52 protein-coding genes, 2 tRNA genes and 1 pseudogene (1 of these 55 only partly in view) are annotated in these 57,671 nt (G+C 31.5%); 5 read left to right on the top strand and 50 right to left on the bottom strand.

Annotated features, from left to right (window positions below; all coding sequences use genetic code 11):
• Positions 1-8 precede the first annotated feature (8 nt).
• On the bottom strand, positions 9-1,292 hold the full coding sequence (locus tag BK011_00540; GenBank protein ID AUD64250.1) for a hypothetical protein: 1,284 nt from the start codon (positions 1,290-1,292) through the stop codon (positions 9-11).
• Positions 1,293-1,543: 251 nt separating this feature from the next.
• On the opposite strand from BK011_00540, the gene BK011_00535 reads away from it, so the two are divergent.
• On the top strand, positions 1,544-2,710 hold the full coding sequence (locus tag BK011_00535) for a hypothetical protein (protein AUD64249.1): 1,167 nt from the start codon (positions 1,544-1,546) through the stop codon (positions 2,708-2,710).
• A gap of 406 nt (positions 2,711-3,116) precedes the next feature.
• On the opposite strand, the gene BK011_00530 is transcribed toward BK011_00535, so the two are convergent.
• From BK011_00530 to BK011_00490, 9 genes and pseudogenes are all read right to left on the bottom strand, one after another.
• Positions 3,117-3,416: a hypothetical protein gene (locus BK011_00530; GenBank protein ID AUD64248.1), complete on the bottom strand. Its 300-nt coding sequence runs from the start codon at positions 3,414-3,416 to the stop codon at positions 3,117-3,119.
• Positions 3,417-3,515: 99 nt separating this feature from the next.
• Positions 3,516-4,457: a hypothetical protein gene (locus BK011_00525; protein AUD64247.1), complete on the bottom strand. Its 942-nt coding sequence runs from the start codon at positions 4,455-4,457 to the stop codon at positions 3,516-3,518.
• A 72-nt stretch (positions 4,458-4,529) separates the two neighbouring features.
• Positions 4,530-5,318, bottom strand: a complete 789-nt coding sequence (locus tag BK011_00520) for a hypothetical protein (protein AUD64246.1) — start codon at positions 5,316-5,318, stop codon at positions 4,530-4,532.
• A 73-nt stretch (positions 5,319-5,391) separates the two neighbouring features.
• The gene (locus BK011_00515; protein AUD64245.1) at positions 5,392-6,192 is read right to left on the bottom strand and encodes a hypothetical protein; all 801 of its coding nucleotides are present in this window, start codon (positions 6,190-6,192) and stop codon (positions 5,392-5,394) included.
• Positions 6,193-6,407: 215 nt separating this feature from the next.
• The gene (locus BK011_00510; protein ID AUD64244.1) at positions 6,408-8,309 is read right to left on the bottom strand and encodes a hypothetical protein; all 1,902 of its coding nucleotides are present in this window, start codon (positions 8,307-8,309) and stop codon (positions 6,408-6,410) included.
• A 110-nt stretch (positions 8,310-8,419) separates the two neighbouring features.
• Positions 8,420-8,941, bottom strand: coding sequence for a hypothetical protein (locus BK011_00505; GenBank protein AUD64243.1), 522 nt, complete (start codon positions 8,939-8,941; stop codon positions 8,420-8,422).
• 1 nt (position 8,942) lies between these two features.
• A pseudogene (locus tag BK011_00500) lies at positions 8,943-10,537 on the bottom strand (hypothetical protein).
• Positions 10,534-11,472, bottom strand: coding sequence for a hypothetical protein (locus BK011_00495; GenBank protein ID AUD64242.1), 939 nt, complete (start codon positions 11,470-11,472; stop codon positions 10,534-10,536). The pseudogene BK011_00500 and the gene BK011_00495 overlap by 4 nt, the downstream one beginning before the upstream one ends.
• A gap of 12 nt (positions 11,473-11,484) precedes the next feature.
• Positions 11,485-11,943, bottom strand: coding sequence for a limonene-1,2-epoxide hydrolase (locus BK011_00490; protein AUD66099.1), 459 nt, complete (start codon positions 11,941-11,943; stop codon positions 11,485-11,487).
• 408 nt (positions 11,944-12,351) lie between these two features.
• Between BK011_00490 and BK011_00485 the strand changes: the two genes are divergently transcribed.
• Together BK011_00485 and BK011_00480 are read left to right on the top strand one after the other, a co-directional pair.
• Complete coding sequence (locus BK011_00485; protein AUD64241.1) at positions 12,352-14,049, top strand: phosphoenolpyruvate--protein phosphotransferase; 1,698 nt, start codon at positions 12,352-12,354, stop codon at positions 14,047-14,049.
• A gap of 129 nt (positions 14,050-14,178) precedes the next feature.
• Positions 14,179-14,445, top strand: coding sequence for a hypothetical protein (locus BK011_00480; GenBank protein ID AUD64240.1), 267 nt, complete (start codon positions 14,179-14,181; stop codon positions 14,443-14,445).
• A 23-nt stretch (positions 14,446-14,468) separates the two neighbouring features.
• Here BK011_00480 and BK011_00475 read toward each other — a convergent pair whose 3' ends face one another.
• From BK011_00475 to BK011_00450, 6 genes are all read right to left on the bottom strand, one after another.
• Positions 14,469-15,440 carry a transketolase gene (locus BK011_00475; protein ID AUD64239.1) on the bottom strand — a complete coding sequence of 324 codons (972 nt, stop codon included), beginning with the start codon at positions 15,438-15,440 and terminating at the stop codon, positions 14,469-14,471.
• A complete protein-coding gene (locus tag BK011_00470) occupies positions 15,433-16,254 on the bottom strand; it encodes a transketolase (GenBank protein AUD64238.1) in 822 nt (273 codons plus the stop codon). Before BK011_00470 ends, BK011_00475 begins: the two co-directional genes overlap by 8 nt.
• A 63-nt stretch (positions 16,255-16,317) precedes the next feature.
• Positions 16,318-17,670 carry a PTS ascorbate transporter subunit IIC gene (locus tag BK011_00465; protein AUD64237.1) on the bottom strand — a complete coding sequence of 451 codons (1,353 nt, stop codon included), beginning with the start codon at positions 17,668-17,670 and terminating at the stop codon, positions 16,318-16,320.
• Positions 17,671-17,698: 28 nt separating this feature from the next.
• Positions 17,699-17,983: a PTS lactose transporter subunit IIB gene (locus BK011_00460; protein AUD64236.1), complete on the bottom strand. Its 285-nt coding sequence runs from the start codon at positions 17,981-17,983 to the stop codon at positions 17,699-17,701.
• A 10-nt stretch (positions 17,984-17,993) separates the two neighbouring features.
• Complete coding sequence (locus BK011_00455) at positions 17,994-20,030, bottom strand: hypothetical protein (GenBank protein AUD64235.1); 2,037 nt, start codon at positions 20,028-20,030, stop codon at positions 17,994-17,996.
• Between the two features lie 93 nt (positions 20,031-20,123).
• Positions 20,124-20,882: a hypothetical protein gene (locus BK011_00450; GenBank protein ID AUD64234.1), complete on the bottom strand. Its 759-nt coding sequence runs from the start codon at positions 20,880-20,882 to the stop codon at positions 20,124-20,126.
• A gap of 315 nt (positions 20,883-21,197) precedes the next feature.
• Between BK011_00450 and BK011_00445 the strand changes: the two genes are divergently transcribed.
• Positions 21,198-22,196 (top strand): L-glyceraldehyde 3-phosphate reductase, encoded by a 999-nt coding sequence (locus BK011_00445; GenBank protein AUD64233.1) that lies wholly within the window; start codon positions 21,198-21,200, stop codon positions 22,194-22,196.
• Between the two features lie 68 nt (positions 22,197-22,264).
• Here BK011_00445 and BK011_00440 read toward each other — a convergent pair whose 3' ends face one another.
• Together BK011_00440 and BK011_00435 are read right to left on the bottom strand one after the other, a co-directional pair.
• Positions 22,265-23,830, bottom strand: a complete 1,566-nt coding sequence (locus tag BK011_00440) for a hypothetical protein (GenBank protein ID AUD64232.1) — start codon at positions 23,828-23,830, stop codon at positions 22,265-22,267.
• The gene (locus BK011_00435) at positions 23,823-26,510 is read right to left on the bottom strand and encodes a hypothetical protein (protein AUD64231.1); all 2,688 of its coding nucleotides are present in this window, start codon (positions 26,508-26,510) and stop codon (positions 23,823-23,825) included. The genes BK011_00440 and BK011_00435 overlap by 8 nt, the downstream gene beginning before the upstream one ends.
• Before the next feature lie 151 nt (positions 26,511-26,661).
• Between BK011_00435 and BK011_00430 the strand changes: the two genes are divergently transcribed.
• Positions 26,662-27,804 carry a hypothetical protein gene (locus tag BK011_00430; GenBank protein ID AUD64230.1) on the top strand — a complete coding sequence of 381 codons (1,143 nt, stop codon included), beginning with the start codon at positions 26,662-26,664 and terminating at the stop codon, positions 27,802-27,804.
• On the opposite strand, the gene BK011_00425 is transcribed toward BK011_00430, so the two are convergent.
• The 32 genes from BK011_00425 to BK011_00270 form a co-directional block, all read right to left on the bottom strand.
• Positions 27,801-28,199 (bottom strand): hypothetical protein, encoded by a 399-nt coding sequence (locus tag BK011_00425; GenBank protein AUD64229.1) that lies wholly within the window; start codon positions 28,197-28,199, stop codon positions 27,801-27,803. The genes BK011_00430 and BK011_00425 overlap by 4 nt on opposite strands.
• Positions 28,200-28,356: 157 nt before the next feature.
• The gene (locus BK011_00420; GenBank protein AUD64228.1) at positions 28,357-29,166 is read right to left on the bottom strand and encodes an aldo/keto reductase; all 810 of its coding nucleotides are present in this window, start codon (positions 29,164-29,166) and stop codon (positions 28,357-28,359) included.
• A 134-nt stretch (positions 29,167-29,300) separates the two neighbouring features.
• The gene (locus tag BK011_00415) at positions 29,301-30,137 is read right to left on the bottom strand and encodes a hypothetical protein (protein AUD64227.1); all 837 of its coding nucleotides are present in this window, start codon (positions 30,135-30,137) and stop codon (positions 29,301-29,303) included.
• Between the two features lie 122 nt (positions 30,138-30,259).
• Positions 30,260-30,553 carry a hypothetical protein gene (locus tag BK011_00410; GenBank protein AUD64226.1) on the bottom strand — a complete coding sequence of 98 codons (294 nt, stop codon included), beginning with the start codon at positions 30,551-30,553 and terminating at the stop codon, positions 30,260-30,262.
• Positions 30,550-30,765: a hypothetical protein gene (locus tag BK011_00405; protein AUD64225.1), complete on the bottom strand. Its 216-nt coding sequence runs from the start codon at positions 30,763-30,765 to the stop codon at positions 30,550-30,552. The genes BK011_00410 and BK011_00405 overlap by 4 nt, the downstream gene beginning before the upstream one ends.
• Positions 30,766-30,940: 175 nt before the next feature.
• On the bottom strand, positions 30,941-31,453 hold the full coding sequence (locus BK011_00400; protein AUD64224.1) for a hypothetical protein: 513 nt from the start codon (positions 31,451-31,453) through the stop codon (positions 30,941-30,943).
• 339 nt (positions 31,454-31,792) lie between these two features.
• On the bottom strand, positions 31,793-32,635 hold the full coding sequence (locus tag BK011_00395; protein ID AUD64223.1) for a hypothetical protein: 843 nt from the start codon (positions 32,633-32,635) through the stop codon (positions 31,793-31,795).
• A gap of 509 nt (positions 32,636-33,144) precedes the next feature.
• Positions 33,145-34,077 (bottom strand): hypothetical protein, encoded by a 933-nt coding sequence (locus BK011_00390; GenBank protein ID AUD64222.1) that lies wholly within the window; start codon positions 34,075-34,077, stop codon positions 33,145-33,147.
• A 527-nt stretch (positions 34,078-34,604) separates the two neighbouring features.
• Entirely contained in the window at positions 34,605-35,438 is an 834-nt protein-coding gene (locus BK011_00385; protein ID AUD64221.1) for a prenyltransferase, read from the bottom strand.
• A 467-nt stretch (positions 35,439-35,905) separates the two neighbouring features.
• Positions 35,906-36,253, bottom strand: coding sequence for a hypothetical protein (locus tag BK011_00380; protein ID AUD64220.1), 348 nt, complete (start codon positions 36,251-36,253; stop codon positions 35,906-35,908).
• Positions 36,243-36,530, bottom strand: a complete 288-nt coding sequence (locus BK011_00375; GenBank protein ID AUD66098.1) for a hypothetical protein — start codon at positions 36,528-36,530, stop codon at positions 36,243-36,245. The genes BK011_00380 and BK011_00375 overlap by 11 nt, the downstream gene beginning before the upstream one ends.
• Before the next feature lie 260 nt (positions 36,531-36,790).
• Entirely contained in the window at positions 36,791-37,168 is a 378-nt protein-coding gene (locus BK011_00370) for a hypothetical protein (protein ID AUD64219.1), read from the bottom strand.
• 429 nt (positions 37,169-37,597) lie between these two features.
• Positions 37,598-37,801, bottom strand: coding sequence for a hypothetical protein (locus tag BK011_00365; GenBank protein AUD64218.1), 204 nt, complete (start codon positions 37,799-37,801; stop codon positions 37,598-37,600).
• A gap of 20 nt (positions 37,802-37,821) precedes the next feature.
• Entirely contained in the window at positions 37,822-38,766 is a 945-nt protein-coding gene (locus BK011_00360; GenBank protein AUD64217.1) for a hypothetical protein, read from the bottom strand.
• A 14-nt stretch (positions 38,767-38,780) separates the two neighbouring features.
• Positions 38,781-39,122, bottom strand: coding sequence for a hypothetical protein (locus BK011_00355; protein AUD64216.1), 342 nt, complete (start codon positions 39,120-39,122; stop codon positions 38,781-38,783).
• 172 nt (positions 39,123-39,294) lie between these two features.
• Entirely contained in the window at positions 39,295-39,753 is a 459-nt protein-coding gene (locus tag BK011_00350) for a hypothetical protein (GenBank protein ID AUD64215.1), read from the bottom strand.
• Between the two features lie 463 nt (positions 39,754-40,216).
• Positions 40,217-40,292: transfer RNA gene (locus BK011_00345), tRNA-Glu, on the bottom strand.
• A 9-nt stretch (positions 40,293-40,301) separates the two neighbouring features.
• Positions 40,302-40,392: transfer RNA gene (locus BK011_00340), tRNA-Ser, on the bottom strand.
• Between the two features lie 143 nt (positions 40,393-40,535).
• Complete coding sequence (locus BK011_00335) at positions 40,536-42,152, bottom strand: ABC transporter ATP-binding protein (protein AUD64214.1); 1,617 nt, start codon at positions 42,150-42,152, stop codon at positions 40,536-40,538.
• A 169-nt stretch (positions 42,153-42,321) separates the two neighbouring features.
• Positions 42,322-44,505, bottom strand: a complete 2,184-nt coding sequence (locus BK011_00330; GenBank protein ID AUD64213.1) for an RNA-binding transcriptional accessory protein — start codon at positions 44,503-44,505, stop codon at positions 42,322-42,324.
• Positions 44,506-44,548: 43 nt separating this feature from the next.
• Complete coding sequence (locus BK011_00325) at positions 44,549-45,220, bottom strand: hypothetical protein (GenBank protein AUD64212.1); 672 nt, start codon at positions 45,218-45,220, stop codon at positions 44,549-44,551.
• Positions 45,221-45,319: 99 nt separating this feature from the next.
• Positions 45,320-45,682 carry a holo-[acyl-carrier-protein] synthase gene (locus BK011_00320; GenBank protein AUD64211.1) on the bottom strand — a complete coding sequence of 121 codons (363 nt, stop codon included), beginning with the start codon at positions 45,680-45,682 and terminating at the stop codon, positions 45,320-45,322.
• Positions 45,679-46,620 (bottom strand): DNA-binding protein WhiA, encoded by a 942-nt coding sequence (locus BK011_00315; protein ID AUD64210.1) that lies wholly within the window; start codon positions 46,618-46,620, stop codon positions 45,679-45,681. Before BK011_00315 ends, BK011_00320 begins: the two co-directional genes overlap by 4 nt.
• A gap of 1 nt (position 46,621) precedes the next feature.
• Complete coding sequence (locus BK011_00310; GenBank protein ID AUD64209.1) at positions 46,622-47,536, bottom strand: hypothetical protein; 915 nt, start codon at positions 47,534-47,536, stop codon at positions 46,622-46,624.
• A gap of 27 nt (positions 47,537-47,563) precedes the next feature.
• Positions 47,564-48,196, bottom strand: coding sequence for a hypothetical protein (locus BK011_00305; protein AUD64208.1), 633 nt, complete (start codon positions 48,194-48,196; stop codon positions 47,564-47,566).
• Positions 48,177-49,028, bottom strand: coding sequence for a prolipoprotein diacylglyceryl transferase (locus tag BK011_00300; protein AUD66097.1), 852 nt, complete (start codon positions 49,026-49,028; stop codon positions 48,177-48,179). Before BK011_00300 ends, BK011_00305 begins: the two co-directional genes overlap by 20 nt.
• Positions 49,029-49,131: 103 nt before the next feature.
• A complete protein-coding gene (locus BK011_00295; GenBank protein ID AUD64207.1) occupies positions 49,132-50,070 on the bottom strand; it encodes an HPr kinase/phosphorylase in 939 nt (312 codons plus the stop codon).
• A gap of 3 nt (positions 50,071-50,073) precedes the next feature.
• Positions 50,074-50,595: a hypothetical protein gene (locus tag BK011_00290; GenBank protein ID AUD64206.1), complete on the bottom strand. Its 522-nt coding sequence runs from the start codon at positions 50,593-50,595 to the stop codon at positions 50,074-50,076.
• 48 nt (positions 50,596-50,643) lie between these two features.
• The gene (locus BK011_00285) at positions 50,644-53,457 is read right to left on the bottom strand and encodes an excinuclease ABC subunit A (protein ID AUD64205.1); all 2,814 of its coding nucleotides are present in this window, start codon (positions 53,455-53,457) and stop codon (positions 50,644-50,646) included.
• Entirely contained in the window at positions 53,450-55,429 is a 1,980-nt protein-coding gene (gene ligA / locus BK011_00280; protein ID AUD64204.1) for a DNA ligase (NAD(+)) LigA, read from the bottom strand. The genes BK011_00285 and ligA overlap by 8 nt, the downstream gene beginning before the upstream one ends.
• A 99-nt stretch (positions 55,430-55,528) precedes the next feature.
• Positions 55,529-56,803: a hypothetical protein gene (locus tag BK011_00275; GenBank protein AUD64203.1), complete on the bottom strand. Its 1,275-nt coding sequence runs from the start codon at positions 56,801-56,803 to the stop codon at positions 55,529-55,531.
• A 40-nt stretch (positions 56,804-56,843) separates the two neighbouring features.
• Positions 56,844-57,671 carry the 3' end of a hypothetical protein gene (locus BK011_00270; GenBank protein ID AUD64202.1) on the bottom strand. The gene runs 1,251 nt beyond the window's last position, so only the last 828 of its 2,079 coding nucleotides appear in the window; the start codon falls outside the window, past its right edge; its stop codon occupies positions 56,844-56,846.

Below are 57,671 nucleotides of genomic sequence, written 5' to 3'. Positions count from 1 at the left end.
TTATAATTCTACTCTAAACTTGAAATCCATTCTCCAACTGTAAATGCTGTAGATGAAGCATAAATTGGATCTTCAATAATTAATTTACCAGTGCCTACCCACCAGTCATAACCTAAGTCGTTTTTAACTGGGAATGTGTTAACACCGTCAACATAACCATCTTGTGAATGGTCTAATCTAATTGTTGGATTAGCACTATAACCACCCATATCTTTACCCCAAGGATGGAATCCTTCTTCAGTTGTAACCATGTATGCTATAAACGCAGCTGCGGTCCAAGGAAGTGGGCTTGTATCAGGGATTTGTAAGAAGTGTTTGTAACCAAATCCACCAAAACCTTCAAATGCATCTTGATAAGCTGCAACTGTTACGTTGTTTTTAGATGAAGTTTCAGTTTCTTCGATTGAACGAAGTTTTGAATAAACTAATAAACCTGTTTCATCAACAGCTGATGTTTTAACTAATTCTGACATGATTGGGCCATCATCAGTCATGACATTGATTTGTTCAGTCCATAATTTAATCCATGCTAACGCGTATTTACCGTTTGCATCTAAGTTAAGATCAGTAGCTTTAGCAGCTAAACCATCAACTATAGGTTGGAAATATGCTTTTTCAGTAGCGTCTAATGCATCAAATGCATCTTTAACAACTTTAGCATATTCAGGTTTTGTTAACATCAGTAAGAAGTTAAATCCTACTGGTTCAGAGTCAAGACCCATAAACATAGGTGCTTCACCTTCTTTAACAAAATCCCAAACATTATCATAAACGTTAGTTCCTAAATTGTTAAACATGAAAACTTTATTTAATGTTTGAAGTGTTAATGGTTGACCATCATTATCAACATCAACACCATTTGCTTCACGCCAATCTTTAGGAATAAAATTTCTTAATATTCCAGTATCAATCATTTTGCTTTGAACTTGGCTACCATCTTGAATCAATGTCATTGAGAAAATAGGGTTTGGACTATTATAGTCGCTTTCTAACATTGTGAAAATTGAATTTTCTTTTGGTTGTTGCCAACTAATGCTTCCTGTGTAATCAGGATGTCTTTCCTTCATCGCAAGTACGAATGCTTCACCAGCTGTAGCTCCACGACTTGAATTACCAATACCTTCAAGTGTTGCACTACTTGACTCTTCATATGCTTTGTCAAACAATTCTTCCAAAGTCATATTTTCTGCTTCTGCAATAATTTTTTCAACTTCACTTAGTTCTTCTTTACCACAAGCTACTAATGAAAATGTTAAAAGAACTGCAAAAAATAAAACAACTAACTTTTTCATATTTCTCTTGTATACTCAAAACTGTAATAATAGTTAGAGTATAACTTCCTTTCTTTCTATTGTTATAATTAAATTAAGCACTGTGGATTTGTGTCATTTATATATAGCTTTGACTATTGGAGGAGACTCTTACCACAGTTCTTATTTTTAATGTCAATCAGTAAGTTAGCGCTTGACGCTTCATCACAAGACTACATAAATAAGAAATCTGTGACTTACCCAGTGCTAAAACTTATATTGGAGGTGTTTTTATGTACTTAATCGGAATTGATATCTCTAAGTACAAACACGACTGCTTCATAGCTACTGAAGCAGGTATTCAAATCAAAGCATTCAGCTTTGATAACAATCGTTTAGGTTTCGATTTATTTCTTGAGGTCTTAAAATCTTTAGATCAGTCAAAAGAAATAAGAATAGGTCTTGAGTCAACAGGACACTATGGATCAAACCTTAAACAGTTTATCACGGCATCTGGTTATACTTATCTGGAATTTAACCCTTACTTAACGCACATGTTTTCCAAGGCATTATCGTTACGTAAGACAAAGACAGATAAAGTTGACGCCAAAACGATTTCAAGTATGCTAGGTTCTGTTGACTACAAGACCTTACATACTAAATTTTACCACATCAACGAATTAAAACAACTGGTAAGGTATCGTCATGTTCAAATGGTCAATCGTTCTAAAACACTCATTGAACTGACAAACATCCTTGATCGTATCTTTCCTGAGTTTAAACCTTTTTTTAACGAAAGACTCTCTAGTAGTGCGATGTTCATCCTTAAAAAGTTCAAATCCAGAGCAAGAATTTCGAAACTTTCTAACAATGACTATGAATCCATTAGAAGTCACTCTAAAGGCAGATTATCTTATGTTAGAGTTCAAAAACTTAAATCTTTAGCTAAATCATCAGTTGGATATGAAACTCAGTCTGATCTGTTACTTCTTAAACACTCCATAAAACACTATGAGACGTTAACTGAAATCATTGAATCTGTTGAACATGAAATCATCCATCTCATGGAAAATATCAATCAAACACTGACAACCATTCCAGGTCTCAACATCATCTCTGCAGCAATTATCATCGCCGAACTTGGTGATTTTAAAAACTTTACAAATCCAGCTCAAATTGTTTCATTTGCTGGACTGGATACATCTGTCAATCAATCAGGAACAATAGAAACCAGAGGACATATCGTCAAACGTGGATCCGGATTACTTAGAATGACTTTTTGGCAAATCACTTTTGCGGGCTTAAGATTGAATCCTAAACTCTATGATTATTACCTTAAGAAACGTGCTGAAGGTAAACATCATAAAGTCGCCATGGTTCACTCTGTTAGAAAACTAATACGCACGATATACTATTTAGGTGTCAACCAACTGACATTTGATCATTCACATTTCAAATAATCAAATGAGGGTGTAGCTACCTCTTATTTGTTCATAAAACTTATATAGGCTTCCATGTGAGGTCTTTTACTATTTTTTATCATTTATTGCTTGACTTATTATAGTAAGTCTCCTCTATATTGTTTTTATATGCTTCTATTGAACGATAGAAACACATGTACAATTACAGTGTAGCAAACACTTTCGCAAGATGGAAGCGTATTCATTTGCACACTTTATTTTGGAAAACTTATAAAATAATCGAAAATCAGTTAAAAAACTTATGAAAGCTATATATTTGGGGTGTATATTGTTGCAAAAATGAAGTAATTTGCTTATTTTTTTTGCCAAAAAAAATGTTTTATTTCTTCTTAGCTCATATGAATATCAAAAACCCAGTTAACATTGTTCATTAACTGGGTTTCATTTATTTATTAAATTTGATGACGCACAGATCATCTGTTAATGACTTGAAATACAAGTTTTTATCGTTTTCTAGTTGTTCATAAACTTGTTTAACGATATCCATATCCTCAACAACTGTGGCATGAACTTCTTCATAGTTTGGATGCTTTATGTCAAATGATATCAACAACTTTCCTTCTGTTTTGGCAGTTTTAACTTTTGGTGTTGTTTTTTCTACAAGAGTAAAGTATATATCATCTTTAACGACGACACTTAAAAAACCTTCTTTTTCTTCATGTTTAAACTTAACAATATTTTTCATAAGATTCCCCTTTGTTTGTTCTTTGTAATAATTATAGCATATACTTATATATATTCATAAGAAGACTATATATACATGATGCCTTTATATATGGGTGTATCACAATATATCGGTTATTCTTCTTTCTACTTCTTCAGGTGTCAATTGATACTTTTCAACATATCGATTACGAGGATGTTTACTACATAGAAGTGTACATCCGCCCAAGTGTTTGTGTTCGTTTTCTTCTGATGTTAAGATTTGCTTATTGCACTCTGGATTCGCACAATTAATCTGTCTTTCACACGGTGTTCCATCAAAATGATCTCTACCCACAACAACATGTTCAACTCTGTTAATTGGCACCTTTAAGCGTTTATCAAAAACATAGCATTGTCCATCCCATAACTGACCTTGTGCTACTTCATCTTTCCCATAGGTAACAATACCACCTTTTAATTGTCCGACATTCTCATGTCCTTCTGCTTTTAAAAACCCAGAAAGTTTTTCACATCTTATACCGCCTGTACAGTAGGTTAATATGTTTTTCCCTCTTAAAATCTCTTCATTTTCTTTAATCCATTTGGGTAGTTCTCTAAAATTTCTTATGTTTGGTTTAATTGCATTTCTAAAGTGTCCGACCATATGTTCATAATCATTTCTCGCATCGATAACAATGGTATTTTCATCTTGCATCCGTCTAAAAAAATCTTTTGGTTCAACATATTCTCCTGTTAACTTTTTAGGATTAATATCTTCCTCTAAACTTAAGTTGACCAGTTCTTTTTTTATTCTTACATGCATTTTGTTGAATGCATGTTCATCAGCTTCATCTATCTTAAAAACAATGTCCTTAAACCTTGGATCATTTCTTAAATATTCCATATATATTTCAACATTCTTTTTTAAGCCTGATAAAGTTCCGTTAATCCCTTCTTTTGCTATATATATACGACCAAGTAGTTGGTTGTCATTACAAAAGTTTTGATGCTCTTCTCTAAATGTTTCTAAATCATCTATTTTTGCATAATGATAATATAAGATGACATAATATGCTTGCATAATAAAACTCCTTTTTCTTTCTAATACCATCATATAAGAAAAAGGAGTATCAATCAAAATTTTTGCTTTTAATTAGCTATTAAAATTCAGTAAATCTTCGTGCAGAATCTTTTTGTATATCCAATAAGCATACACTGCTACTAGAACTGATAAACCAACGGTTATACCGATTGTATATGAATCATATCTATGATCAACATCACCCAATCTAAACATCACTTGTCCAAAGAAATTAAAGGATGCATGTAAAAGCATAGTTAACCATATATTTTTAGTCTTCAAGAACATCACTGCCCATAGCATACCAACTAAAAAGGAATATCCTATTTGCAAAAAGGTATCTCCATATGATGCACCCTCAAGTAAGTTAAATAAGTGACTTAATGCGAAAATCACTGATGATATAACAATCGAATATAAAAGTTTCATTTCATGATTAGCAAAAGATTTTAATAAAAACGTTAAAATAACGCCACGAAAAATAATTTCTTCAAAAAAACCGACACTCAAACATACTAACATAAACAAAATAACTCTATACGTCGGTTCAGTTAGAACTGCTCTATCATCAAGATATGCGATGATTGGAAAGTTGTTAAATGAAATGATTAAAGCAGGTATCATGATGATTATAGACTTCTTGAATTGTTTGAACCTAAATAAAGATTTATATCCAAAAATAATCATCCAATATAAAGCGATTACTCCTCCAATAAATCTGACCAAGATGTCTCTAATTATTCCTTGATCATCTTCGTTTGAAACAAATGGGATATCAACAAATGTCAAAAGAATCATCAAAGCTAGAAGGCATAAAGTGATTATTTTTTGATAGAGATGTTGTTTGTCTTTATGGCTCATAAACATACACTTCCTCTATAAAAAACCGACATTTATAGAAATGCCCATTTTTCATCTATCTATATTGATCGTCTTAACTTAAATGATTTTGCTTATTTTTCATATGTACATGTTTATAAATTAAATAAGCTCCAAGAATAATCATTAATAAACTCATGAATTGTGATGGTGTTGGAAATATATTATATTCTGTAACAAATAATGGGAATAAAACGCCTCTTTCATCACCACGAATGAACTCTATTAATATTCTCCATATACCATAACCAATAAGGTATGCTTCTACTTCTTTATGTTTAAAATATCTAACTTTATTCAATAAGATAAAGGAAATAAATAAAAATGCTGCTTCGAATAACTGTGTTGGATAAACTGCTTCTCCAGGATATAAATCATGTGCATGACCATATGGGAAAAGAACACCTAACATCGATTCTGTTGGAATACCAAAACAACAACCTGCACAAAAACATCCTATACGACCAAACGCATGAGCTAAAACAACGCCTGTCACAACTGTATTTGCTATTTTTTTCATATCCGGCTTAGAAGGTTTATAGAAAATTTTCATTAATACAAAAAACGAAGCAAATCCACCAATCAATGCAGTTAAAAAGCTAATAGATCCAAAATCTGCCTCTCCTTCTTGAATTGTATGAAATATACCATCAAAAGTAAATGAGAATATTAATGCAAACACTAAACTTGCGGCAATTAATATGAGAATCTTATTTGTTTGTCCTTTAGTAAAACCATCTTCTTTATCAAAACGATTGCTTATATATAAAAACATCAAAAAGATGCCAATGACAATGAGTAGATCATACATGGCAATGGTATAACCAAAAATTTCTGGCAATAGATATGGATACATTAAATCATCTCCTTTGATATTATTTTAACATAACATACTTGTAATTTTTTTACAAAGAACGGACATTTGTACTTGCTTTATATTAGTTCTAAAATAGATACCTATTTTCATTAATATCTGTTAAAAATTCTATCTTATGATGAGTAAAATACAAAAAATGATGACTCGATTGAGTCATCATTCTTGTTATGAGTCTCTAATTGTTTAGTGAAGATCTACCAAATACTTACCATTTTATCTTTAGGTAAATACATTTGATCATTTTCTTCTATTTGATAGAAATCCTGGAACTCAGGTAAATTACTTAACTGCATATTCGCTCTTAAAATAGATGGACCATGTACATCTACTCTTAGTAATAACTGACTATATTCAACAGAAGATTTATTTCTCCAAACGCTTGCCCAATTTTTAAAGAACTCCTCAAAATTATGATCTTCGCGTTTTCTACTTGCTTCAAGCGCACATCTTAATCCACCGCTATCAGCAATATTTTCAGAAACAGTTAGTTCACCATTACATGGGCCAAATCCTGTTTCAACACCATCAAATAGTTTAATCATGTCTTTTGCTTTTTGATCAAATGCTTTTAAGTCTTCTTCAGTCCACCAATTGTTAAGTGATCCTGTTTCATCAAACTTAGCTCCATTATTATCAAAAGCATGAGAGATTTCATGTGCCATAACTGCACCGATACCGCCATAATTTTCAGAAGGTGTTTGTTCTAAACTGTAATATGGTTTTTGAAGGATTGCAGCAGGGAACACAATTTGATTGTTCGTTGGACTATAATAAGCATTTACCATACTTGCTGGCATTCCCCAAATATTTCGATTTGGTTCTTTGTTATATTTTGCAAAATCATATGCTGTTAGAATTCTACTGACTGCGAGTCTTTCTTGTATTAAATCTGAACCTTGTTCATATCCTTTAATTTCAAACCAGTCATAATATGGTGGAAGTTCATCAGGGTATCCCACATGAACATTTAATGTTGAAAGTTTTTTAATCGCTTTCTCTTTTGTTTTTTCATTTAACCAATCATTATTTGCAATTCGCTCTTTATATACTTCTATCATTTCATAAACCATAGTTTTAACATCATTTTTAGCTACTGGTCCAAAATAGTTTTCACCGTAATATAAACCTACAACTTGGCTAAATCTATTATATGCTTGATAAAAAGCAAACTTTTCTTTACTTTGAGCTTCTTTAGTCCCTGATAATGCCCGTCCAAATGCTCCAGCAGCAATTCTTAATTCATCCGTCAAATCTGATGCAAATCTCATTGCATTATTTACTATCATCCATGATTTAATCAAATGGAAGTTTTCTTCATTAATAATGCTGTCAAAAGCTTTGATGAAATCCGGATTTAATACAATAAGTTCATCAACTGATTGCTTAACTAAAGCTTCTCCGTTTGCCATAACATTGAAGTTTTGTGTAAGTTTTTGAACATCTTTTTTGCTCATTGGATTGTACATCTTAACATAATCAGCTTTTTCTACGCTTGATTTAGTAACTGGAACCAATAACTCATCAAATGCTAAAGACTCTTTTATTAATTTTTCAATTTCTTCACTAGAAAAACCATACAACGTTAACAGCTGAGTTGTAGTTTGTGTAAATAGACCAATTAATTGTGCCTTTGTCTTTTCATCTTTATAATAACTTGTATCAGGTAAGAAAAGACTTGAAGCTCCAAAATACAAAACTTGATTATTACTGTTCATGAAATCTTGCATGACTGCAAATCCAAAAGGTGTTTCAATAGACTCTAATGTCAAATCTACAAATGCTTGCTCCAAATCTTTTAACGAATTTAAATGATTAACTTTATTTAGAATCACCTCGAATGGTTTTGTTCCAAGTTCTTTTCTTTTATCAAAATCTTTAGTCATTTGATAAAGTTTGATAAACTTCTTTAAATTATCATTTAATCCCGATTGATCTTTTTCCCACTGAGCAGTCAGTTCTAATAGCGTTTTTTCGATATCTAAATGTAATTCTAAAAAAGCTGACATCGAAGGCTTGTCACTTGGTATAACGGCTTTTTCTAACCACTTTCCATTTACTGCTTCATAAAAATTATTTTTTATTTGTTCTTTATTCATACAATCACCTCTTTTTACTATTGTAACATTTTTTACCAAACTATTGGTTTCTTTTATCTAAAAAACACTGTTTAATAAACAAAAACTCTTCCTAAAATAGGATAGAGTTATTATTTATTACATGTTTTTACATATTCGACAATTGATTTTATATGCTTCTTATCGACATAATAAGTAGGTTCATTATATCCTTTTAATATTTGCTTTTCATCGTTTGTAAGATTTTTTTTGTGCTTTAGTATGAAGTGAAACATACCCACAATAAGTTTCATTAAACCTTTTACTTTAGTGAAATCTACACCTCCGGGTAAATAAAAGAATTTGTGAAAGCTTAATTCTTCAGAGGTGAAGTTTGTTTGCTTGATGTCATTGATTTCTTTTTCTAATCCTGGGTTTCCTGCACATGCGAAAATGACAATAGGTTTGTTCCTAAAGAGTTTTAATACTGGTTTGATATCATTCATCTTTCCCATATAGACTCCTGATCCAAAAATGATTATCTCATATCCATGAATATCCTTTTTAGAGAACTTAGAGAAATCTTTTGATTCAAAATTGAGCTCATCAGCAATCCACTGTGCATATTGTTTTGTATGTCCGTACTTGCTTTTGTATAGAACAATGCCTTTCATACTAACCCTTCTTTTTTAATTTTTTCTCGATTCTATTAACAGCTAACTTCCCTGTCATGATGCTTATTGGTAATCCTGCAGGACTATAAGACCATTGACCTGCTTGATATATATCAGGCATTGGTGTTAGTACAGATTTTGCAACAGCTGTCATACTGTTACGATTGGCATATGACTATTGGTAAATGCCCATCCTGTAATTGCACCATCTTTATTGGAAGTTCTTTTTTCAATGGTTAATGGTGTTGAACTAAAGACATCTATTTTATGCGCATCAATACCTTTAAAAATCGATTGATCCAATGCTTCAATGACAAATCGTTCACATATCTCTTTATACTCATTATACCACCCCATCGTCTCAACCTGTTTAACTAAATCATAATCCATTAAAACAGAAATGATGAGGCCCGTTTTGCCTTTAGGAGCTAGTTTCTCATTTCTGAGCACAGGGATAGATATTTCATATGTATTATATTTAAAATAATCTTTTAACCAAGAGATTATTTGATCTTTATCTTTAGATGCAATCACATCTTTTAGTTTTTCTTCGACTTCACTTAAACCTTTTGTTTCAGGCGTATAGAAAAAATGTCCCGTACAAATCTCTTTAAAATATGATGGATCCATATCAACTGTCATATAAACTGTTTGGATTGAATCTCCACCGCGAAGCTTTTCTATATCTTTTTGATATGTACTCACTTTTTCTTTAAGTTTTAAATCTGATATTGGGTTTTGGTTTGCAAACTTATATAGTAGATTTAAATCAGCAGCCCATAAAAGTTCTTTATACGCATAAGTGTTACCTTCATGATCTTTAACAAGATGTTTATCAACATCAACACTTGTGATTTCAGTTTCGGTTTTAATGTGACCACCTTGTTCTAATATGAATGCTTCTATTTTATCAATGAGCATTCCTGTACCTTCAAGTGGATATTGATAATCTAAATACAAACTAAAATAACTTAATGCAAAAAATGTAGGTGTGTTTTTGAAAAAGTGTTGGCTAATCATACTATTTAATGATTTGCTATCTGTTAGCTTATCAAGATACTCCACAACTGGGATATCTAATTTGTTTACTTTTCCAACAGTAAACATAAACTTAAACATCCATGGAAAAATTGTTTTAAACAAATAGTTTTTATCTTTAAAAATATCCATGAACAATGGATTATCTATGCCATATAAAATATCCATATACTTCATGATTTTTTTAATTTCTTCAATAATTTTATCGATGTCTTCTGATTGTTTTGGATAATGTTTTTTTAACATGTCGCTATATCGGTCAACACTCGCTTTTGTATCAACCTTGATGACATCTTGATCAATCCCTAATGAAACAATGCTTCTTGTAAACGGAACGTCTATACCAAGTTGTTTTAACATAGGCATAACAATACCAGAATTTTCAATGGATCTAATTCCACCATCAAGTTTAAATCCTTTATAATCAAATGAGCTGACTAATCCACCAACTTTTTCTTCTTTTTCGATTAAAAGAACTTTGTGTTTTGACTTACTTAGATATGCTGCGGCAGTTAGACCCGCGATACCGCCACCAACAATAATCGCATCATAACTCATTTTATCACCCCAATCATTTGATCATTTATATCACACATGTTTTTAGATAACTCCCATATAGGAGTTTGTAGATGTGTTTTTCTTGCGTGTTTTGCAGGCAGTTCTTCAATCGTTAAATTGAAGAATTTACCGGATATTCCATCAAGTTCTTTTGATGTTGCTAAATAGTGAACTGCACTTGCAGAGATTTCTGGGTCTTTTAGGAAATGTGATGTAAAATGTTTAAAGAAAAACCGATACAACCATCCATTATTTTGTCCAATATTTGTTTTTACTGCCCCCGGATGCATTGCATTGATGGTAACTCCTGAGTCTTGTAATCGTTTTGCGAATTCATAAATTGTGTAGAGTTGAGCGGTTTTTGAAGCACCATAACTGCGCAAGCCTGTATAAATGTGTCTTTTGAAATTAACATCGTTAATTTTAACAGTTCCAAATCGATGGCCTTCAGAGTTTATTTGAATGATTCTTGCTTTGGGATTTTCTTTTATTCTATCAATTAATAAATAGGTGAATAAGAAAGTGGCTAAATGATTCACACAAAAAACCATTTCGATACCGTCTTTATTATATGTTTTCTTAGTTGAGTGAATACCCACACTATTAACTAACACATCGCTTTTAGGATATTTTTGTAGAATGACATTAGCTGCTTTTCTTACACTTTCTAGATCACTGAAGTCAGCGATGACAATATCTATGTTTATATCATATACTTTTTTAATATCAATTTTAATTTTTTCTGCTTTTTCTTGATTTCTTACAACCATAACAAGATCTGCACCAGCCTGTGCAAATCTTCTTAATGTTACTTCACCAACACCCGATGAAGATCCTGAAATGATACAAGTCATTCCATTCATTTTTGCATTGCTTTGATGTTGCTGTGCTCTACCATTTTTTATAAACATGAGTTGTTCAGGCCATTTAAACATAACTTTCTTCTCCTATCCAAAAAAAGTACGCATAAACCATCGATATATACGTCTCCATACTGGAACTCCATCATAGATGTCTCCCCATAAATCATAGTAATCCCTTTGCTCTATGATTTTTCCATTTTCATTAAGTGTCAATCTTGAAGATCCATAAATTGGTTTTTTAGGAAAGAACCGAAACGACATCGTCATTTTCCATTCCATAAAAATGATTTCCTCGTGTTTAACAACATGTTTAAGTTGCATATCCAAACTTTTACATCTTTTTGTTAGGCGATTACACATAGCTTCAAACTTTTCGAAACCTTCTATCCTTTGAATCGAGTCATGAAAAATAATTTCCTTATCGTAGTAAGGAAAGATATGAGACCAGTCTGGCTTTCCATCTGGATTATAGGTTTTTGACCACTGCGTCAATATGGTATCAACAGATGTAATACTTTTAGTTTCTAATGTTGTTTCTTGCATCATACTATATCACCTCAAAAGCAACATGTTTTTTCACATTATATCATAATTTATATGTGTGTTGTATGCATAAAGCAATCAATAAATCGCGAATCCCATAATTGGTTAAAATCATTTGTATCACAAAAATTACCTAAAATTGCATTTCTTTAGTTAACTTTGATCATATTTAGATATATTGAAAACCATATGAGAATTTACGTAACACTTTCATCACTATCAATATATCTGCTTTTCTAATAATATATAAGATTTTTTAGATAATAACCCAAATTCTTTCATAAAATCTTTGAGATAATATGTGTTTAAAAATATGAGCTAAACTCATTATTAGGCTATTTTATATGTTATAATTGAAGCATAAAACATCTCTTGATTTAACTAAAAATATGAACTGGAGGTCATCATATGTCAAAAGGTATGATTGCTTGTAAAGGTATTGCTATTGGTAAAGTGTACATATTTAAAAAAGAGAAAATTACGATTTCAGAAAAAACATCTTCCTCTGTTGATGAAAGTCTAAAAAAACTATCTGCTGCTATTAAAAAAAGTGAAGATGAACTAAAACATTTAATAAAAACATCTGCTCATGGTGACATTTTTGATGCTCATCTTTCGATTTTGCAAGACATAGAACTTATTGAACTATCACAAAAACTAATTAAGGAAGACAAAATGACTGCTGCTTACGCGTATCAAGAAGCAACAAATCATTATATTCAAATGTTTGAAGCTATAGAAGATGAATATTTTAAGGAACGTGCACTCGATATTAAGGATATACAACATCGTGTATTATGCCACATATTAAACATCGAAGTAAAAGATCTATCCTCGATTGAAGAACCTTCAATTATTGTTGCAAATGATTTAACACCTAGTGATACATCTAATTTAGACTTAAACTATATTCAGGGTATTATAACAGAGACAGGCGGACTCACTAGTCACACTGCAATTATTGCAAGATCTTTAGACATTCCTACAATTGTTGGTATCAAAGGTATCACTGACCAATTAAAAGAAGATGATATGTTGATATTAGATGCTATTGATCATAACTTACACATCAATCCAGATAAAAAAATAACTAACACTTATCTTAAAAAATTAGAAGATTTTATAACCTATAAAAAGAAGTTGGCAGGATTAAAAGATGTTCCAGCTGAAACAACTGATGGCGTAAAGGTCAAACTATTTGCTAATATAGGTAGTCCTAAAGATATCGAAACTTTAGATCATTATGGTGCTCAGGGTGTCGGTCTATTTAGAACTGAATTTCTTTTTATGGATTCTACAACTACACCAAGCATTGAAAAACAGAAACAAGCTTACAAAGAAATATTTGATCACATCGATCCAGTCATTATTAGAACACTAGATATTGGCGGAGATAAAAACTTACCTTATCTAAAATTTGACCATGAGGAAAACCCATTTTTAGGTCATAGAGCAATTCGCTTATGCTTATCTGAAATAGAGTTATTTAAGACTCAGTTAAAAGCCATTTTAATCGCTTCAAAAAAACAAAAACACTTATATTTAATGATTCCTATGATCGCAAAAGTCGATGAAATTGTTCAAACAAAGAAAGTCATTGAGGAAGTCAAAAAAGAGCTTCAAAAAGAGGATGTTGCTTATCAAGAAAATATAAAATTAGGTATCATGATTGAAATCCCAAGTGCAGCTTTAAATATTAAAAGATTAGCAAAACATATTGATTTTATATCAATAGGAAGTAATGATCTCATCCAATACTTATACGCTGCCGATCGTATGAATGAAAAAGTTAGCTATTTATATGAGCCTTTTGATCCTACATTGCTAGAACTCATAAACAAAGTTATAAAGGACTCAAAAGATGCTGGGTTAGAAACTGGGCTATGTGGAGAAATCGGAAGTATTCCTGAGATTGCTTTATTGCTCATGGCTATGGGTATTGATGAAATCAGTCTAACTGCAGCTATGATTCCAGAACTCAAACAAGTCGTTAGGGCTTCATCATTCAAAGAAATGACTAAGTTATTAGAAAAAGCATTACAATTAGATGATGCAAAAGCTGTTAAATCACTTATGAGTGATTATCTAAAAACATTGAATCTATAGACAATATCAATTTTTATTTCACTTTCTATGTGCAACTTTTTGTGAGTCATCTATACTTGATTTCATGTTAAAATATACATATGTTAATCATCTTTTTTTAATTAATACTTGAAACGACTAGGAGGGAATATGAAGGAAATCACATTAACCATTACAGATAAAGATGGTCTTCATGCAAGACCTGCATCTGACTTATGCAAAGAAGTTTCTAAACTTGACGAAAAAATTGAATTGTTATATAAAAATAGAACTGTGAATATGAAAAGTACGTTAGCAATTATGAGTTTAGCAATTCCTAAAAACAGTGAGATCACTATCAAAGTAACTGGAGACAACGAAGATACCGTTGCCGATAACATCGTATCTTTATTCAAAAATTTAAAATTAACTGATTAAAAAAAGATTGGTGCGATATCGCATCAATCTTTTTTATTACTTACTTTTAAATGTTTTAGAACCACATCTACAATATGTTCTGCAGTTAATCCATAATACTCTTTTAAGTAAGGTATAAGTCCAACTTGTCCAAATTGTTCTTTAACACCAACAGGTAAAATCTTAACAGGCTCTATTTGTGACAAGCATTCGCTTACAGCACTATATAATCCTCCGACAATATTGTGATTTTCAGCAGTTATAATTAATGAAGTTTTTTTTGCATATTTAATCAATAATTGTTCATCAATGGGTTTAATAGTGAATAAATCTAAAACTGCTGCATGAATACCTTTTTCCTTTAGTATTTCATGTGCTTTTAAAGCTTCTTCTAATAGAAGACCGGTTGCAACAATGGTAACGTCTGATCCATCTTTTAAAATAACACCTTTACCAATTTTAAATGTTGAATCTTTTTCATAGATGGCTTGCATTGATTTTCTTGTGATTCTTATATAATGAAGACCTTTTCTATCGTTTACTTGTCTTAAAATATCTTCAAACATAACAGCATCACTCATCTCCATGACTGTTGCATGAGGTATAGCTCTATATAACGCTAGATCTTCAAAAGGCATATGGGTACCTCCATTATGCTCAGCTGCAACACCACCATCTGAGCCAATAATGGTTGCTGATAATTGGGCATATCCTAAAGATAGAAAGACTTGATCAAAGGGTCTTCTTGAAACAAATGGTGCAAAGCTATGAACAAAAGGTTTCATCCCGATTAAACTTAAACCAGCAGCTACACCTATCATATTGGCTTCTTGTATACCACAATTAATGACTCTATCAGGGTGTTTTTCTAAAACCTTAATCGTGGTGGATGCACTAGATAAATCTGCTTCTAGTGCTACTACTTGATTATCTTGATCCATTAATTCTGAGATAGTTTGAGCGTAAACAGATCTAAGTTCAACTGTTTTTTCAAGTTTGTCTTTAAGTTTAATCATTGATATCTGCCTCCAGTTCTGCTATGACTCTGTCTAAGATTTGATGTTCTTTTTCTGAAAAGCGCATGTGATGGTTTTTTGCTATATTCTCAAATTCTTTTACACCTTTACCTTTGATTGTGTCTAATACAATAACACTTGGTTTACCTTCTTGTTTCATAGCGTCTTCAATTGCTTTTTTAATCTTTTCTTCAGAGTGCCCATCAATTTTTGATGCATAAAAATTAAAAGATTCTAATCTTTTTACAAAATCACCTTGATCAGATATATCTTTTCTAAAACCATCAAGTTGCAACTTATTATCGTCTATAAAAACAATTAAGTTATCTAGTTTTTTCTGTCCAGCAAATATAAAAGCCTCATAACATTGTCCTTCATTAAGTTCTCCGTCACCTACAACTGTATATACTCGATTTTTTTTGTTTTGGAGTTTGAATCCTAAGGCAACACCTACAGCTACACTCAGTCCTTGACCTAACGATCCTGTAGTCATATCGACACCTGTTGTTAGATTTTTATCAGTATGAGATGGCAAGGTAGTGCCATTTTCATTTAGTGTTTTTAAAAGATTTTTATCAAAGTATCCTTTGAGTGCAAGCGTTGCATATAATGCTGGACCTGCATGTCCTTTAGAAAGAATAAAGTAATCTCTATTTGGGTCTTGCGGATCTTTAGGATTTATGTTCATCATACCACCATAAAGAACTGATAAAGTCTCTACAATTGATAAGCTTCCACCTAAATGACCAAAATTTCGATGTTTAAGCATTTTAAGTATTTCTAGTCTAATCTGATTTGAAAATTTTGTTGTCATATGTGACTTCCTTCCTAAAAGAAAAAGGAATTATTTCAATTCCTTTTTTTTATATAGTTTTTTTTACGCTTCTTTTTTCTTTTTTGCTAAGAATCCATGAACAAATGGAATTGTAAATAGAACAATGATTGCTGCAGCAGCAACATTTGCATTAAAGCCAGCTAGTAATCCAATAGGAACACCAACAGCAACAAAGTCTGCATCACCAAATGTTGTATTAGCGAAACCTAAGTCACCTAACACAGGCATTAATAATAATGGTAAGAATGTTAATAATAAGCCATTAACAAATGATCCGATCACAGCACCACGACGTCCACCAGTAGCATTAGCGAATACACCTGCAGTTGCTCCAACGAAGAAATGAGGAACGACACCCGGTAAAATAACGTTGTCTGCGTTCATAGCAATAAGAACAACCATACCAACGATACCACCTATAAATGATACCAAGAATCCGATCAACACTGCGTTTGGTGCAAACGGGAATACAACTGGACAGTCAAGAGCTGGTTTAGCATCTGGAACGATTTTTTCTGAGAATCCTTTAAATGCTGGAACGATTTCAGCAATAACCATACGTACACCTTGTAATACAATATAAACACCAGCAGCAAATGTGATTGACTGAATGATTGAGAATATAATAAAGTTTTGTGTGACACCTAATCCAGTTTCTACAAAAGCAGGACCAGCAACAAGTGTTACGACTAAATACATAATCAACATTGTTAATGCAATAGCAATTGATGAATCTCTAAGGAATGATAATCCTTTAGGGAACTTAGCTTCTTCAGTAGATTTTGAACCTTTACCTACTAATTGACCAATCTTAGCACTTACAAGATAAGTAACTGTACTAAAATGACCTAAAGCGATGTCATCGTTACCAGTAATTTTTCTCATTGTAGGTTGAGCGAGTGCTGGGAATAATGCCATAACAAGTCCTAAACCTAAACCACCAGCGATGTATACTAATACTTCGTTTAAACCTGCAACTCTTAATACAACCGCTATTAAAGCTGCCATAAATAACGTATGATGTCCTGTTAAGAAGATGTATTTAAGTCTAGAAAAACGTGCAATTAAAATATTTGCAGCCATACCAATAACCATGATACCTGCAGTCACTGTTGCATAATCGTTTAATGCAAGTGCTGTAATTGCTTCGTTATTAGGTACAACACCTGTTAACCCAAATGCTTCTTGAAATAAAGCTCCAAAGAAATCTAGTGAGCCAACAAGAACGCCAGCACCAGCACCTAAAATAACAAATCCTAAAATTCCTTTTAGAGTACCGCGAATGACTTCATCAGCTGTTTTTCTTTGTGCAAGTAAACCAACTAAGATGATGACACCAATTAATATTGCTGGGGTACCTAATAGGTCAGTAATAAATTGAATAATTCCTTCCATGTTTTTTTCTCCTTTTTATATTTTTTCGTTAAATAACTTTTTTTGCAGTTAGAACTTCTGTTAACTTAGTCTTAAGTTCATTCTTATCAAATAAGCTATTTAACGGCATAACCTCTCCAAAACGCTTGCAGTTTTCCTCTAAATCAGTACCGCAAATAATTAAATCTGCAACACCTGGATACGCGCTTCCTAAATCCATATGGTCGACTTCAATATCTTTAACTCCCAATTCTTTTAGTGCATTCTTGATATTAATTTCAACGATAAAGCTACTTCCAAATCCCATGCCACATATTGCAACAATTTTTCTCATAAATATCCTCCTATGATTTATTTGAATATTGATCAACTAAAGCTAGTACTTCTTCTTTTGAATCCATTTCAAGAAGTTTATCTGCTTCTTCCATGAGAAGTTCTGATAGTTGCCCGAGTGCAACAAGATGCGAATCAGGATCCGGAGCAGATAATGTTACTATAATTCTTGCATTTCTATCTTTTTCATCTGAAAAACTTACTGATTCCTTTAAAATCAACATCGACATGCCTAATTTAAGAGCTCCGTCAACTGGTCTAGCATGAGATATTGCAACATTAGGTGCAACCACAATGTAAGGACCTAATTTATCAACATTTTCAATGACTTTTTCGACATATTGTTCAGTAATATAGTTTTCATCAATTAAGACCTTAGCTCCTTTTCTTAATGCTTCTTGATAAGAGCTTGCTTTATCAGCAAATATAATGTGATCTTTTGTGATTAATTCATTTAACATACGTCCATCTTCCTTCTCTTTTATTATTCCCTTCGTGAAATATTGAGTACTTAAACTCTCTATTAGTTCAGATGCTTTTTCAAATACATCTGTGGTTAATAATGGTTTTAATTCATTAAGTAATGTTGTTTTAAACTTTTCATAACTTCCTTGTATTGAAGTACCTCCAAAAAGTTTTGATAGCAACAATCGATCATTATCTGTTAAAACAGGGTTTACAAATATTGTCTTATTCTTGTATTTTTTATTATCTAAAGGGATTGTTGTGATGATATAATCAACTTCATCAGCATATACCTTTATTTCATCTAAACTGACAGCATCAATAATTTCAATGTTTTCAGTAAGTGATTCCAGTTCAGAACTTAGCATCTTACTTGTAGCTACACCGTTTAGACATACAAGTAATAGTTTATAGGTCTTTAATGTCTGTTTTTCTCTTCTTATGTGTGCTCCAAAGTGCATTGCAATGTATGCAACATCATCATCTGATATTGGGGCTGATATCAATTGTTCAACTCTATTACAAGCAAATTTAGCAATTCGATATAACCCTTGATACTGTTCTTTGATATCTTCTTTCATATGGTTATCGTATAAAATACCATATTTATATCTAACGATACCGCTTTTAAAGTGATTATATAACCCTTCATAAAGTTGCTCTTCATCATCAAAATGAATAAACACATTTGCTCTAAATGTTTCAATTATAATTTGAGTCATTTGATGAATAAGTGTATCATCTTGTGAATCAAAATCATTATGTGCATGAACTCTAAGCCCCATGAGTTGTAAAGTAATATAATAGACCTCATCAATACTTACACTATTTTTAAAATGTTTTAATACAACGGGATACTCTGGACCACTCATAATGGTTTTTAAATCTTGATCAAGGAATGGTATCTTTTCTAAATCATTTTTAACAATGACAGAAACCACTTTCGCCAAAATATCTTTCGTTTCATCAACGTATGTAACACCTAAATCTTTTTCTACACGTTTGAGTAAATCTAAACATGTGCTAAAGAATTCAAGATCATATATACCTAAACTATTAATCTTTATTAAATAGTTATAACTAGAAATGATATATAGTACAACACTCCTAATCTTTAGCGGTTCTCCGTTGATGACGTATCCTTGATTTTGATCATATATAAGTTCTAGATTGAAACTGCTTAACTCATTTCTTAATTCTCTAATATCATTAATCACTGTATTTCTACTTACATTAAAGAGTTCTTCGAAATCAGTAATACCAATAGGACCCTTATTTGTTAAAATAAATAATATCTGATAAGCAATTCTTTCTTTTTGATTGTACACATACTTATTTGATAGTTCTTGGTGAAGCTCTTTTTTTAAAAACTGTCTTGCTGATTCTGACATTTTAACACCAACGTTGCGTTGGTTATTAAGAGGATCAATATTCAGTTTTTCAAAATGATAGTTGATCTTGTTGATTGAATAGTAAATACTACGTCTTGAAACACCGATGAGTTTAGCTAAATCCTCAACAGATAACGTTTGGTAAGATCTTGATATTAAGTTCAAGAGGTAATAATCTTTATAATCTAACATAGTAACACCTCTATATTACAAAGTATAATACATAATTTCGAAAAAATTAAGCCCAAATATTTGCACAAACTTTGAACATCTTACTATAATGCTTTAAAAAGGTGACTCATAACTTAGTAAATCAAACTCGTCTTCATTCTTAAGTTTGACACTCATGGATTTGATTTCTTTTTGGTCATCTTTTTTATATCGATTGTCTTTAATATCTAGAAAAAATCTTGTCGTTTGTTTGATATGTTGTTTTCTTTTGATAAGAATATCTTGTGTTTTAAATGTGTAATTTGGTTGATCCATTTTTTGATCGTAAATCATTGATCCGTAAAAATCATCATTAATATATCTCGTATGAATCGGTATTTTTACTAAAGTCCATAATTCGTTTTCTTCTTTTAGCACATAACTCCCCGGAGATAAAGCGTTACTTTTTGTCTGTGTTATATCAACAAGCATGTGACCTTGTTTGATATCGTCTAGAAGATCAGATATTGTTTTTTGAGTAGCTTTATCGATATGCTTATATATTTTCTTCCATGTCTTATAAATTCTATAATCGTCATTTTCTTTAAAAATCCAAGAAAAAAACAAGAATTTTAGTTTTGCACCATGAAAAGAAGTTTGATTATTTAATATGGGTTCAGCGTTTCTTATATTTCTAGTGTTAATGAGTTCTATAACCTTTTTAAGTACTTTATTATGTTTAAGTATTTCATATGCAGGATATTCTGGGATGTCACCTGCTAATAGTGCATTGTCTGTTGTTTTTAAGTAGTCGCTTAATAATTTTTTTTCTTTTTGGTACTTGATAAAATCTACATAGAAGATGCGGCTTCCAAACCCTATGAGCAACAGCATCACAACTATAGTGGCCACCGAACTAAAAGAGCTCAAAGAAAATGGCCATAATATAATGAGTAAAAACATTCCGAGTATTATAGAAATTAGTCCTAGGATCATTTGGCTACCTCCGCTTTATTATAACTTTAGCATAAACTGTGATAAATGTCTTAAGTTTTAGCTAACAAAGAGTTTCATCAATGACATGCAAGAAAATAGATTTGTCACCATTCATGTGCTAAGAGTTGTGGATATATTTGTGATGCCCCATATATACATATAAATTATTTCGTCTATGTTAAAATAGACTTGTATAAACCATAGGAGGTAGTTATTATGTATGAAGCAGCAAAAGACAGATATGAAAAAATGAGTTATCGTCGAGTTGGTGAAAGTGGTTTAAAATTGCCATTATTGTCACTAGGATTTTGGTTGAATTTCGGTCATGAAAAACCTTTTGAAGAGGTTAAAAAAATTGTTTTAACTGCATTTAATCACGGTATAACACATTTTGATTTAGCAAATAATTACGGAAGACCTGGTGGTAGTGCTGAAAGCAATCTAGGTAAGATCTTAAAAGATGAGCTAAAAGCTTATAGGGATCAGCTCATTATTTCGACTAAAGCAGGTTATGGTATGTGGGAAGGCCCTTATGGAGATTTTGGTTCCCGTAAATATTTAATGGCATCTATTGATCAGTCATTAGAAAGACTTGGTCTTGATTATGTGGATATCTTCTATCATCATCGTCCAGATTATGATACACCTTTAGAAGAAACGATGAAAGCATTAGCTGATATTGTGATGATGGGTAAAGCGTTATATGTTGGTATCTCTAGTTATCCTGCAGATCGTGCAAAAGAAGCAAAAAAGATTTTAGCATCTTATGGTGTGAGACTACTCATTCATCAACCAAGTTTTAGTATGTTGAATCGTTGGATTCAAACGGATGGTTTAGCGGATGCTATGGTTGAAGAAGGTGTTGGCATCATCCCCTTTAGCATCCTTCAACAGGGATTACTAACTGAAAAATATTTAAAAGAAATCCCAAAAGATTCACGTATGGGTAGTGAAGCAACCTGGTGGTTTAAACCTTCTGAGTTAACTGATGAAGTTAAAGCTAAACTTCTTCAATTAAAGGCAATTGCTGAAAAAAGAGATCAAACGCTGGCACAAATGGCAATCGCTTGGACTTTAGCTCAAAAAGGTATTTCGTCTGTTTTAATTGGAGTATCTAGACTTAGTCAGCTTGAATCTAATTTAAAAACACTTGAAAATTTAGAGTTCACAGATGCTGAACTATCTCAAATAGAAGAAATTTTAAATAACTAAAACTATTTCAGTAACAAGAAAAAAAGAAGCTTAGTAGAATAAACTTACTAAACTTCTTTTATTTTCATTTAACTCTCATGCACCTTGTGGCAATGTGGACAAATAATGTCGCCTTGCTCATTAATTCTAGTGATATTTCTATAATACATTAGGGACTCTACTTGTTTTTCATAATACCAAGTATCACCGTGTTCAAAATCCGATTTCTTAATCACATGTTTTTTTAAATGTGCAATATCTGTATAGAAAAATGGTTTCTTTGTCTCTTCACAAAGAGCTTTTTTAATTTGTGTCATACAACTATCGCATTGATACAAGTTCTGATGTGGTTCTTTTCGAAGTTTTCCTCCACAAAATGGACAAACGTCTCTTTTGGTATCTGCATAAATCATACCCTTAAGAATAATTTGTTGAATCCTTCTAAAAGAGTCTATATCTTCAATACTAATAAGGACATCTTTTCTTTGTAAGTAGTCCTCCTCAAATTGATTGACTGCTATGACTTCATCGACTCCGTAGTCTTTTTTATAGCTATGAATCTTTTTATGATCATAATCGTTTCCAACTAAGATGATTTTATATACTTTTTCTTTAGTGAAATGCAGGATTGTTTCTTTTTTGTTGTTGCTAAAAATATCTAGTTTCCACCCTTTATAAGTAAATGTAACATCTAACGAACTTAGATTGATCTTGAAATTGGGATCAATTTCGAAATTGAAATGTCCTGCTGAAAAAATAGTCAGTATTTGAACATACGATAAAAAATGATGTCTCATATTTTCAAAATCAAGGGTTATATCCTTTTCTTTGATTTGGACTTGATTGCCTAGTAAATATTTATAAGTTTTATAGACTCTTTGATAATCTTTCTGCATGAGAAAAATATTCGTCTTTTTAAGTGGTAAGTGTCGATTTCTTCTTAGGTTCTTCTTATAGACGGGTTTATATAATCTTGGATTTATCGTTTGACTGATATGCGCTAATTCTTTAAGTAACTCTTTTGATAAATTGAAATAACGACTGAAATCTCTAATATAACCTGTATGTAGTTTACCTAAAGCAAGAAAGTAATTAACATGGTTTACTTTTTCTAGTAAATTAAACTTCATGATATTACTTGCATATAATAAACTATTTAAGGTTCTTCTATTCTTTTTAATCAGTGCTAAAACATCATCAATATAATTACAAAAGACAATATTCTCATAAATACTATAATCATCTTCATAGATTCTTGTCAGTAATTTTCTTGGTTTTACACCTCTTTTGGAGATGTTTTCCACATATTGACTATGATTTGCTAAATGAAGCAAAGTATTTTGATTGATGATGCGCGTATTTTCAACAGGAAGAACATCATCTGTATCTTTTAAGACAATAATCGGTTTATTAAAAATTCTTTTAATCGCTGATAATGATTTTCTGATATACTCAATCATTTCACTTAGTTTTTCAAAATCAAAATCTGGTTCAATGGAAAACAATGTCATATCGTGTACGACATAATAGTCAAACTCTATATAAGAAACAACTTGGTGTTTTTTTATAAATCTGTCAATGCCTTCTAATAAAGACGCAAATCTTTGATACTCCTCGATTTTAATTTGAGGAAAATGTTTTTCTGCTTTATTCATTGTCAAGACGTCTAATAAACTCACTGCATAAGTTTAAGTTCAATTTATCGAATGCCATCTCAAGTTGTTCTTTATCATCGATAGTTTTAACTTCTAACTTAGCTACAACCTTACTTAATAAGATCTTTTCGATGGCTTCGTTTTCGACATCTTCATTAGGGAAACATGCTTTATAAATGTTAACGAAATCTTCTATTTGTTTTAAGATGCGATTCCCAAATGAAATATTATAAGGCGCTAACAAAACTTCAACTTGTTTAATGATTTCATTGTTTTCTGCATCAAAGTCTCCTGAATCTTTCGCCTTTAAAAAGAGGTCATTCATGGTTTTATAATCAAAAAATCTTCTAGAAATTGGATTTGCATAATTACGCACTTTAGGTGCACGTTTCGTGAAATTCATTGTATGCGCACGGTCATATACTTTATCTGATATAACAAATGTAGATTCATCGCGGTTTGCTGTACCAATAAACCATATGTTTGGTGGTACTTTGAGTGTATTTCCATGATCTAGTGCTCTATACTCAATCTCCTCGTCATCTTCTTTTCTATTTAGTCTGATGTTGATGAGCTTAAGTTCTCTTTGATCTTCTTCGTTCTCCATAAGTGAAAGAAAATCTGAGAAATAATACTCTATTCTTGATAAGTTCATTTCATCAAGAAGTATAATTGTAAAAATATCTTGATTAAGTGCTGCTTTATATAAAGCCAAAGTGAATTTTTTCGGTGTGTATTTCATCGAAAACTCATTATAATACCCTAAAAGTTCATTTTTGTCTTTCCATGAAGATTCAACTTCGATAATATCGATATTTCCATAAATAGCTTCTGAAAATATTTTAGGTAAACTTGTTTTACCTGTACCAGACATACCTTGTAAAATGGAAAGTTTGCTTGCGCCCATACCAGCAACAAATGTCGCAATATCCTCTGGTGTATACGAAAGATGTAATCTTGAATTTCTGGCGTATTCAACAACAAAATTAATTAGATCATTTAATGATGGTTCTTTTGTTTTATATCCTAAACGTTTGTCTAAATCTTCTTTAAATACTGCTTTTCTTGAATCTAGATCTGTGAATGCTGGACATGGATCAAAATTTTTTAATTGCTCATCATCATAAGCATCTGCAGGTACTGATTCGCTGCTTATCTCGTTTGCATCATTTGAAGGCGCGAGTGTAGCTTCTAATGTATTAAGCTCTTCATAATCAAATACTTTTCTCATAAACATGATGATTAATACGATGACAGATCCAATTAAGGCATAAATTGCATCTGTACTAATCTGATATTCGTAGACAAGAGCTTCTTGTAGATTGATTCCATATATAGAGAATATTTCAATTAAAATACTTTGATTGATCTCTTTAGCGATTTGGAAATAAAAACCTGATACAGCAATAATAAATACAAAGAAAACATTAAGCACTGTTGCTAGGATAACTATCTTACTAAACTGTTTATGCTTTGAAAGGTAACTTGATATGCTTACTACAAATGTAATGCCAACCGTCATTAGCATAGCAACCAATAAGAAAGCTACTATTCGATAACCAGGGTCTAAAACTGCATAATCTCTAAGAATATCTAAACCAGATAGTCGAACTGAGTTTGTATAAGTTCCATAAGTTATTTCAATTTTTATGATATATAAAAACAACATTGCAGTAGAAATAAGTGTTAATAAAATCACATAGGCTAGCGGTTCAATTCTTGGATATTTGCTGTTTTTTTCCTCAGTTTTAAGTTCCGAAAATGCATTATATTTTCCTCTAAAGATTGCATAAGCAAATATAACAACACTCATTAAAATCATCGGAATAAACGCTGGTGTGCTAGCCACTTCATTATTTAGCGTGTAGTATGTGCTCATCGATAATCCTGTAATGAAAAATATAATTGTTGTGATAAAAATAAAATTTATAAATGATTTTGATTCAGTTATAAACTTTGATTTATCAAAAAAGTAATAGGTTAAACATCTAGATAAATATAAAAAGATACTTAAAAAGACGACAAAGTTATAAAAGAAAAAGATGATGACATCAAGACTTAAATCGCTTGTAAATAAAACAGAAGCTAAAATTGCACGATATGGATTTACTGCGCCCAATGTATAAAGCGGAATGAAAAATGTTGATAATGCAACGGCTATTGCAACAAAGTCAACAATCAAAACAGCGAGCGGTATTTTTGTTTGATTTAATAAAATCTCTTTTTCGGTTTTTTCACTCACTTGGTTTTCTAGAAGTATCTTTTTCCTAAAAATCAGAAGAACAAATATACCCGCCATAATGATTAAATTAAATATGATTAATATGATTGCGAAGATCGGTAAAACATTATAGCTTGATTGATAAACAATAAGTCCTAAATTATATCCAAGAAAATATAAAACCCCTGAAACAAATCCCCAATTGGTTTTTTTTAAAAAACTGAAACCTGATAAAAGTAATGGAATGAATGAAATATAAAATACAAGCATAAAAACAAAAGAAAAGATGTTAACGTAGCGACCTGTTGATAGATTGTTTGCTAAAGACATCACTGTTTCATCTTCATAAGGTGACTTTAGTTTTAAGTTCATTACCGAAAGATTTATAAAAAACACTAAGAGTAACAGACCTATTGCTACAGCGCCTGTGAACCATGATTTTTTTAATAAGGATTTCATATTACTTTTCTCCATTTCTATTTAATGATTGTTATTACAATTATATCACGACTTTACAGTATGGTGATGTTATATCCTATAGTCTTTGTTTTACTTGATTATAATCATATTTCAAACATTTTTTGATAAAATGAGGTAGAGGTGATTTACATTGAAAGAATTTATAAAAAACTTATGTACAAGATATGATTTGCATGATATAGATTTGTTAGTCATTAAAAATAATCAGGTCATCGTTGAAATGCTTTACTCAAATCCAAATATAGCTATAAACCCTTTAAAAAGAGATGATTTATATAGGATTGCATCGATTTCTAAGATATTTGTAGGGATAGCAATCATGCAGTTAAAAGAACAAAATAAGCTTTCCTTAGATGATAATATTGAAAAATACATTGAGTTTAGTCTTAGAAATCCAAACTTTCCTAACGATATCATCACAATCAAGCATTTATTAACACATACTTCAAGTTTATTAGATACTGAAACTAATTTTGTTCCATACCCACAACATTCTAAAGAACTATTTAAAGCTGAGGGTAAGTATTATAATGAAAAAATGTTCTCCAAATTTAAACCTGGAGAAACATTTATCTATTACAATACCGGATTTCATTTACTTGCGATGATCATTGAAGTTGTGAGTCAAATGCGTTTCGATAGATACATGAAGACTTATATATTAGGACCCTTATCTATGGATGGTTCTTTCAATGCAACTGATGAAGATACAATTAGTCATATTAGACCTTTATTTCGCAAGATAAATGGTGTTTGGGTACCACAATGTGATCAAGATATTAAAATTCATAACTACGATCTATATGAACTTGGAAGCAACGGCAGTTTATTCAGTCCTCAAGGCGGTTTGAGATCTAATGCTAAAGAACTAAGTAAGCTTATGCTCGATCTTTTGAGTTCAAATTCTGTTTTATTGACAAATAAAAGCTTAAACGAAATGTATCAAACACATTATTTAGATCAACATAGAATGCTGTTAGATAAAAACGGGTTTTATCGTCATAGTGGCCTAGTATTTAATATCATCAATAACCAATGCGTGAATAAACCACTGAAAAAGATGAACTATACTTTAGTTGGTCACTGTGGACTGGCATATGGGTTTCATGGCATGTTTTTCTTTGATAAAGAAAACCAAAACGGATTCATTTTTAATATCACTGGGGAAGGAAAACAAATGTCATCATATAAAGGGCATTACTCTCAATATTTCTCTTTTCAAGAGGAGTTGTTAACTTATATTGATGAACATATATTTTCTCATCAGTCTTAATCAGTCTCTACAGGATATCCAGCTTCTACCCACGCCGAATAGTTACCTTCTAATCGATAGACATTTTCAAATCCCGCTTCAATAAGCTTGTTCGCACCCGCTATTGATACACTATCAACATGACAATACACTAAATATATCAAATCTTTATCTAGATTTAAAATTGCATCATCAAGAGACCCGTCACCTAGATAATAATTGATTGCACCTGGAATATGTCCTTGACTATAATATGGTGATACATCGATGATTATTAGATTAGGTGTGCTATCTATAAGTTCTTTTGCTTCTGCAGGTGATAGATCTATATAAGTTGTTTGCTGATCTCTATCACATGCAAATAAAAAAACCGATAATGAAATTATAAATACTAGTGTGCTTAGTATTTTTTTCATAAGTTTTCTCCTTTTTTTTAATATTACTTCATAAAGTGCTCCCAATCAAACTAAATGCACGCATCGGCTTATATTTTCAAGGATAAAACTATGATTCACTATAGATAAACTGTATACAATAATGAAAAAAACTCCTGAATTCTCAGGAATTTTTTTACTATAGTTTCTTAATTTTCTCTACATCTTGTTTTGATAAATTGAAATCAAAAATATCAATATTCTCAAGTTGATGCATTTGACTATGTGATTTTGGGATGACCACTAATCCTTCATGCACTTGATAATTTAGAACAATTTGACTCCAAGTTTTTTGGTACGATTTAGCTATTTCTTTTAAGACATCCTTGGTCTGATCATCCAACTTCGCAAATGATTGATATGCCTCTGGAATAATATCGTTTGCTTTACAAAAATCGATTAATTCCTGTTGGTGTTTTCCTGGATAGGATTGAAACTGATTAAGTACTGGCTTTATGTTTGCATGTTTTATTAAATATGATAATTGATTTTCATTAAAATTTGAGACGCCGATTGATTTGATAAACCCTTGATCAACATATGTTTCTAATACTTTCCACACACTTAAGTTATCTTCATTTTTTTCAAGCGGAAAGTGTATGAGATATAGATCAATATATTCTAAATCTAAAGCTTTAAGTGATTGATCGACGTGATGTCTTATTTTATCCTCAGTTTCAACATATTCTTTGTCTGTTGGAATTTTTGATGTGATAAAAAAATCACTTCTATCGATATTAGATTCTTTAACAGCTTTACCGATAACTGCTTCATTACGATAATAAATAGCTGTGTCTATTAATCGATAACCAAGTTCGATCGCTGATCGTAACTCTTTTGTATCATAAGTGATTTTCCCATGAAAACTGTTGTTTTCTTTTCCAAACGTATTTGTCCCAGTACCTAACGCAGGTATACTTAGTCCATTATTCATTGTGAAGTATTTCATATAAACACATCCTTTTCTTAAATTCATTATAACAGTTATACTTTTCATTTCATAGGTTTATACATGGATAGATATCAAGAAAAAACCTTCTTATCTGAAAGAAGGGATCTTTAAACTTATTGACATATATATAATTACATCAGTGTTTTTAACATTGTGTGATTTTTAAATCCTTTAGGAAAATCATCAACTGTCATAACAATCTTATATCCTAACTTATGATAGAAATCAGGAGCTTGAAAAGACCCAGTTCCTAAATAGGCTATTTTTGCATGATGCTTAACTGCTTCTTTTTCTATCATATCCATTAATCTAGAGGCTATTTGCTTATATCTATGTGCTTTATCCACATATAATGCGTCAATACTAAGCGTATGATTTTGAATGGACCCTAGGACACCACCAACACATACATCGTTATCCAGACATACAAAAGAAAGGTCTTTTGATTGCCCCATATATTCATATAATTTAGTATCAAACTCTTTTCCTTGTTCAATGAGTTGCTTGTGATACGGATTTACCTCTTTAGTAGATACGATGGTGAGATGATCTTGTTTTATTGATAATTGCTTCTTATGTTTGTTAATGAGTGTTATTCTTTTCTTCTCATAAGGAATATGTTCTATTGTTTCATGGATTTCATATCCTGCACTTAAAAAATCCTCTATTAAAAATGGCGTAGATGATGAAATCATCGACCCAATGGCTTGATGACCAAACTCTTTATGTGCTTCGTTTAAAAGTGTATATAGTTGATCTCTTGTTTGATAAAAAAACGTATTAAAATGAATCCAATCCCATCCAATATTTGCATGAAGTCCTGCAACCATCTTTTCAAAATCAAATAAATAGATGTAAACATGGCTTCTTTCTTCATTTTTCGTTCGTTCTAAATTATACTTGGCCAACTCTTGATCAATAGTTTCTTGATAGGTTCGAAGTTGATCTTCTTTAAATATATACGACATTTACTCTTACTCCTAACGCACGACATTACATATCCAAAATCAACAAACTATTCTTGATTGGAGATAACTATATTATTTTCACTTAACAACTGTCTGATCTTAAAAAAATATGATCAGATCAATTATCCTTTTACATATACTGTCTTCTTTAACGCTATAACAATTTCTTCTTCTCCATAAACACCTAAAATTTCACGAAATCCCACTTTTGTCCAAAACTTGAGCCCTAGAGTATTTTTAGTTTTGACGCCTAGAGCAAGTGTAGGGTATGATTCACTCAAGAACATAGATTCAATCATCTTAACTACTTCTGATCCATGACCATAACCGGATAATGTTTGATCAATCACAAAAATGCTAATCCAGAGATAGTCTTTTCTAGGATATCCGTGATAGCAATCAAAATAACCAATCAATTGATCCTGAAAAAAATGGAATACAGTTGATAATTATCTTTACTTGCGCCTTCTAATGGAGGCAAATCCCCTTTATTGATACACATGGAAAAATAGTCGCTTGGTTCTTGCTCGATGTTGATAAATGGATTATTTTCCCATGAGTGATAAATGTCAACTAATCTAGGAATATCTGCTGTTTTTGTTGGTCGAATTTGATAATCATCTTTCATATTTAATCTCTTTCTTAAAACGAACAATGTATTTAACCTTATCATGAGTAAGCATTATGTGCTCGTTTGCAATCGTTATAATCATTTTATCATCTATTTACTGAAATTCTAATCTATTTATGCATTTTTTATGGGGTGATTCTTTTCTTTGAGTTTGCAGTGTCTGATGTTTAATTTAAGTAACCGTGAAGTGATAACTATAACTCTTTTCATAGTCCGTACAATCATCGAGATCAAAGCCACATTTTTCTAGTACTTTTTGTGAACCTATGTTCGTTGATAATACGCGAGTTGCAGTGATTCGATCAACCTGATTGGTCTTTTCAGTCCACTCAATCATCGACATAAGAGCTTGATAACTGTAATTTTGTCTTCTATAATAGGGTGCAATATAGTATCCTACTTCAACTGATCTATTTTTTAAACCTTTATAGCCTATAAGACCCACTGCTTCATCATTCTGATTGATAACGAGATGATAGGTATACCACTTGACATCCAGGTGATTGAAATCTGTCATTTTTTGGATTTTTTTATATATGGCTTGCATAGTAACATCATCTAAAACAAAGCGATTAAATGATATATTGGGCAGCAATAGTGATTTTGAGATGAGTGAAACTAACTCATCTTTTGATAAAACGTATAAACTGATTGGATACATATGTGATTTAATTTTTTTGTTCATATTGAGTCCACACTTTTCTCATTTTTTTTGTTTTGAGTAACTATATCGCTTCTATATTACATTCTACTCTATTGATCTTTACAAAACAATATGGTAAAAAATGCTAAGGAAATTCATTGATCAGGATATGTACTTATCTTATCTTCGGTAACCATAAGTTATATTTGATTAAGCGGATCTCTTTGGATTTCATTTGAACCTACATAAGTTTCGTAAACCTAAAAAACCTTCTCAATTTTGAGAAAAGCGTTTCATGGCATTACTCGTGATCTATGAACATTTCATTAGCTATAGTAATTCTTTTATTCAAGCTTACGTTAAAATGTCGTTTTTTTAAGCTTATTTTCTCGCATTTATTATTTTATCTTTAAATATTTTATGTGCTACTAATAATAAATCGATTAGAGTTATATACCCTATTGCATACAATAAAAAATTGTCGTTTTTCTCAATTCTATACCACCACTCTGAACTAAATGATGAATACCCTCTAATAAAATCATAAGAACTTTGATATAACCATATAATGACAATCCAAATAAAACACGATGCTACTGTGAAGATATGATAAAATCGATGTTTGCTTTTTATAATGAAAAGGTAGATACCGAACAAAATAACAAGAAAAAGAGAGCCGAGTAATGACCAAGAAAAAAGTGGATACAGAAAATCTAAATTTCCAAGCGCATCTTCTAAAACATATGCCTCTACATCAATAATCATGTACATTCTCCATATGAGATCATAAAATATAAATATCAGGATTCCTATATATGCTTTTGAAAATTTTACAATCATTATAGTAATTGCAGAAAATACTATCAAATTAGTAACTATCCAAAAAGGTAATGGTGGCGTTATTCCAAGCAAGATAGATGATATCAAAGTTACCCCAATTATGATACTAAAATATAGGTTGTTTTTAACTAGGGTTATTACTTTTCTCCATATTTGTCTTACTTTATATTTAAGTATTGAAAACTTACTAATATTCCCAGCCATTAAATCATTCATTTGAATGTGATAGATATCAGATAGTTTCTCAAGAACATAAATATCCGGATTTGTTCGGTTATTTTCCCAAGAACTAATCGTTTTAGACGATACAAATAGTTGATTGGCTAAATCTTGTTGTGTTAATTTATGTTCTGCTCTAATTCTTTTTATGACTTCACTAATCATTCATTTTCCCCTTATCGCTAATAAATTAATTCTATTATATCAAATCTGACTGTATATGCTTTACTTTTTTATATCTACATTATGTAGACTACGCTTTTATAAAGTGATTTAATAAACTTATATATGTTTATACCAATCTCTACAAATCATGTATGCGACATAAAATACTCATATTAATAAAAATCCATTCTAATCCTAATGAATAACTATTGAAAACACTTATGTACAAATAAATTTAAACTTTCTTTTAGAACAATCTGCATTTTTGATATTATTTAAGAAATAGGCTCATTCATATAGAATAAGCCTTAACTATCAATTTTGGTGACAATATGGTGTTCATGCAATATCAATGCATACATAGACAAAAAATTGTGAAACATGATTAATACCGTACTCTTTTTTTTCTCTTATAAGTATAAGTTTAGGCATTTATATCGTCTCTTTTTTACTATAATAACATCTCATTTTCGAAGCAAATTATATTTTTGTTCTTCGCCTTTTATCAATCATGTGTTGTCAACTGATCTTCTATTTTTAATTCCCTTATAAGTTATATATAAAACCGGTATGGCATAGATACTCAATATCCAGTAAAGTTTAGAAATTAAGTTTAAAACATGTGTAAATGCAACCGGTATAGTGCCTCCCATAGCAAGTACAGCTATAGAAAATATAACTATATATATCATAAATTTTGTCATAGCTACTAACGATTTAAATAAAGATTTGGTATAACTAAATTTGCTTTTCTCAAACTGCTTTTCTTTCTCACTCTCTTTAAAGTTCAATCGCACTACAATATTTAATATCGCAATTATAAGAAAAAATATACTTATAATCAATTGTGACTTAGCAATCAATGCATGTTGATTTATTCTTGTTTCTGTTAACCTTACTAAATCAATACCTCCTCGTTCATACAATTTCATTTGTAAATTGTTATCTTTAAAAAATATAAAATCATCAAATGTCCAGTCTTGGTTTAAAATCCTATTAATATTATTACTAGAAGTGTAAATATATACCATTTTTTCGTTTTGTTCATCTACGATTCCTGAAACCAGATACTCAATACCATTTATTTCAACTGACTCTCCTACACTATCGATTTGATCAAATAAAGCAAGAGAAATTGATTCCGACAATACAACTTCATTGTCGTTCAAGAAAGGATTTCCATATAAAAAATCGAAATCATAAAAATCAAATATAGACATATAGTAGTCCTGAGCAGACATACCTAGATCAAAAATATCACGATCACTAAATACAATAGCGTATCTGAGGTCGTTAATTGATACCGAATCCCTCTGTACTTTGATTTCATACTCAAAAATGATGTTTTGATTATGTGTTGCAACACTATTATCATAAGAATATTGAGTTATGTGCCCTACATTTTCACTGAATGTATAGCCATTGGATTCATAATAAGACAAGATTAACTTAGGAACTACTAGGTAAGTAGCAGCAAAAATAATTAAAAGTACAAAACTTTTAACTATATTAATTACTTTTTTTTAGTTTGTTGTTTTTTATGTTGTACGTCGCTCATATTTCCCCCTTAAATATGCACTGCTTATTTAAATACATTGTAGCATAAAATATAATGATATTAATTTCGTTTTTTCAAGTTTTTCTTGTTTTTGAAAATTACATAAAACTTATGTTAAGATAAATAGGATATTTTGATAGAAATTAAAAAATTACCATAGACCTCGTTTATGTAGAAAGAATTTTACTTATGCTGACATAAGTTTTGTATATATCTTCAAGTTTAATCAAACCTCTCTTATTAACAATCCTTAAACTAATTAAAATGTTATATAATTCTCGAAACACTTATGAACATCAATAAAAAAAACCTTCTCACTGGTGAGAAGGGCATATCATAATGAGATTGGTGACCCGTACAGGGTTCATTTTTTTTAAACAGTCTTCGGTGGAGTGACCATACATTTTAATACTATTTTCCGAGATTTACTAATATCTCATGAAATCTATTTGTTGCCAATATACTTGGTTCACCTTTTTTGCAAAAAGATAATTTGGAAAGTTTTGAGACATTACGTTCAACAATAATCTGTCCATCAACCATTTTTGATTCAAGTGCTTTTAAGGCCTCAAGAAAACGATAATCTTTTTTTGCCTTATTATAAAACGATAGAACATAGACATACATAAAGATATTGTAATTACTAAAAGGATATTCTATCTGCATAAATAGTGTACCTATACCGTAGTGACATGGGCCAATTGGTCTTCTTATTGTCCAATGTTCAAGTAGAAACTCTACTGCCTTATCTAGTGCCGGTTCATTGTTTAAATAATCACTAAATCGAAAGGCATCAAGAACGGTAAGTGTCGGAAAAGGGTTAGAGTATTCTGTTTCTGGTCCTCTACCATAACTAAACTTATTACATCTCCATCCTCCATCTGGATGCTGGATATCAAGTAAATGCTGAAAAGTTTTTTGGATCCTTTGATCAAAAGCATAACCTAAATGACAAAGTGTCCTAGCTACATGAGCAGTTTGACATGGATAAACGGTTCCTGTGGGATATACCTTAAACTGGCCACTTTTTTGCCAAGTCTTAAAAATTAAATTGGCTGTTTCAATTAACAAATCTCCTTTAGGATCAACGCCTAATTCAAGCAATAGATGAGCGCTTCCAATTGTAGAATATGGCGATCCTTTGAGTATACGTTGGTCTGGAGTGGTCCATAAATCTCCACCATGATCATATCTGTGAGATATAATCTCTTTTATATCCGATAAGTATCGATTTTCGGTTTCCATATAATATCACCTCGTTTTGCTAACACAATATTCAATCTTGCATTCTTCGTGAATATTTTATCACATTTGATTCGTTGGAGATTTTTACAAAAGAATGAATACCACGTCTATAGAACCAAAAAACAAGCATTGCTATAACTCATATCAACATAAGTTGGATTTTTCAACATATTTTTGAGACTTAATATTATCTTCCTTTTTCAGGTTCCAAATTTGCTTATGTTGTCATAAGTTTTGCAAAAACAGGAGTTGTCTCTCAAAATTTCCGATAGATGGTAATAATTGACTATTTGATGAACTGTGAAAACTGCTTCAGGTGCCGAAAGCGTCATTAGAGTTTCAATCTATAACTCTTTATAAAAACAAAAAAAGTCCCCATTTTGCTATGAAATGAAGACACTGAAAGCGATGGTGACTCGTAGTGGTTCACGATTTTTCCCGAGAAAATTTTTTCACCTTATTATTGACTACTTATTCAAACTAATCAGCTTTCTTAATTGCTCCAACAAGGGAGGTAGATCTTCTTTAATAGTATCATAAACAATATTCATGTTGATTTGATCATAATCATGTACTATACGATTTCTAAATCCATACATCTCATGCCAAGGAACATCAACTTGAGTGTCTTTTAAAATTAATGAGATTCTATGCTTAGATATCTCACCTATTTGAGCTAAGTTGAATACGACTGCATCAACAACTAGTTGGTTATGTGTGAAGTCATCTAGTGATTCAATTGATTTTACATAATCAAGTATATTTTCAATATGTGCGACGATTCTCTTAAGTGCCTTAGTATCTCTATCGTTCATAAAGTGTGATACCCTTCATAACATTTTTATAAATTTCAGAGTTATGAACAATTTGAGATAAATGGATGAGATCTACTGATTTAACGAGTGCATTATTCGCGTCCTCAAGCAAGCCAAAGAATTTTATACCTTTTATGTTTCCATCGACTACTAAATCAATATCACTTAGTGGCTCTTGTTTACCTTTAGCATATGATCCATATAAAATAATCTTGCTTATATCATATTTAATTGTTAACGGTAATAAGGCATCTTTGATTTGATTGACTTCATAAATGCCTTTTGTCTCGGTAATAATACCATATTGATTTTTGGGATATTGTTTTAAATAACTATATACCATTTTTTCAACCCATGGACTGGGTGTGCGTTTACCACTTTCCCAATTTTCTATCGTTCTTAGTGGTATATCAGTGATTTCACTCAAATCTTTTTGAGTTAACCCATATTCTGCTCTAGCTTCTTTAATCATTAAATCCATACTTATTCACCTCAACCAAATTATACCACTCATTGGGTGGTTTGTAAAGATTAAGGTTAGAGAAAATCTGTTAGTTCTCCACCAGGTAGACATATGAGTTCTTGATTAAGTACCCAATTTTCAAATCGCATTGAGTCAGCAATGATTTGGAGAATCATATGGTTTTCGAATACGATTTTTAAATCATTAAACTCACTAATTTTAATGTATTTAATGACTGCTCCAACAAGATAATCTTTTATATCTTCAGTTTTTTTAAACTCTGACTTTGTCATAACCATTTTATGATGCTCAAATATACGCCATCCTCCTTCTAAAAGCATATATTTTATATCTTTGTCTTTTAGTAAGAATGTAATGTTTTGAAACTCATTTATTTCTGTAATTTTTGCGCCTTTAAATCGATTCAAGTATTTCTTTATATGACTATCCATTTTATCCCCTCTAACTTTTGTCACTATTTTATTATTAATTATATCACGACTCATGCATCTATTAAAAATAGTAAATTTTTAGTTCTTCATTTCTATATTTGAAATCTTTATTTCAAGTGTATATTTACAATTACACATAATTGTAATGTCTTGTAATGGTTATAATAAAACCAATAAAAAAAGCCCTTCTCACGGGTGAGAAGAGCATTTCATAACATTATTGGTGACCCGTAGGGGTTCACGTTTTTTTCAGTGACTAACAGAAAGTAAAGATTTGAATATCTTTATTTCATGTATAGTTTTGGTAACCGAATACATTTTTGGATCCTTTGATAATCCATAAATTTACTTCTAGACCATTTAAAAGAATGACGCAATTACTAGAATAAGCACAACAGAAAACAGTAGTTTACTTTTAGCAGATCCCAATCAAATACCAGTACTAGACAACAAAGCAAGTATTCCTTTTACTACAAACCATGCTATGTGTTTAGCAAAAAGTACTTCAAATAAATCAATCCCAGAAGTCTTTAAGGAGGTTAATGTTGTATTTAAAGCCGCAGAACCAAACATAAATAGAACTACAACTATGAATAATCCAGCTAAAACTTCATTTTTACTTATATACTTCATACATTCACCTCCTAACTTTACTAAACTGTGATTTTTAAATCCTTTGCATGTTCATAAGAAATTTCTTCAAATAGAACTGCATTAGTCCATGCACTTTCTTGGTGAGATATATCAGTTATCTTTTTAGCGTTTGTATCTTTAAAGTACGAATAGATTGCCTCAATTATTTTTTTCTCGAAATCATTTAAGTGCCATTTAGCAGGTTTTTTAACTATTTCTATTTGTGTTCGATCATCATCAGTTTTATAAAAACTAATGTAAGGATTTTTACTATATTTCAATAACGAGTGGTTGGGAACAGGACCAAAATGAAGTTTTAAATACTTAGAGCCGGTTATGCCTTTTCCAAACTTAAGATAATGATTGAAATCAGCATAAAAAAGCAATTTATTTAACTTTGTTTCAGTCATCTTCTCGTTGTTTTTTTCCGCTTCTTCAATAACTAGATAGGTCAGCTCAAAAAACTTATCTTGACTGTACTTTACTTTACCAGTTGTGTTGCCTTTTAGTTTTAAGTAGTCTTCAATGATCTTTTTTCCATCTTCACTTATTAGTAACTTATTTTGTTCGTATTTCTCTTCAAGAAACTTCTTATTAGATATTTTACTAATTGCTTGTGCGTTATTTTTACTTGGTAATGATCCTAATTCATATCTAGAGATGGTTATTTCACCAAAACCTAACAGTCTTGAGAAGTCTCTTTGATTCAAACCAATAGTTTTTCTTATGCTAATCATTTCATCAACAGTAAGCAATTGATGATCTAGTCGATATGCGTTAAAAAAAGCTTGTTGTGTTTGATCACTAATCTCAGGAATATAGACCTCCTCATCGCAAACAGCACAATGTGCAACCTTAGCATTTAATGTATATGTGTTTTCCTTAACTTTTCTAGTCAAATCCTCTTGTTTAATAAAATAGTGTTGCTTTTGCTCACATTTTGAACAATATGCTTTCTTATCCATTTGATTTTTTCCTCCTATTTTTTTAGTGGATATTCCATTTTATATTTTGCTCTGTGAAAACTCATGATAAACAAATCATCTCGCTTTCTAAAAGTCAGTTTAATATAAAGTTCTATCTCCTCATACAATCCTCCAAATACAAATATATCTTGTTCTTCATATAAATGATCTGGTTCTGGTCCTGATACATAGCACTCATATGTTAAGTTCTTAATGATATCCAGTGCTGTTTTGTAAGAAATACCTAGATATGTCAGGTTCTCCATATCCCGTCTTTCAAATGTATACTCATCTTTTTCTATATATAATCTTACTTTTTCTAGATACGCTTCAATCAAAACGATGATGTTGGTCATGAAATCCCCCCTCATATATTATATTATATCATTCATTGATAACTTATGTCAAATTTATTATCTTTTGATAATTTTTAGTAGATTAATTTATACAAAAAAATACCTAAATAATTAGGTGTTCTTATATTATTATTTATAACTATGATACAAATATTTTATTGTTTTACTTGATCTATGCGGAAACTATTTTTCCTTTATACTGTTTGAGTATCTTATTTAAGTCCTTTACTCTCATACCTGCAAAAGTGAATGTGTTTGTTATACCAATATCTTTACATTTTTTTATATATATAAGTGATGAATTACAGCTGTAGTCTATTGCACTTTCTAAATTGAAGACAACTTCACAACCCTTAACCCTATCGTTTATGTAGTAAATTTCTTTTATATCAGAGTATCTAATTGTTTTTTTCTTCGTGATAAATTTGATTTGAATCATTTGATCATCATATTGAACTCTATTAATTAGCAACAATAAGGATACACTTGTAAAGAACAATGACACGAATAATAGTTTCCAAACTTCAGGATCTTTGAAGGCAATACCAAGTACTATAGCAAAAGTTGTTACAATGATTGAAAGAATATTCATAAATCTAAATAATGCACTGTGTGCATATATTGTTCTCATAATTCTCCTTATATTATCTATCCTATTTTTATTATATTATAACATGTAATCTGTTTATATTTAATACTTAGAATTTCATTTCACTGGAATTTCTTGTTTACTATCAAGAACTCCATGAAGCTCCAGAGTTATGTAATTTATTTATACTTTTTACTATTTTAGTTGTTATTACAAATGAGTTAAAACCACATAAAATACACACGTTATAGAAATCAGTTAAAACTTATATCAATATAAGTTGGTTTTCTTGATGTGTTTTTTAAATCATTACAGGACTTCTTTCTTGTGGATTAAAAACCGCTTATGTCATTACAAATTATGGGGATTGTTAAACCTTTGATAAAATCTGATCAAAAAATGAAAACCTCTACAAAAATTACTGCTTAATAAATTAAAATTCACCTAATAATGTCTATAAAAAAAAGCCCTTCTCACGGGTGAGAAGAGCATTTCATAACATTATTGGTGACCCGTACGGGATTCGAACCCGTGAGTGCATGCGTGAAAGGCATGTGAGTTAACCGTTTCTCCAACGGGCCAAATAACGATGGCGGAGCAGGAGGGATTTGAACCCTCGCACCAGTCTCCTGGTCTACACCCTTAGCAGGGGCGCCTCTTCAGCCACTTGAGTACTACTCCAACCGTTATGTTTACGCGTTTTCGCGCTTATATAGAATAACGTATTTTTGTCATTTTGTCAACCATTTTTGATGAAAGTTTATGATAAATACTTCATTTAACAATCTCATTTCTAATAATCGTTTTCTAAGATTAGATGATTATTATATATATAATGCTTTTCTTCTTTGCTTAATATCTTGATTTGCTAAATAATCATCCAATTGACCTTCATAACTATATGATCCATTATTTCCAATTTCTACTATTTTATTACAAACCGTTTGTAATAAAACATGATCGTGAGATGCGACCATCAAAGATCCTTTAAAATCTTCTAATCCCTTATTAACAGATTGAATTGCTTCTAAATCAAGATGGATTGTTGGTGAATCTATAAGAAGTGTATTCGCCCCAGATAACATGAGTTTTGAATACATACATCTCATTTTCTCTCCACCTGATAAGAATTTCACTTCTTTTAAAGGTTGATCACCACTAAATAACATTCTTCCAAGAAATCCTCTAATATATGATTCTGCAGGTTCTTTTGAATACTGTCTTAACCATTCAATCAAATTTTGGTTTTTACCATTAAAATATGATTCATTGTCACTTGGTAAATATGATGTTGTTACTGTTTGTCCCCATTTGATAGTTCCACTATCAGCTTTTATCTCACCAGCAAGTATTTTTAGTAAAGCAGTTTTTGCTAAATCATTATCCCCAAATAACGCGACTTTATCATCACGATTGATCACAAATGACACATTGTCAAATAGCTTAGTTCCATCTAAAGAGTAACTTAAATTATTAACCTCTAAAACATCTTTACCTAATTGTTTTTCTATATCGAAACCAATAAAAGGATATTTTCTAGTTGAAGGGATGATTTGATCTAATTCTATTTTTTCTAATGCTTTTTTTCTAGATGTTGCTTGTGATGATTTAGATAAATTTGCGCTAAATCTTGCAATAAACGTTTTCAACTCTTGAATGCGTTCTTCTTTTTTCTTATTCTTATCAGCCATAAGTTTTTGAACAAGTTGTGATGACTCCATCCAAAAATCATAATTACCCACATAAAGTTTAGCTTGAAAATAATCAATATCAATAATATGTGTACATACATTATTTAAAAAATGACGATCATGAGATACAGTGATGACTGTATGCTCATAATTGATTAAGAAATTTTCTAACCAATCAATCGCTTCAAAATCAAGATTATTGGTAGGCTCATCTAATAATAAAATATCTGGGTTACCAAATAAAGCTTGTGCAAGTAATACTTTAACCTTATTTTTGGGTAGTATATCGCTCATCTTTTTATAGAAATCACTTTCTGGAACATTTAGTCCATTTAATAATTTCTCAGCGTCAGGTTCAGCATTCCATCCATCTAGCTCAGCAAAATCTGCTTCCAAATGGGATAAGTGAAAACCTTCTTCATCAGTAATCGTTTCTTTTTGATACAAAACTTCTTTAGCTTGCATAATTTCAAACAGTTTCTTATGTCCCATAAACACTGTTTCAATCACTGTATATTCATCAAAAGCATTTTGGTTTTGATTTAAAAACGCTAAGCGCTTATTTTTATCAATAATGATACTTCCAGAAGTTGCTTCTTTTTCTCCTGATAGTAATTTTAAAAATGTAGATTTTCCAGCGCCATTTGCGCCTATAACTCCATAACAATTTCCCGGTAAGAATTTTAAATTGACATCCTCAAAAATCTTTTTATCCGGAAATATTAAATTAACATTTGATACTGTAATCATTGAACTTCTCCTTCGCAAATAAAAATGGCCTATATGATAATACTCTGTGGCCATATAACCTCCTTACTTTAACTTAAATAAGTATTTTTGTCAATGATATTATGCTTAAAATCAAAAAGAAAATGCTTACTCTTATATGAGAAGCATTTTACTTATATTTAGATAGTATTTATTTCGATGATTGGAGTGTATCTTGTAACATTGTCAAACCAACTTTGCCTCTGTTTTTATCGATGTTTAATACATATACTTTTACGATATCTCCAACGTTTAATACATCTTTTGGATGTTTGATATAGCTCTTTGATATTTTTGAAATATGAAGGAGTCCATCTTCTTTTAATCCAATGTCAATAAATGCTCCAAAGTCAACAACATTTCTAACTGTACCTTCAAGTTCCATCCCAATAGATAAATCTTCAAGTTTTAAAATATCACTTTTTAATATTGGTGTTTGGAACTGATCTCTAGGGTCTCTAATCGGTGCGATAAATGCATCTAATATATCATCAAGTGTATATTTGTCTACACTTAATTCTTGTTGCAGTTTAGGACGATCCATATGTTCAACGATTAATTTCACTTCATCTTTACCAAACATATCTCCAGTAATATTAAATCTTTTCATGATTTCTTTTGCTACTGGATAACTTTCCGGGTGAACTGAAGTCACATCAAGCGCTTCATCACTTTCAGGAATTCTTAAGAACCCAATCGCTTGTTCGTATGTCTTATCACCTAGTCTTGGAACTTTAATAATATCTTCTCTATTATTAAACTTACCAACTTTATCTCTAAATTTAACAATGTTTTCTGCACTTGTTTTATTTAGGCCTGATACATACATTAATAGAGCTTTACTTGCTGTATTAACATTCACACCAACACTATTAACAGCTTGAGTAACTACGAAGTTTAAGCTATCATTTAACTTTTTAGGTGTCACATCATGTTGATATTGACCAACACCAATGCTCTTAGGATCGATTTTAACAAGTTCTGAAAGTGGATCTTGCAATCTTCTAGCGATGGATGCTGCTGAGCGTTCTTCGACGCTAAAATCAGGGAATTCTTCTCGAGCAAGATCACTTGCTGAATACACTGAAGCACCAGCTTCATTTACAATCACATATTGAACTTTCATTTGGAACTCTTTAATCAAATCAGCAATAAAACTTTCAGTTTCTCTACTTGCTGTTCCATTACCAATTGCGATAATTTGGATTTTATATTTATGAATGAGTCTAATGATCTCACGTTTAGAGTCATTGACTTGTTTATCAGTAACCGTACCACCCTTTGTTTTCTCATGAGGGTAGATTACCCCTTTATCTAAAACAGTACCTTGTTCATTACACACCGTAAGTTTACATCCCGTTCTAAATGCAGGGTCAACACCTAAAACAACTTTACCTTTAAGTGGTGGTTGCAAGAGTAGTTTTTGAAGATTATCAGCAAACACTTCAATCGCTTGTTCTTCAGCTTTTTCAGTTAATTCACTTCTAACTTCTCTTTCTAAAGATGGATATATAAGTCTCTTTAATGCATCTTCAATAGCATCTTTAATGAAAGGTGCTGCAGTTGAATTCTCATTTCTAATGATCTTTTTCTCTAAATAAGAGGTCATTCTTTCTTTATCTAAATCAATTTTCACTGAAATAACTTTTTCTTTTTCTGCGCGATTAATTGCTAAAACTCTATGTGGTTTCATTTGTCTTACAGGTTCACTGTAATCATAATACATCTCATAGACTTTACGTTCATCTTCTGCATTCTTTTTAAGAGATGTTTGTACGACTCCAGCCTTAACCATTTCTGCACGCAGTGCTTTTCGATAATTCGCATCATCAGAAATCATTTCTGCGATGATATATTTAGCGCCTTCAATGGCTTCTTCAACAGTTTCTACTTTATCGTTTAGAAACTCTTGAGCTTTATCTTCAATAGAGTCATTTGGAAACATCATCATAAATGTCGCAAGCGGCTCCAAACCTTTTGCAACAGCTTCAGTCGCTTTTGTCTTTTTCTTTTCTTTAAATGGACGATACAAGTCTTCAACTTCAACAAGTTTATCAGCTTTTAAGATTTCAGCTTTTAATTCATCTGTAAGCATACCTTTTTCATCAATGAGTCTAATCACTTGTTCTTTTCGATCAAGAAGATTGTTTTGATACTCCCAAGTCTTATGAATCTCATTGATTTGCTCTTCATCAAGACCACCAGTAGCTTCTTTACGATATCTAGCGATAAACGGAATCGTATTACCTTCATTAAGCAAATCAAGAACACTTCTTACCTGTTTATCCGCAATACCTAACTGCTTTTTGATTTCACTAATAATTTGTTCATTCATGTTTTTTTTACTCCTTTATATAGCACAAAAGGGCAATGCCCTTTTAAATGTTTTGTAATGCTAAAATAATATCATCAACATCTGTTTCTAACTCAAAGAAACCATCTACAGATTCTGGTTGCATATCATAGATTAGCAACATATCATCAGCTTCAGCATCTAAATTTAAATGAGAAAGGCTTGCATTTGTAAGCAATTCTGCATTCAGAACATCTGATAAATCCACAAATATTAATGGTAAATCACTGATATTTTCTAAACTCTCAATTTCAGCTTGAATTTCTTCATTGATGTTATTGCCATCATAGAAATAGAAATAGAATACATCATTATCATTTAGAACGACTCTAAACTCATCATATTTTGATTTGCCAACAAAATAATCTAAATCACCATAAGTGGTATCATTGATCTTTTGAGTCATCGCAACTAACTCTTCAGTAGCAAAATGTTGATAATCATCATATGGACCAACTTCTTCTCGTCCCATATAATAATTTACAATCATAACAATTGCTGCTACGACTAAACCAATTGCAACAACAGTGACTCCGACTCTGAAGAACAGTACCTCATTTTTAGTTAATGTTCTCTTATCTTTTAACTTAGTTTCAGGAATACTTTGCTTTGGTGCAATTTTTTGATTCTTATTTTGTGTAGATTTTGCTTTATTTTTTGCTTTGTTTTTTGCGTTTTTGTTTTGTTTTTTCGCCATGTCTGTTCACATCCTATCATAGAAGATTATACCTAAAAAACCTTTAAAATACAACTAATTGCCGAAATATGTAAATCTATCGAAAATAATCAGTTTTTCTCAATAAGAAGCCTTTTCAATCACGCAATAACTTAAAGCATAATGTGCTGTATGTGTTATTGTGATATGAATCATTTCATGATCTGTAAAATAATCAGTTTCGACATATGGTTTTCCGTTTTCATCTTTTAAAATCGAAAAATCTTTATAATTTGTTTTGCCTTTACCTTTTGATATTGCTTTGAAGATAGCTTCTTTTCCTGCAAATCTTCCACCAATAAAAGCTAACTTTGTGTTTTCGTCAGCAATATTATCATATAGCTTTCTTTCATCAGCACTTAAAATTCGATCAATAAACCGATCATCTAATAATTCTTTGATACGATCAAGTTCTACTAAATCAATGCCCATACCTAAAATCATGATAGACCCCTACTTTCTCTTATTTGCTCTGCAAGCTGCTTGATTTTTGTAAGTCTATGGTTTAACCCTGATTTACTCAATGGTTCTTTATATGTTTGCTCATACAAATCACTCAGTTCTCTAAGTGATACATCTGGATGACTTTTTCTTAAATTCATAATATTTATGAGTCTTTCATCAAGATCTTTTTTTTGCATATATTTTTCAATCAATTTGATATCTTTGATTTGTTGGTTTGAGGCAACAATCGTTTTCTTCTCATTTGCAATCTCACAATTCATTATACGATTAATTGAATTATTAAAATCTCTTTTGATTCTAATATCTTCAAATTTAAATACACTGTTCTGTGCACCAACAATTTGCATGAAATCACTAATGCCTTCTGCATCTTTTAAGTATGCAATATATCCATTTCTTCTTTTAGTGATTTTAGCATTTAAACCAAATACATTCATGAGCTGTTGAATAAAAATGATGTGATCTGGATGTGTCGCAAAAATCTCTAAGTGATATTCTGCAGTCTTAGGATGATTAACAGAGCCACTACTTAAAAACGCTGCTCTCAAATATGCTTTTTTTGCGTCTGGAGATTGTGTGAGTAATTCCTGTGATTCAATTGCATTTTCTAATAGACTGTGTTCGCTAACAATATCCTCAACCTTAGATAAAACTCTAATGATGACTGTTTGTTTTTGATTGAGTTTATATTGTTTTTGTGTCATTAAGCTTGTTTCCGCTTGATAAAGCGTTTTTACCAACTGTAAAAACCGTTTTGCAACGGTTGGATTGTTTGTTTTGAAATCTAACATTTTATGTTTGTTTTCAATATGAAATTCTGTGTGAAGATTTAAGAATGCTGAAAACTCAGCAAGTTGTTCTTCTAATCCAATAGGAACTGAAACCAGTTCTTCTTTTACAGTTTTAGCAAAACTCATATTACTTCCAAGTTTCTAAATATCTTAAGACGTTTTGAACAGCGATTGCACCATCTGCAGTTGCAGTAACAACTTGTCTTATTTGTTTAACAATAACATCACCTGCTGCATAAACCCCAGGTACTTTAGTTTGCATCTTTTCATCTGCTTCAATATAGCCATACTTATTTGTAATACCTAGATCTTTAACCATGTCAGTTACAGGAGTTAACCCAACGTATTCAAATACACCATCAGCTTCAATTGTCTCTTCAGTACCATCTGCTGCTTTAATAACGACACCAGTTAAACCTTTATCATCTTTTAAGAACTTAGATACAACTGTTGAGTATTTAATATCAACATTTTTCATTGATCTTAAAATATCTTGAGCTTTAGGATCAGCAGTTAAATCAGCTAAGTTTTGTACAACAGTGACATGTGTTGCTAGTGTAGCAAGATAACTTGCTTCTTCAACAGCTGAGTTACCCCCACCAACAACCACAACTTTACGACCCTTATATAAAGGTCCATCACAAATTGCGCACCAGCTAATGCCATTCATTGCTAGTTCATCTTCATTTTCGACACCAAGTCTTCTAGGTACATTACCTGTTGCAACAATGACAGCTTTCGCTTCATATGTTTGGTTTGGTGTAATTAATTTTTTTATACTACCATCTAACTCAACTTTAGTCACATCATCATAGATGACTTCGACACCTAATTCATAAGCATGATCAATCATCATCGTTGCAAGTTCATAACCAGCAACTTTTTTTGCACCTGTATAGTTTTCAATTTCATTGTATTTTGAAAGTTGCCCACCAGGTGTATCTTTTTCAAACATAGCTACTTTCAAATTTGCTCTTTGAGCATAGATAGCTGCAGTTATTCCCGCAGGACCTGCACCTATAATTAATACATCATATAACATTTTTAAAACTCCTTTTTATATCAATTTTTATATTATATCCCTTAGATTATCTAAGTCATCGATGACATATTCTGGTTGCTCAAAAAGCATCTCTCTCATTCGATCAGAATAAGTCACAGCACAACTTTCAATGCCAGCTTTTTTAGCTGCTTTTATATCATTTTCATGATCACCGATATATATCGTATCATGTTTGTTTGCGTTAAATAGCTCTAATGCTTTTAAAATCGGTTCCGGATGAGGTTTATGATTTGTCGCATCTTCATAACCAATGATGCCATCAATGTCTTCAAATAAATTTGTTAGTTTTAAATGGTATGTTGCAACCTCTCTCATCTTCGATGTGACAATACCAATCTTACACCCATGTTTTTTAAGATAACGTATAGTGCTTTTAGCATTTGGATATGTTTCTAGCCCCATTTCAATCATTTCATCAGATATTTTTCTATAGTAAGCAATCATATCATCTACTACTTGATCATCATTTGTGTAAAACCCAAAAGTTTTCCACAAAGTTTGACCTAGAAAATTACTGAGCTCAGTTGGTTCTAGTTTGACTTCTGGTAAATATTTTTCAAAAGTTAGTTTAAAAGACTCTAAGATAATTTTTGGTGTTTGTATCAAAGTGCCATCTAAATCAAAGAGTATTGTCTTCATGATTCACCAACATTTCTACATAATATTTTTGATCTTTAAATAAAATACGTTTTAAGATAAGTAATAATGCACCGCCACCAGCAAATAGTGTTAATGATAAAACAATATTGGCTTTTAATCCGAAAATATATAAAGGATCTTGTCTGAGTGGTTCAATGATTAATCCACGTCCCAAACCATACCAAATAAGATATAAGGCAATCATATCTCCAACTTTAAAGATTTTCATTCTTCTTGTGATGAGTAATCCTGTTAAACCTACAAAATTCCATAGTCCTTCATAAAAGAATGTTGGGTGATATGTGATGTTTGTAACTGGATTTGTCATATTTGTTTCAATAAAATTAGGTAATAATTTAAGGATAAACTCACTTGTAATCGCTGGACCATGAGCTTCACCATTCATGAAGTTACCCCAACGACCAATAATTTGACCGACTAAAAAGCCTATGGCAATAATATCGGCCATTACCCAAAAATCAATTTTCTTTTTCTTTGTAAAAAAGATTAGAAAGATAATTGTTACAATAACAGCGCCATGAATAGCCAATCCACCTTCTGTGATATTAATTACATCGATAAATGAATTGTAGTTTGGTGTTGGATCAAAGATTACATAATATAATCTAGCTCCCACAATCGCAAGTGGTACTGCATATAGTAAACCATCAAATAAGATTTCAGTATCCCATCCTAGTTTCTTAAATTCAAAATAAGATAAGGTTGCACCAATTATGATACCTGTTAATATGAATGTCGCATACCATGTCACTTGTGCAAAACCTAAGTCAAGCGCGGTTTGATTATCAAATTGATTCAGTGCGCTATCCATAGGTGAACCATTCAATGAAGTCACTGCAACTAAGATGACAAGCATGAAAGCCAAAAGCGCTCCTCCATATAAATATATTGCTTGCTTATGTTTTTTAATATAATCAATCATCTTCCTCGTCCTTTCGTTGTCCTCTTGCTCTTTTTGAAACTGCATCAGTTAAGTCTTTAGCAGCATTATATCCTAAATATTTTAATTTTTGGTTCATTGCAGCACTTTCAACAAGTGTTGCGACATTTCGGCCTGGTAATACTGGAATCGTGATTTTAGCGATTTCTGTATTAAAGTATTTAACCATTTGAGTTTCGATACCTAAACGATCGTATTGCTTACCTTTTTTCCAATGCTCAAGCTCTACAACAAGTCTAATTTTTTTATTTTCCCTGTAAGCACCTGCTCCAAACATAGAAACAACATCGACAATACCAATACCTCTAACTTCGATGTACTTTTCTAAAATCTTTGGGGCACTTCCAATTAAAACACCATGTGCAGCTTCGAAGATATCCACACGGTCATCGCTAATTAAAATGTGTCCTCTTTTAATCAACTCAAGTGCTGTTTCACTCTTACCAATCCCAGATTTTCCCGTAATTAACGTTCCCATCCCGTGTATATCGAGTAAAACACCGTGAACACTAATTCTTGGTGCTAACTTTGAATGTAGATAGGCATATAGCAATGAACTTAATGCTGTAGTTCTATTATCGCTTTTTAAGATTGCGACATTATACTTATTTCCAAGTTCAACAAACATGTCTTCCATCTCTACATTGACAGAAAATATCATTGCAGGTGGTTTTTGAATCATAATATCTTCGATTCTTTGTCTTTTGATGTCAGGAGGTAATAAGTTCATGAAATGGTGCTCTTTTGAACCGATCAGGATTAAACGTTCATTATCGAAAAACTCTAGAAATCCAGCAAGTTCTACTCCAGGTCTAGATAACATTTCAACTTTAACTTCATTTTCCAATCCTTTGTTGCCGGCAATAACTTTTAAATCTAAATCTTTTATTAAGTGTTTAACCTTTAACTTCATAAATTATTTGCCCTCCAAAAATCTAATTTTTTTCATAAATAACCATCTTCTTATATAGGTGGATAACACAAATCTCAGTATCGTAAATATGAACGAGAAGATGATTAAATGTTCAACACCTATAAAACGGAATCCTCTTATCAATATCATATCAATGAAAGCTAAGATCACAATTTGGACTAAAATGGATAATAATCCCATGGATAAAATCATCGCCCTCATAAAAAACTTGAACATGAGAATTTTCACGAAGTTCTCAATTAAGGTCAGCAAGATGATGGCTAGTATATAACCAAGTATCTCGAGTTCTACAAGTGGTTGATTGATCCCACTTGCAAGACCGATAACAACTGCACTAATTAAGAAATTAATGAGTAGTGAAAGTACCATATGAACTACATAATTCTTATGAAGTAGAAATCCAAAACTAACTGCAGTATTTTTACTACTTTTTTTCTTATTTAATTGTTCAATTAACTTCTTGATATCTTCTTCGCTTGGTTTTTTCGGATCTTTATCGTTCATATGAACCCCCACGCACATTCTATTATAACAAAAATAGTTTATTTTTTACTATTTTAAAACCTTTTTTAAATATTGTCCTGTATAGCTTTCGTTAACTTTAGCTATTTGTTCAGGTGTCCCTTGAGCAACGATATATCCGCCCAATTCTCCACCTTCCGGTCCTAAGTCAATGATATGGTCGGCATTTTTGATGACATCTAAATTATGTTCAATAACAACCATAGTTGCTTTCTCATCAACAATTCTATGTAACACTTGAAGTAATCGTCCGACATCATCAGTATGTAGTCCTGTTGTTGGTTCATCTAAAATATAGATGGATCTTTCAGTGATTCTTCTATAAAGCTCACTTGCTAGTTTAACTCTTTGAGCTTCACCACCAGATAAAGTGGTAGCCGATTGCCCAAGTTGAATGTAACCCAACCCAACATCATGAATGATTTTAAGTTTTTGATATATTTTTGGATGGTTTTCAAAGAAATCCATCGCATCATCAATCGTCATATCTAAAACATCCGCAATGTGACTGCCTTTGTATTTGATTTGCAGAGTTTCATGGTTATATCTTAATCCTTCACAAACTTCACAAGGAACATAAACATCTGGCAAAAAGTGCATTGAAATCTTTTTAACTCCATCACCACCACATGCTTCACAACGTCCACCTTTGACGTTGAATGAGAATCTTGATTTTGAATAACCTCTAGCTTTCGCTTCATTCGTTTTCGAAAACAAATCTCTGATGTCATCAAATACACCTGTGTATGTTGCAGGATTTGATCGTGGTGTTCTACCGATCGGTGATTGTGAAATTTCAATGACACGATCAATGAGTTGATGATCATTAATTGCTGTATGTTCTCCTGGCTTATCTTTAGATTTGTAATATTTTTGTTGCATCCCTTTGAGTAAAACTTCATTAACTAATGAAGATTTACCACTTCCGGATACACCCGTTACAACCGTTAACTTACCTAGCGGAAAAGATACAGTAATATCTTTTAAGTTATTGGCTTTTGCGCCCATAACCATAATGTCTTTCCCTAAACCTTTTCTTCGCTTTTTAGGTGTTTCAACTTCAAGTTCACCTCTTAAGTATTTACCTGTAATACTGTCTTTATGGTTCATGACTTCTTCTGGTGTTCCAGCAGCAACCACTCGTCCACCAGCTTTACCTGCTCTTGGACCAATATCAATTAAATAATCACTTGCAAGCATTGTTTCGTGATCATGCTCAACAACAACTAAAGTATTACCTAAATCTCTCATCTTATGAAGTGTATCAATAAGTCTTTGATTATCTCTTTGATGCAGACCAATGGAAGGTTCATCTAATACATATAACACACCAGAAAGTTTTGATCCAATTTGTGTAGCAAGTCTAATTCTTTGTGCTTCACCACCAGATAAAGTTCCAGCTTGTCTATGTAAAGTTAAATAACCTAATCCTACATCTTGCAAGAATGTTAGTCTGTTGATGATTTCTTGAAGCGCAAGTCTTGCGATTTGTTTTTCTTCAATACCTAACTCTAAATCTGTTAAGAACTTAATTTCATCATCAATTGATAATCTAGTGAACTCATCAATGTTTAATCCTCCGACTTTAACTGATAGAGCACTCGGATTAAGTCTTGCGCCATAACATGTATGGCATTCAGATTCGACCATGAAGTTTTCAATCCAAGTTCTAATCCAGTCACTCGTTGTTTCTCTATATCTTCTGGATAAGTTTGTAATCATACCTTCATAATAATCGTTTGTTTCATGTTTTCTTCCTGATGATGATTTTAATTTGAAATGAAGTGGATCAGGTGAACCATATAAAACAATATCTAAATGTTCTCTAGATAATTCTTTTACAGGTTTATTTAAATCGATTTTATAGGCTTTACATACCTCTTCGATCATTTGTGAAGTTAAATTTTCACCATCGTTATTTTTATATGGAACAAGTCCGCCTTCTAACAATGGTTTTTCAGGATCTAAAACCAACTCTTCTGTAATTTCTAATCGATACCCCAAACCATTACATGATGGACAAGCTCCGATAGGTACGTTAAATGAAAAAAGTCTAGGTTCTAAATCTGGTATTGTGAAATCCGAATCTTCGCAACTATAATTTTGACTAAATGATACCATTGCATCATTATCCACCAAAACTTTTGTCTTACCACTCGCAAGTCTTGCAGCTAACTCTAAAGCATCATATAATCTAGAACGAATTCCATCTTTAACAATGAGACGATCAATCACTAAATAAAAATCATGATTCTTATTTTTATCTAAATCTGGGAACTCTTCTAAAAGATGTGTTTCTCCATCAATGTATGCTCTTGTGAACCCTTCTTTTAAATACTGCTCCGCAGTTTTCTTAAGCGTTCCTTTTTGTCTTTCAATGACTGGGGACATGACAATGATTTTGCTACCTTCTTTAAAACTAATCACTCTTTTTGTCATCTCTTCAATGGTTTGTTTAGTTAAAGGTTCATTTGAGCCAGGGCAATAAGGAATCCCGATACGTGCATACAATAATCTTAAATAATCATAGATTTCAGTAACAGTTCCTACTGTTGATCTCGGATTGTTTGATGTTGTTTTTTGATCAATACTAATCGATGGTGAAAGACCATCGATACGATCAACATCTGGTTTTTCAAAATTCCCTAAAAACTGTCTTGCATATGCAGACAAACTTTCCATATATCTACGTTGTCCTTCTTGATATAACGTATCAAAAGCTAGTGATGATTTACCACTACCAGAAATACCTGTCATGACGACAAGTTTATTTTTAGGAATTTCGATATCTATATTTTGCAAATTGTTTTCTCTTGCACCAAATACTCTGATTTTATCATCCATTAATTTTCACCTTAAATGCTGCTTCATCAAGTACAGTGACCTCTAAATCTTTAGCCTTTTGTAGTTTTGATCCAGCATCGCTTCCTGCTAAAACATAATCTGTTTTCTTGCTGACCGATGAGCTCACCTTGCCACCTAACTTTTCAATAATGTCTTGAGCTTCATCTCTTGTGTAATTTTCTAATTTACCTGTTAATACAAATGTTTTACCATTAAACTCATGGTCCATTACTTTTGTGGTTTCATAAGACATGTTTAGTCCATACGATTCTAATTTGCAAATGAGTTCTATGTTCTCTGGTTTTTCAAAATAATTAACGATTGACTGTGCAATCATTTCACCAATCTCATTGATGTTGATCAAATCATCATAAGTTGCTGATTTAAGTTGTTCCATAGACGGATAATTTGAAACTAATACTTTAGCTACTTTTGCACCAACATGTTTGATGCCCAGCCCAAAAATAAGTTTGTCAAAACTTTGCTTCTTACTATCTTCAATTGCATTTAATAGCTTTTCAACTTTTTTATCTGCAAAACCAGGAAGACCTTTAAGATCATTTTCGTGATTCTTAAGTGTGTAAATATCTGCAATTGTATTTAGAAACCCTAACTCATGTAATGTTTCTACAACTTTTTCACCAAGTGTATCAATATCCATCGCTACTCTCGATGAGAAATGAATCAGACTGTTGATATGCTTTCCGGGACACCCATCATTTGTACAAAAGTAATCCGCTTCTCCTGTTTTTCTTTCTAATGGTTCATGACAAACAGGACAAGTATCGATCATCTCAAAAGGTTTTTGCTCTTTCCTTGATGTCATGTCAACTTCAACAACTTCAGGTATGATTTCTCCTGCCTTATGGACAATCACCATGTCATTGATTCTGATATCTTTTGCTTTGATGTAGTCTTCATTATGAAGTGTCGCACGAGATACTTTAGATCCCGAAATAAAAACTGGTTCTAATTCAGCAACCGGTGTAACAACACCTGTTCTACCAATTTGAAAAGTAATGTCTTTTAACAAAGTTGTTTGTTGTTCTGCTTTAAACTTATATGCTGTCGCCCACTTTGGATATTTTGCAGTATATCCAATACTTTCGTGTAAATCGAACTCATTAATCTTAATAACGACTCCATCAGTTTCATAATTTAGTTTTTTTCTAAGATCATCATACTTATGTATTTGATCGATAAGTTCTTTCAAGTTTTGATTGAGTTTATAATTTTCATTAACTTTGAATCCAAGTTTTTTTAATAGCTCTAGTGCTTCTGCTTGGGTACTCACATAATCTTCAGCTCTAACAATTTGATATAGGAAAATATCTAAATTTCTTTTTGCAGCGACTTTAGAATCTAACTGTCTGATTGTTCCTGCAGCTGCATTTCTTGGATTTGCAAATAGTGGTAGATCTTGTTCCATACGTTCTTCATTAAGTTTATTGAAACTCTTGTGTGGCATGAAAATTTCACCACGAACCTCAATATCAATATTTTCATTTAATGTTAAAGGTAAGCTCTTAATGGTTTTAACATTTTCAGAAATATCTTCTCCAACTTGCCCATTACCTCTAGTTGCAGCTCTTACGAACTTGCCATTCTCATAGCGGATACTTACTGCTAGCCCGTCAATTTTTAACTCAGAAAGATACGTGTATTGATCCGTGACTTTACGAATGCGTTCATCAAATGCACTCAGTTCTTCTTCATCAAAAACATTTGATAAACTCATCATAGGTATTTGATGTGTCACTTTTTCAAAACTATCTAAAACAACTCCGCCAACTTTATCTGTTGGAGAGTTTTCTAATTTATATTCTGGATACTTATTTTCTAAATCAACTAATTCTTTTAAAAGCTGATCATACTCATAGTCAGTTATGGTAGGTTGATCTAAAGTATGATAATCATAATTTGCCTGATTAATTATTTGAGTTAGTTCTTCAATCCTTTGTTTATAATTCATCTAGTCATCACCCAATCATATTATAACATTAATTAAGTGATTTCAAATGTGTTAAACCTTGTGATTTTTTATCCTAGAAGATTATATCTTCTATTAAAGTCATTCCTTCGTTTCTTCCTGCTTGTATATTTTTGATTTTACTCCTGCTTCTCTAATAAACAAACTTGGCTTTTGTCTTTGCATATATGCATTATATTTAACATGTGTGAAAATAAGATGCTTTTTTGCTCTTGTCATTGCTACAAACATGAGTCTTCTTTCCTCATCCAATAACTCTTTTTGATGTGTATGTGCTGATGGAAAATGATGTGACTCAAGACCTAAAATAATAACAACATCAAACTCTAAACCTTTGGCTTGGTGGACGGTTAATAGTTGAATACAATCGTCTAAATGATGGTCCGATTGTTGATAAAAATTGACTCCTTCAGTTTTTAAGTTGTTGACTAAATCATAGCTTCTGTGATGTTGTCTAAAAAGTATAGCAATTTCGTGTGGTTTGATTCCTTCTTTGATAAAATCTTTAATCCATTTGATAATTGCATGGGTTTCATCTTCAAGTTGCATAAATAAATAACTTTTTATGTTTTGTGTAGACTCATTATATGGAACTAAATCCTTCTTCAATGTTCTGTAATTTCTCTTAATAAGGCGATTTGCATGTTCTATAATTGTAGCATTTGACCTATAATTAATAGTTAGTTTCATGACTTTGGCGTTATAATCTCTGATGTATTCATTAATAATTTTTGATTGTGCTCCTCTAAATTGATAGATACTTTGATCAGGATCTCCAACACAAAGCATATGTGTTTTTTTGTGAATAAGTCTCTTTAAAATCATATACTGAAGTAAATTCGTATCTTGAAACTCATCAACAAAAATATATTGATATAAACATACGGAAGGTTGTTGTTTTATAAGTTTATAAAAATCGATAAGCAAGTCATCGAAGTCTTTTAAATTGTATTTTCTAAGATAGTTTTCATAAGCATCATATATTTTAGGCTTCTTTGTTTTAAAATAACTGTTTTTATGTTTCGTTATAGAAAGCAGGTGCTCCTTAGAAAAATGAGACTCCTCTTCTTTAAATAAATGATATGGATAATTCATATTATGTTTTAGACTTTGTAATGCAAATTGGTGGAATGTTTGAAGTCTTACATCTTTATTTCCGATTCTATCTTGCATCTCTTTAGCAGCTTTATGGGTAAATGTTAGTCCCAGAATTTGATTTGATGAAACACCTGTGCTTATAAGATGTTTAATTCTTTCGATAATAACCCTTGTCTTTCCACTACCAGCACCTGCTAACAAAAAAAGAAATCGCTCATTTGAATAAACGACTTCTTTTTGCATATCATTTAATATCATATCTATCACCTCAACTCATGGTATGAGTTCAGTGACTAAATTACTTTTTAACTTTTTTTATCGATGGGTGACTTTCTAGAATTTGCTTGATACCATGTGGCATCGCAAACGCGATTTTTGCAATTTCACCTTCGACAGAAACGACAACACCTCTACCAAACACTTGATGTTCAACATGATCACCAGTCTTCAGAATATGACTTTCACGATCATATATAATCGTTGGTTTACTTTCTGGAGCTGATAATCTAGATTCTTTAATAAATCTCGAAGGATATCCTAATCTGATTTGACCATAAACCATGCGTCTTTCTGAATGCGTCATATAAAGTTTTTCTTTTGCTCTTGTAATGCCTACATAAGCGACACGGCGCTCTTCTTCAAGCTCATAGGTACTCATGAGTGCCCTGTCAGATGGAAATATACCATCTTCTAAAACAACCATAAATACTGCCTTAAACTCTAATCCTTTAACTTGATGATAAGTCGCAAGTTTTACATGATCTTCTTCATCTACATCTTGGTCTTGATCTGTATAAAGTGCGATTTGATCAAGTTGCTGATTTAGCTTTTCATAAAAAGTACCTTCGTAATAGACATCGCCTCTTGTAAATACTGATTGCAGTTCTTTTAAGTTATCTATTCGATCTTCTGATATTTCAGTATCTTCAGCTTTTAGCATCGCCATATATCCTGTTTTTTCCATAAGGATGGGCATAATTTGATATAAATCTTCCATGCCATCAAATGCTTCTTTCGTTTCAATAATCATCTTTTTAAACTCAAGAAGAGATGACTTAGCCTGTGGTCTTAAATCAACATAATCAATCGCATCAAACATAGAAATGCCCAAAGATTGAGCTTTTTC

The sequence above is a fragment of the Tenericutes bacterium MZ-XQ genome, from assembly GCA_002838205.1.
In the GTDB taxonomy this organism is placed as follows: Bacteria; Bacillota_I; Bacilli_A; order Acholeplasmatales; family Acholeplasmataceae; genus Mariniplasma.
The sequence above is the reverse complement of the archived record's forward strand: the minus strand, read 5'-3'. Positions and strand labels throughout refer to the sequence as shown.

Excerpts from the sequence above, each read along its gene's own strand:
- BK011_00540 (AUD64250.1), bottom strand. The coding sequence starts at position 1,292 with ATGAAAAAGTTAGTTGTTTTATTTTTTGCAGTTCTTTTAACATTTTCA.
- BK011_00535 (AUD64249.1), top strand. The coding sequence starts at position 1,544 with ATGTACTTAATCGGAATTGATATCTCTAAGTACAAACACGACTGCTTC.
- BK011_00530 (AUD64248.1), bottom strand. The coding sequence starts at position 3,416 with ATGAAAAATATTGTTAAGTTTAAACATGAAGAAAAAGAAGGTTTTTTA.
- BK011_00525 (AUD64247.1), bottom strand. The coding sequence starts at position 4,457 with ATGCAAGCATATTATGTCATCTTATATTATCATTATGCAAAAATAGAT.
- BK011_00520 (AUD64246.1), bottom strand. The coding sequence starts at position 5,318 with ATGAGCCATAAAGACAAACAACATCTCTATCAAAAAATAATCACTTTA.
- BK011_00515 (AUD64245.1), bottom strand. The coding sequence starts at position 6,192 with ATGTATCCATATCTATTGCCAGAAATTTTTGGTTATACCATTGCCATG.
- BK011_00510 (AUD64244.1), bottom strand. The coding sequence starts at position 8,309 with ATGAATAAAGAACAAATAAAAAATAATTTTTATGAAGCAGTAAATGGA.
- BK011_00505 (AUD64243.1), bottom strand. The coding sequence starts at position 8,941 with ATGAAAGGCATTGTTCTATACAAAAGCAAGTACGGACATACAAAACAA.
- BK011_00495 (AUD64242.1), bottom strand. The coding sequence starts at position 11,472 with ATGTTTAAATGGCCTGAACAACTCATGTTTATAAAAAATGGTAGAGCA.
- BK011_00490 (AUD66099.1), bottom strand. The coding sequence starts at position 11,943 with ATGCAAGAAACAACATTAGAAACTAAAAGTATTACATCTGTTGATACC.
- BK011_00485 (AUD64241.1), top strand. The coding sequence starts at position 12,352 with ATGTCAAAAGGTATGATTGCTTGTAAAGGTATTGCTATTGGTAAAGTG.
- BK011_00480 (AUD64240.1), top strand. The coding sequence starts at position 14,179 with ATGAAGGAAATCACATTAACCATTACAGATAAAGATGGTCTTCATGCA.
- BK011_00475 (AUD64239.1), bottom strand. The coding sequence starts at position 15,440 with ATGATTAAACTTAAAGACAAACTTGAAAAAACAGTTGAACTTAGATCT.
- BK011_00470 (AUD64238.1), bottom strand. The coding sequence starts at position 16,254 with ATGACAACAAAATTTTCAAATCAGATTAGACTAGAAATACTTAAAATG.
- BK011_00465 (AUD64237.1), bottom strand. The coding sequence starts at position 17,670 with ATGGAAGGAATTATTCAATTTATTACTGACCTATTAGGTACCCCAGCA.
- BK011_00460 (AUD64236.1), bottom strand. The coding sequence starts at position 17,983 with ATGAGAAAAATTGTTGCAATATGTGGCATGGGATTTGGAAGTAGCTTT.
- BK011_00455 (AUD64235.1), bottom strand. The coding sequence starts at position 20,030 with ATGTTAGATTATAAAGATTATTACCTCTTGAACTTAATATCAAGATCT.
- BK011_00450 (AUD64234.1), bottom strand. The coding sequence starts at position 20,882 with ATGCTGTTGCTCATAGGGTTTGGAAGCCGCATCTTCTATGTAGATTTT.
- BK011_00440 (AUD64232.1), bottom strand. The coding sequence starts at position 23,830 with ATGAATAAAGCAGAAAAACATTTTCCTCAAATTAAAATCGAGGAGTAT.
- BK011_00435 (AUD64231.1), bottom strand. The coding sequence starts at position 26,510 with ATGAAATCCTTATTAAAAAAATCATGGTTCACAGGCGCTGTAGCAATA.
- BK011_00425 (AUD64229.1), bottom strand. The coding sequence starts at position 28,199 with ATGAAAAAAATACTAAGCACACTAGTATTTATAATTTCATTATCGGTT.
- BK011_00420 (AUD64228.1), bottom strand. The coding sequence starts at position 29,166 with ATGAAATACTTCACAATGAATAATGGACTAAGTATACCTGCGTTAGGT.
- BK011_00415 (AUD64227.1), bottom strand. The coding sequence starts at position 30,137 with ATGTCGTATATATTTAAAGAAGATCAACTTCGAACCTATCAAGAAACT.
- BK011_00405 (AUD64225.1), bottom strand. The coding sequence starts at position 30,765 with ATGAAAGATGATTATCAAATTCGACCAACAAAAACAGCAGATATTCCT.
- BK011_00400 (AUD64224.1), bottom strand. The coding sequence starts at position 31,453 with ATGAACAAAAAAATTAAATCACATATGTATCCAATCAGTTTATACGTT.
- BK011_00395 (AUD64223.1), bottom strand. The coding sequence starts at position 32,635 with ATGATTAGTGAAGTCATAAAAAGAATTAGAGCAGAACATAAATTAACA.
- BK011_00385 (AUD64221.1), bottom strand. The coding sequence starts at position 35,438 with ATGGAAACCGAAAATCGATACTTATCGGATATAAAAGAGATTATATCT.
- BK011_00380 (AUD64220.1), bottom strand. The coding sequence starts at position 36,253 with ATGAACGATAGAGATACTAAGGCACTTAAGAGAATCGTCGCACATATT.
- BK011_00370 (AUD64219.1), bottom strand. The coding sequence starts at position 37,168 with ATGGATAGTCATATAAAGAAATACTTGAATCGATTTAAAGGCGCAAAA.
- BK011_00365 (AUD64218.1), bottom strand. The coding sequence starts at position 37,801 with ATGAAGTATATAAGTAAAAATGAAGTTTTAGCTGGATTATTCATAGTT.
- BK011_00360 (AUD64217.1), bottom strand. The coding sequence starts at position 38,766 with ATGGATAAGAAAGCATATTGTTCAAAATGTGAGCAAAAGCAACACTAT.
- BK011_00355 (AUD64216.1), bottom strand. The coding sequence starts at position 39,122 with ATGACCAACATCATCGTTTTGATTGAAGCGTATCTAGAAAAAGTAAGA.
- BK011_00350 (AUD64215.1), bottom strand. The coding sequence starts at position 39,753 with ATGAGAACAATATATGCACACAGTGCATTATTTAGATTTATGAATATT.
- BK011_00335 (AUD64214.1), bottom strand. The coding sequence starts at position 42,152 with ATGATTACAGTATCAAATGTTAATTTAATATTTCCGGATAAAAAGATT.
- BK011_00330 (AUD64213.1), bottom strand. The coding sequence starts at position 44,505 with ATGAATGAACAAATTATTAGTGAAATCAAAAAGCAGTTAGGTATTGCG.
- BK011_00325 (AUD64212.1), bottom strand. The coding sequence starts at position 45,220 with ATGGCGAAAAAACAAAACAAAAACGCAAAAAACAAAGCAAAAAATAAA.
- BK011_00320 (AUD64211.1), bottom strand. The coding sequence starts at position 45,682 with ATGATTTTAGGTATGGGCATTGATTTAGTAGAACTTGATCGTATCAAA.
- BK011_00315 (AUD64210.1), bottom strand. The coding sequence starts at position 46,620 with ATGAGTTTTGCTAAAACTGTAAAAGAAGAACTGGTTTCAGTTCCTATT.
- BK011_00310 (AUD64209.1), bottom strand. The coding sequence starts at position 47,536 with ATGTTATATGATGTATTAATTATAGGTGCAGGTCCTGCGGGAATAACT.
- BK011_00305 (AUD64208.1), bottom strand. The coding sequence starts at position 48,196 with ATGAAGACAATACTCTTTGATTTAGATGGCACTTTGATACAAACACCA.
- BK011_00300 (AUD66097.1), bottom strand. The coding sequence starts at position 49,028 with ATGGATAGCGCACTGAATCAATTTGATAATCAAACCGCGCTTGACTTA.
- BK011_00295 (AUD64207.1), bottom strand. The coding sequence starts at position 50,070 with ATGAAGTTAAAGGTTAAACACTTAATAAAAGATTTAGATTTAAAAGTT.
- BK011_00290 (AUD64206.1), bottom strand. The coding sequence starts at position 50,595 with ATGAACGATAAAGATCCGAAAAAACCAAGCGAAGAAGATATCAAGAAG.
- BK011_00285 (AUD64205.1), bottom strand. The coding sequence starts at position 53,457 with ATGGATGATAAAATCAGAGTATTTGGTGCAAGAGAAAACAATTTGCAA.
- ligA (AUD64204.1), bottom strand. The coding sequence starts at position 55,429 with ATGAATTATAAACAAAGGATTGAAGAACTAACTCAAATAATTAATCAG.
- BK011_00275 (AUD64203.1), bottom strand. The coding sequence starts at position 56,803 with ATGATATTAAATGATATGCAAAAAGAAGTCGTTTATTCAAATGAGCGA.